A 57671-nucleotide genomic window follows, 5' to 3' on the forward strand; every position below is an offset into this window, starting at 1 on the left:
AGCCGCTTTTCCCGGTAATCCGCGATGAACCTTTTTTATGACCGGCATTAATTACTCCATCAGGGACGCGGAGCCGCGTTATACCTTTGCGAGAACGCCGTGAAGCAGGGTCCCGCAAAGGTATAACGGGGCTCTGCTTCGAGGTAACCGGCGAGTGCGGATGTCCTTTCACCGAAGCCGCTGTGAGAGCTTGCCCGCAAGCGAATCTTGAGGCCCTGACGCCCATTCGCTTGCAGGCAAGCTCCCACAGGTCCCTTCTGTGCCGGCGATCGACGTTACCGGAGTCTGGAAGGCCTCCGTACAGACCCATTGTTTCTCCCCGTGGCATCCCACCTTCAACCGGGTATGATGATTTTTTTGTGATCTTTTGAACGCTTGCGCCAGGAGTTTTTTTCTTGCCTGACAGTACATCGGGCCAGCCCCGTTCGGACCAGGACGGCCTGCCCACGGAGCAACGACGCTGGGCCATGTTCGCTATCGTGGTAAGCGTCGGCCTGGCAGTGTTGGACAGCAACATCGTCAACGTGGCGCTGCCCACCATTGCCCGGGATCTGGAGATCAGTCCGTCGCAGTCGGTGTGGGTCGTCAATGCCTATCTGCTCGCCGTGGCCACCACCTTGCTGCCGCTGTCGTCACTGGGTGACATCGTCGGTTATCGCCGCGTCTATCAGAGCGGGCTGGCGGTGTTCACTATTGCCTCCCTGGTGTGCACGCTTGCTGATTCCCTGGTAACCCTCACCGCCGCCCGTTTTTTTCAGGGGCTGGGCGCGGCCGGGGTCATGAGCGTCAATGCCGCTCTGGTGCGCTTTATCTATCCGTCACGCTTATTGGGCCGGGGCATCGGTCTGATCGCCATGGTGGTGGCCTTATCCTCGGCGGTCGGCCCCACCGTGGCCTCCGGCATTCTGTCGGTGGGATCCTGGTCCTGGCTGTTCGCGGTGAACATCCCCTTGGGCTGTCTGGCCTTCGTGCTGGCCCGCCACAATCTGCCCGAGACCGGCCAGGCTCCGCGCCGCTTTGACTGGGGCAGCGCGCTCCTCAATGCACTGGGTATCGGCTTGCTGGTCATGGCGGTGGACAGTCTCGCCCATGGCATGGGTGGCACCGTGGCGGCGCTGGCGCTGGCCGCCTCGCTGGTGGTGATCGCGTTGCTGGTACGCCGGCAGCTGTCCCAGTCCTCGCCGCTGCTGCCGGTGGACTTGCTACGTATTCCGCCGTTCGCGCTGGCCATCGGCACCTCGTTTTGCGCCTTCACCAGCCAGATGGCGGCGTTCATCGCTCTGCCCTTTTATCTGCATGACATTCTCGGCTACAGCGCGGTGGAAACCGGGTTGCTGATGACACCTTGGCCGGCGGCGGTGGCGGTCACCGCCCCCATCGCTGGGCGATTGGCGGATCGTTATCCCATTGGCGTGCTGTGTTCCCTCGGACTGCTGCTGCAAATGACCGGATTACTATTACTTGCCGCGCTGCCGGAACAACCGCCATTGCCTGCGCTGCTGGGATCCATGGCGCTGTGCGGTATTGGTTTCGGACTGTTTCAGGCGCCCAATAATCGCGCCATGATCGGGTCGGCGCCAAGGGAACGTAGCGGTGGTGCCGGCGGCATGCAGGGTACCACCCGGTTGATAGGACAGACCCTGGGCGCGGCGCTCACCGCCCTGGTGTTCGGACAGTTGACCAACGGCATCACTCCGGCGTTGATCATGGCCGCCGCCTTTGCCGCCATCGCCGCGGCAATCAGCCTGTTCAGGATCCGCTCCACACCCCGGCTGTAGCCGGACTCAGACGGCCAGCGCACTCCAGGTCACGGCCACCAATTCCCGCAGATGGGTGGTTGGCGCGGCGGCGCTCTCCGACGCCAACCAGGCCCGGCACAGCAACTGGGCCGGCCCCAGCAGGGTGGCCACCACCACCTCCGGGGACACGGGTTTGAGTGTGCCCTCCGCCACGTGCCGCCGCACCCAGGCGGAGACCGTCGACATCAACGCGGTATTGGCCTGTTCCACCTGACGCGCCAGATCCTCGCCCCATCCCGTGTAGCCGCGCTCGGACAGGAATCGCGCCCAGTCACGGTTTCCCTCGGTCCATTCCAGGTGGTAACGCAACACCGCCGCGACGACGTCACGAGCGCCACCGCCCTGCTCCAACTGTGCCGCCAGGCCGCTCTGATAGTCCCGGATCCCCTCCAGGTATACCGCCTCGCACAGGCTCTGCTTGTTGGCGAAGAAGTGAAACAGGCTGCCATTGCTCACCTCGGCCCGCTCACGAATCGCCTGCATGGTAGCGTTGGCCACGCCCTTTTCCACGAAAGTGGCCAAGGCCGCGGCAACGATCTTGTCACGTGTATCCGAACTCGGCATTCCCGGCCCTCGGCAGTGGCGGTGGAAAGTAGAAAGGAAAGCACCCTAATGCGATTCGCAACAAGGCACAACCTGAGTGGATTGACGCTTCTGGAGCATATCTCTAGAGTAATGCTCCATTCATGGTATCGCCATTCCGGTGATGCCCCGAACCCGGGAGACTCTCCATGCACGCCTCTTTGCAGCAGGCCCGGCAGGTCCTGGCCGAGCAAGCCTTCAGTGCCCTGTTGGGGACGGAATTACTGGACTATCAGCGGGGAAAAGCGACTCTGCGCCTGAAGGTGAAGGACGATCTGCGCCAGCAATACGGCTTCGTCCACGGCGGCGTCCTGAGCTATCTGGCCGATAACGCGCTGGCGTTCGCCGGTGGCACGGTTCTGGAGCCGCTGGTGTTTTCCTCGGAATTCAAGATCAACTACCTGCGCCCCGCTGGCGGCGACACCCTGCTGGCGGAGGCCACGGTGATTCATGCCGGCCGTAATCAGGCCGTGGTTCGTTGCGACATTTACGATTGCCGTGATGAGCAGCGCAAACTCTGCGTGGTGGCCCAGGGCACCATCGTCCGCAGTCCACCGCCCGCCAGTTGAGTTAGCGCCAGGGTGAATCGCCGCCTTTGACCAGCAGTTGCCAGACCCGCGCCGCGGCGTCGGACAACGGATGAGAGCGCAGCCGGCAGGCACTGACATCGACCCGCACGCCGGTATCCAAAGGCAGCGCCAGCAGATGTCCCGAGGCGATATCCGCCTCGATCAGCAGATCCGGCGCCACCGTGATTGCCTGGCCGGCCCGGCACAATGCCAGGCAGGAACTGATCGCCGCCATCTGATATTCGGCGCCCTTGCGCTGCTCCAGCAAGGCCTGAAACCAAGGCGACAGCCTTTGCCGATACTCCGTGGGCACAATCGGCAATGCCCATGGCATGCGCGCCATGAATGCTTGGGCAGCGGCAGGATCTTCACCGACCGGTTCTTTCTCCTCGCGGACCCAGGCCGTCGGCGCCACCGCCCGCAGCGGCAAATGACGCAACGGCTGAACCACCGTATCAGCTTGATCCGCCAGGGTTTCCAGCTGCGGGCGGTCATAGACCAGAAAGTCGTACCGGTAGGCGTACAGCCCTTCCTGCAGGGCGTCAAACTGATCCGCGTGCAGATCCAGCCGGATGCCGCTGCCCTCACGTCGTAGTGGCCCGGCCAGACTCTGGCCGAGAATATCCGGCGCGAAGGGCCCGCAGCCGACCCGCACCAGACCACTGCGCCCTTCATGGAAACGGGCCACCAGCAGGTCCAGCCCGGCCACTTCGTCGAGCACCCTGCCCGCCTGTTTATACAGTGCTCGCGCCAATTCCGTGGGGCGCAAGGACCGCGTGTGCCGCTGAAACAGAGCCCCGCCCACACGCGCCTCCAACTTACTCAGGCTGTGGCTCAACGCCGGTTGCGACATACCCAGCGCCCGCGCCGCCGCCGACAGGCTGTCATGCTCATACACCGCCCGGAACTGAACCAGCTGCTGCAAGGGCCACATCGCCACTCTCCTTATTGTCATTCGGTCATACTGGGAGAATCATAAATAAAGAGAATGGATTTATTCACCCTGTTTATCAATGATCCCGGCATACTCCGCTCATCCAATAATCAATAACAGGGAACATCATGACCGGACCGGATCGGCGCACCGTTCTCAAACAGCTGGCCCTGGGGGCGGCCGCGCTAGGCGTCAGCCGTCCCGCCGGCGCTCGCACGCCATCGCCGGTCCGCGGCGACCGTCCTCTCAACGTACTGCTACTGGTGTCGGATCAGGAGCGGTCCTGGATGGATCTGCCAGCGGAGCTGGATCTGCCGGCCCATCGAACCCTGCTCGCGGAAGGGGTGGGTTTCAATCAGTATCATGTGAACACATCTCCGTGCTCGCCTTCGCGTTCGGTGATGTACACCGGACAACACACCATGCATACCGGCATGACCGCCAATCTGCATGCTCCGCCCTTTCCTACTCTGAATCCGGACCTGCCCACCGTCGGCCACTTCTTTCAGGAGATGGGCTATCACACCGCCTATAAGGGCAAATGGCACCTGTCGGATATTGAGGACGGTCCGGGTCTGCTCTATGGCAGCTACCCGAGCCGCGATAAAGCTCTGGAGGAGCACGGCTTTCACGACTACAACCTCACCGGCGATGTGCACGGCTCGGTATGGCAGGGTTATCTGGCCGATCGCATGGTGGCCGGCGAGGCCAGCCACTGGCTGGCACGGCGCAGTCATCAGTTGGACAAACCGTGGATGCTGGCAGTGAATTTCGTCAATCCCCACGACATCATGTTCTTCTCCAGCGGCGCACGACAGGAACAATCGCGGGTCAATCCGGATTTCATGGCGCCGCTGCGGCCGCCGCCCAACGACCCGGTGTACGAGGCGGATTGGCGCCATATTCCGCTACCGCGCTCCTTCCATCGCGCCAATCTGATCGACAAACCCTGGTGCCACCGCTCTTACGCCCAAGTACTCGATGCCATTTATGGCCACATCGATAAACAGGACGAAGCCGCCTGGCGCGCCAACCAAAGCTACTACTTCAACTGCATTCGCGATGTGTCCCGTCAGGTGGAGCACGTGTTGCAGGCGCTCAAGGCCAGCGGCCAGTGGGAAAACACCATCATCGTCTATACCGCCGACCACGGCGAAATGGCAGGCGCCCAGGGACTGCGCCAGAAAGGCCCGCTGATCTACAAGGAAAACAGCCGCGTTCCCCTGATCATCCGCCATCCGGATGTGCAGGGCGGACGCCGGGTGGACAACCTGGGCAGCACGGTGGATTTGCTGCCCACCCTGGTGGGGCTCGCCAGCGCGGGCAAGCACAAGAGCGAAACACCGGGAGTGGACCTGAGCCCGGCACTCAACGGCAAAACCACCGAACGAGACGATCGGGGCGTGCTGTTCGCCTATGGCGTACTGCTCTATACCGATCCGGAAGCAACCCGGCGGCTGGCCAAAGAGGGCGACGAGATCACCCCCATGGCCATGCTCGCCGACTTTTTCAAGCAACTGCGCCTGGGCCCCGAATTGGGTAATCGGGGCCTGCATAGGGGGGTGCACGACGGCCGCTATAAGTTCGCGCGCTATTTCAGTCCCGACAGCCATCACACGCCGACGGACTGGGAAACGCTGCGAGCACATAACGATCTGGAGTTGTATGACACTCATTCCGATCCGGATGAGCTCAACAATCTCGCGGCCGACCCGGAGAAGGTAAAGCCTCTGCTGATGGCCATGAACGAAAAGACCAACCAACTGGTGGCCGCCGAGATTGGCAAGGACGAGGGCCAGGAATTTCCCGGTCCGACGTTTCTTTACCGACTTTGACGGAGAACAACACCGCGGCTCCCCCGCGGTGCTTTTTATGGCGGTCCCATGTGAAACGGCATGGGACCGTTTTTTTTATTCGCCGTGGTATCAGAGCAAAATGGGATTGCCCACTATCGGAGACGCGGATCTGCGCGGGGGGCTTCCGGGAACGCCGTGAATACCTCCTTGTAGGCTCCCGGTTTGACGTCCCTGTCAAACAGGGTCCCGGAAGCCCCCCGTACAGATCCGCTTCGAGTGAATCCCAACATCTGGGGTCCCAAGCACGACGAACCTTGCGGAATGAGGAGATCGCTCCATCTCTTCCATCGTCGCCGCTGAGACGCTTGTTAAGAACACCAATGCTTGCCCGTCACCTCGAAGCTGGGCTGCGTTATACCTTTGCGGGACCCTGCTTCACGACGTTCCCGCAAAGGTATAACGCAGCCCAGCGTCCCTGATGGAGGGAAGTTTTCGCGCCGCGACCATCACCTTTAAAATCGCTCCCGGCTTTTAACCGGCCCGTTCCTGCTCCCGTCCCCAATAGAAGTCCTCCCGCCAATAACGGAACTTGCCGAAATCGCCGTGATTCTGCGGCACACTGTCGTCGTTGGCGGGAAAGACTTTCAGGTAGGCATTGCCCGCGTCCTCGTAAAACGGAAGCAGGTGACGGGCGTTGGTCCAGCGGCCGGAGCGGCGGTCCAGCATATGATCCGGTTGCGTCAGCATGTCATCCAGCCATACCAGCAAACTGCCGTTGGGAATCAGAAAAAAACCGTTGACCTCCCGTTCCTCGCTGGTCGGATGCAGCGTCAGATTATAGAAGGCGACGCCGGGATCATCGGCGTGAGCCTTGAGCCACGGATAGGTTTTATCGATCCAGTTGCGGTTGCTGTCGGCGGCGCCCATGTGAACGATGGTTTTATACGGCAGTTGCGGGTACAGCGACACCAGTTCATTGGCGACGATGGCCCCCATGCTATGCCCCACCAGCGTGATCTCCATGGTCATGCCGGCCGGCAAACGCTGATTCAGCGCATCAAGACGCCGCGCCAGCACCGCCACCACGCCATTGCCTTCCACCGCGCAGTCCTCGCCACAATAGCTCTCGTTGTAGCCGAGAACGTCCGCCTCCATGGTGGTCAAGTGCTTGGTGCGGCGCAGCATCATGCTCCAGGCCGGTGTGCCAAGGCCCTGGACCACCGGCGTGGTGACCAGACGGACCACGCCCGGCAACACCTGGCCAGCGCGATACCGGGTCTGATCCAGAAAGGAATAAGGGTCGCTGGCCGGCCAGTAGAGCGCGTCACTAGGGAGGTAATCAGAGCGATCTCGGTCCATGCCCCGCTGCCTCGCATCGGCGGCGGCGAGGCTGTTGGCCGCCACATCCCAGCCGGTCTCCGGCGCTTTCGCCAAACCGCTCAGAGCATCACTGAGGGTATAGATGGTACCACGTACCGGCGCCACAGGCCCCGTAGCGATGCCGCCATTGCGCACCGCGGTGAAGCGATCCCAGAACGACACGAAAGCGCCGGAACGCCAACTGACATAGAGCGGATAGAAACCGTCCAGTTGTATCTCCGCCAGCCGCCTTTCCAGGCGCTTGTCGTTATTGGCGGGATGATTCAATCCGCCGTGGAAAAACAACAACACTTTAACAACGTGGCCGCCACATTTTTCCCGTTTTCGCGCCCAGGACAACATGTCCGCTTCGATGTCATCGAGCAAAGCCTGATACTCTGCATAAAGGGCGCGGTTGCCAACGTCCTCCATCGCCACCCTGCTTTTTTCCATCTCGTTTATCTTCGTCTTGGAACGCTCCGCGTTGAAGCGCTCGACGGATTTGAAATTGGCTTCGTGCTGGCGTGAGTAAGGGTCATAGGCCCCATTGAGATCACTGCCGATATGGTGCAATCGTTTAGGGTTAGTCTGATCATATTGGGGTTTGGGGAAAAGCCGGGCGCAGCCGGACAACATCATCAGGCTGACGGCAAGCAGCACTACACCTGACAAACGGGTCCGGCCAGTCACGCTGGGGGTGGCTGGCATACTGAAATCCTTATTGTGTTGTTATTTGGTTTTGGTCATTCCCGCCCTGAATAGAGCACGGATTAAAATGTGACGTCAATCACATAAATCAGCGTTCCCCGTGCCCCAGCATCGCCGTTGCTTCGCGGCCAGCCAGTGCCAGAAGACAGCCGCCGCCGACCAGCAAGTACAGATAAAAGGTCATGAACCGCCACACCAGCAACACCGTGGCGGTGCTCACCGCTCCCAGCCAGGGCGTCAGCAAGGCGGCACCGGCGACCTCCGCCCCGCCGGCGCCGCCGGGCAGCAAGGTCAGATACCCTGCTCCCATCGCCATCATCTGTACAAAGAAGCCGTACACCCAGTCCACATGTTTGCCCAGCGCCAGCACGGTGAGATATATCACCGAATAACGCAGTAGCCAGTGCGCCAGACACAGGCCGAACAGGGCCATCAACCGGCGGCGCGGCACTCGCAGTGTTTCCACCATGCTCTGGCGGAAGCGCAGCAATGCCCGGGCCAGAGCGCGACGCCGCCGCAACGGCACCTGCCAGCGTTCCAGCCAGGGGTCGGTGAAACGCAGGATGTCACTGAAGCGGTTCGCCACCGCCCAACACAGCAGCAATGCCAGACCCAGCAGCACCATCGGCAAAGCCAGTTGCCACCAGCCCTCCAGATCCAGATAACGGCTCAGCCCGTACAGCGCCACCGTCGGCAGCAACACCAGAAACACCACCAGGTCGGTGATCTGATCCACCGCGAACACCGCCGTGGCGGTGGCCGGTGTCACCTGATAGCGGCGCAGCAGCGCCACCAGCGTAAAGGGCGCACCGCTACCGCCGGGGGTGGCATTGAGCGCGCACTCGGTGGCCATCACCGTGGCGAGAGCACCGCCGTGGCCCAGCCCCTCGGCGCGATCCGCCAGCATGATGCGCAATCGCCAGGCATTGAGGTTCCAGCACAGGAACATCATCGCCACCATCAGCAGCAACCAACCCGCCGGAATAAGCGTCAGCCCGTGAAAGGCACTGGCGCCCCCCAGCACCAGCGGCACCAGCGCTCCCAACCCCAGAGCCAGGAGCAACAGCCACCAGCGGCGCCTCACGCCGTCTCCCCGGTCAATTCGTCCAGCCATTGGGATTTGGTCAACGCCCTGCGGCAACCGGCCAGCCGCTCAATGGTGGTGATCCAGGCTCGCCGTGAACGTTGGTGGCGCATGTCCACCGGGTGCACCGCCAGACGCAATACCGGTGCGGCGCGATGCGCCCATTCGCGTGCCCGATTGACCCCCTGGAACAGCCCGCGGCGCCACGGCGAGCGAGCCGACCATACCAGTGTTGGTGTCTGCAGAAACAGGCCGCTGCCGGGGCAATGGAAGCCGTCCCGGTCGGTCCAATACGTAAATCCGGCTTCGGCGATGGCGGCGCGGGAGCCGGCGCTGGTCATCCATCCCGGTGGCACGAATCCGCGGGCCGGCCAGCCGAGCTGGTGAAACATCGCCAGACCTCGCTGTATGCGCGCTGCCGCCGTTTCTCCGTCGAGGGCGGCGAACTCGCCTTCGTGCGTCAACAAACGCCGGCGCACCCAGCCTCCCGGCGTGGTCGGTGGCGGACTGTCGTCATGGTGGAAGTAGCCGTGCAACACCAACTCGTCACCACGCCGGCGGCGCTGTTCCAGCGCCTGGCAAAAGGCCTTGTCCTCGATAAAGCGCCCGCCGCCATGAAAGTCCGGCACCACCAGCAACGTCAGCGGAATTCGTGGGTGGCGTTCGAGAGCACGCAGCAATGGTTGATAATCCGCCCAGGTCGCGGGACACACATCGTGCAGCGACAACAGGAAGGCACTGTCGGGGCGGGAATCAGGTCTGGGGGCCATGGTGTTCCGATATCCGCGTTTCAGGACGGGCGCCAACCAGCCTGCGATAGTGGCGCACCAGACTGTCCACCACCTTGTCCCAGCCGTGCTCCGCTTCCACATGGCGGCGGGCCCGCTCGCCCATGGCCACCGGGTCGTGCTCCTCGAACAAGGTACGTACCGCCGCCGCCATGGCCACCCCGTCATGGGGCGGCACTCTTAATCCGCAGCCCTCCGGCACTACTTCCGGCAACGCGCCACCGTCGGCGCAAATCACCGGGATGCCCGAAGCCATTGCCTCGAGTGCGACCAGCCCGAAGGTTTCCTGATCCCCGGCGTGCAGCAGCGCATCCGATGACGCCAGCCAGGCCGCCACTTCCGTCGCCGGCAGGAAGTCCTCGAACACAGTGGTATTACCCGGCACGTCCGATTGTGGGCCGGTGCCGATCAGCAACAGGTGATAACCCGAGCCCAGTTTCCGCAAGGCGTGGAACAGCACCGGCAAATGTTTTTCCTGGGAGCCCCGGCCGGCGAACACCAATAAACGTTCGTGCTCTCCGAGCCCCAACCGCGCCCGGGCCAGAGGGTCGGCACGATTAGGGTGGAAAGTATGGGCGTCCACGCCCAACGGCTGTACCTCCACGTTATGCAACCCGCAGTCCCACAGCCGCTCGGCCATCACCCGGGATGGACTAAGCACCAGATCGAATCCGTCGTACAGCTTCCTGAGGTAGGCACGGGTGGCCCCGTCCAGCATCGGGCTGATGCGGTTGTGCAGGAGCGTGATCAGATCGGAGTGGTAAAACGCCACCGCCGGCACATCCAGCATTCGCGCCGCCCGGAGTGCCGCCCAGGCGGGCGTGTAGGGATCGCCGGCCTCGATCAGGTCGGGCTGCAAGCCGGCAATAATGTGACTCCACTGCCCCACCCGGGTGGGAAAGCGAAAGCCCGGCGCCATTGGCAGGTTGAGCGCCGGCAGTTGAATGAAGTCTCCTTGCATCACTGCCGCCGCGCCCGGGTACACCACCTTATGTTCCATGTCCCTGGCCAACAGTCCCTTGCGCTTGCTGTCCACATAGGTGTGCACCCCGCCGCTGGACTGCGCATAAAACAAAGTGGTATCGACGACTCTCAAGCGTGACTCCTTTCTCTCGCCTGTGGTGAGCGCCCCGGGACCGCACCGATTTGTGACCCGGTAATGACCCGGGGGTTTCAATATTGTGATAGGACGAACGGCGCAAGCGTTCAATAGGAAAGGAGGAAAAATTTCACAACCCCGCGAATTCCCTGAGGCCAGGCTGGTAAAGGGTTGTAAAACGCGTCAGCGGGTGTGCAGCGGGTCCTGGCGATAGAACTGCGCCAACTGGCCATAGACCTCCGGCAGAATCTGTTCGAGGGGCTCCGGAGTCTCGAAAAAGCTTTCCGTGATCACCGCGAAGAACTCCCCCGGATCCTGCAGGGCATAGGGATCGAGAAAAGGCTCTCCCTCCCGCTCGGCCTGTTCCAACGCGCTCCAGGCTCGCGTGAAGGTGTTGTGCCAGACCCGGGCGTCCATGCCATGATGCAGAGGAGGCGCGCCATTGGCGCTGCCGCTGCGCATATCCAGCTTGTGCGCCATCTCGTGCAGCACCACATTGAACCCCGGCTCCGATGACGCCGCCTGCACATCCTGCCAGGACAGCAGCACCGGTCCCCGGTCCCAGGCTTCCCCGGCCAGCACCCGCCCCTCACTGTGAACGATGCCGAACTCGTCCATTTCATCACCCGGTGTGACGAAAGCGTCCTCATAGACGATCACCGTGTACCAGCCGTCGTACCAGTCCAGATCCAGGCCCATGATCATCACCACCGCCATGGTGGCGATCTTCAATTCCATGGCCGGAGTCACCTGGAAATCACCGCCGCCGCGAAACTCCTTACGCAACAGGAAACGCAACGTCTGCTGGAACAGCCGCTCGCGGCGCTCTCCCTGGTAACGCCGAGCTGGCGCCCAGTCGGCAACGGCGTCTTCCCATTGTTCCCGGGTCACCGGCAAACGGGCCAAACGTCGGTTTTCCAGCCACAGACGGGTACGGTCAAACATGAGAGGTCCAGCAGGTGGAACAGGGTCGCGCGGAAGCGCTCAGGCAGCTTGCCCCGTTCCCACGACACGTACAAGCACGGAACGATTGCAGGCTGTTTCAAAAATACGGATATGCCCATTCGCGGCTAAAGCAGCTTTCCACAGCGGCTTCGTGGATTGCTCCGTGGGAAGCTGGCTTGCCAGCGAATCGGCCTGACGTGTTACGTGGGCAGTGGTTCATGAGCCGCGATTGTCGTGCTGCCCTCCCCACCTCCTGCTACACTCCGTTCCTGCGTCGGTGCTGACGCTTTATCCGCTTTTATCCCTGGGAGAGAAAACGATGGTGTTGTCCATGGCCGTGCCTTTGGTGCTGCATATACTGGCGGCGGTGATTTGGGTCGGCGGCATGTTTTTCGCTTACATGGCTTTGCGTCCCGCCATGGGCGCCACTCTGGATCCGGAGTCCCGGCCACGCCTGTGGCTGCACACTCTGGACCGTTTTTTCCGCTGGGTATGGGGCTGCATGGCGGTGTTACTGATCACCGGCCTGTGGATGGTGTTCGGCGTCTATGGCGGCATGGGTTCCACCGGCGCCTATGTGCACACCATGCTGGCACTGGGCCTGGTGATGATGGCGCTGTTCGCCCACGTCTACTTTGCTCCCTTTCGCCGTCTGCGCCAGGCGGTAACGGTCCGTCATAACGCCGACGCCGCTTTTCAGATCGGACAGATCCGGCGCATCGTCGGCATCAACCTGATACTGGGTCTGCTGGTGATCAGCATCGCCGCCGCCGGCCCCTATTTCTAAGAACCTGTGAAAAACACCCCGTCATCCCGAGATCTTCCTCTGTAAGGCGCATGGCTTCGTAGAGGGAGATGCCGGATCGAGTCCGGCATGACGTTCTTCAGAGGCTTCCTGGTCCGTGCCGGTGAAGCCGCCATGCCACCGTGTTAGAATTCGCATCGCCGTGCAATGCGGTCCCACACTTGTAGCGGAGTTATGGCCCTTCCCAGTTCGACCAAATCGGATCTTCTGCTGGTCTGCGTGACCTTGCTGGCGGCAGTCAGTTGGATGTTCTCCAAGGAGGCGGTGCTGCTGATGCCGCCGCTTTTGTTCATGTGTCTGCGTTTTCTGCTGGCCGGTCTGATTCTGGCTTTGGTGGGACATCGGCAATTGCGCCGCATGAATCGGGACAAGTACTGGCGCAGCGTCCAGGTGGGCATGGTGTTCGGCACCGCCATGAGCTTCTGGATCATGGGGCTGCACTACGGCAATCACGTCGGTGAAGGCGCTTTCATCACCAGCCTTGGTGTGGTGCTGGTCCCGGTAATGGCGCGCCTGGTGTTCAAGGAACAGCCGCCGCTGAGTACCTGGCTGGCACTGCCGGTGGCGGTGTGTGGGCTGGCGCTGTTGTCGCTGGACGGCGGCTTCCAGGCCGAGCTGGGGCAGTTTTTCTTCCTTGCCTCGGCGATGATTTTCGCGTTGTTTTTCACCCTCAACACCCGCGCCGCCAATAACGCCACCATCACCGGCAGCGGCGGCCGGATCACCACCCGCGAACGGGTACCGGCGCTGGCGCTGACCTCGGTGGTGCTGGTCACGGTGGGCCTGGTCACCGGCACCGCGTCCTTGCTGCTGGAGCCCTGGAGACCCACTTTCCATTCCGGCGAAGTGGGACTGGTGATTGCCGCCTGGGTGATCGCCAGCGCCACCCTGGGTACCGCCGCGCGGTTCTTTCTGCAGACCTACGCGCAGAGCCTGTCCATGCACAGTCATGGCGTGGTGATCATGATCCTGGAGCCGATGTGGACGGCGCTGTTGGCGGCGCTGTGGTTCGGCGAAACCATGAACGCCACCCAACTGGGCGGTTGCGCGATGATCTTCCTGGCGCTGCTGGTCAACCGCTGGGGCGCGATACGCCGAGTGCTCAAACGCTGGATCGATCAGCGCCGGGCGGCCCGCGCGTGACCCAGCCGGACCGTGGCGGCCCGCTACTGGTACTGGCCGTGGTCAGCTTGTTGCTGTTCGTCCCATTGGGGCCGGTGGTCTGGTGGTGGGCGCACAGGGATCTGAAGGCCATGGCCGAAGGCCGTATGGATCCCATAGGCCGACCCTTCACCTTATGGGCCCGGGGCCTGTCGATAGCGGCCACATTGCTTTTGGTGATGATGTTGATTGGAATTTTAATTGCTTTAATTTCAATGGGATAGGCAATCTTATTAATGCCAACTCTATATCACGATTTCGATTTTCCATTACCCCCGTTGAAGCCGATACTCGCCGCCCCCATTTGATGGCGCTAGTCTCCAACATTACCAACATTAGCCTGGATCAAGCCGGTTTAACCCGGCGATCCCGAATCCATCACCACCGGACACCCGACTTGGCCGCTCCGTCGTCCCGCAGCCTTCGCTCCAACCGCCGTGCACCGGCCGTGAGCCTGCTCGCCCATCTGCTATGGGTGCTGATGCTGCTTGCCGCGCCGCATTCCGGTCAGGCGTTTGACGCCCGCAAAGGCGGACCGCACACCCAGCCCCTCGACGGTGCCGCTCAACTTGCCCTGCCCTCCGGCTATCAAGTCCGTAACGACGCTTTTGCCACTGATCACCATGACGACGGCAACGCGGCTGTACTACCGTGGCTGCCGTCGGCAACGCCAACACCGTCGCGCCTCGGCCCGCTTCCCCTGAACCATCCCCCGGCGGTGGTTGTCGAGCACCATCGGCCACAGGATCCCCGCGCCCCACCCGCGTTCTCCACGCTCTGACCCCAACAACACCGCCACACGGCGACACCTTCGTGCGCGCGCCCGGCGGAGAGTGGTTTTAATGGAGAACAAACTTGAACCGATTTCGCTTACGGGCGACGGCCTATGCCGTCGTCATTCTGCTCGGTGTGCTCGCCGCACTGCCGAGTATCTTGCCACCGGCGTCGTTGCAACGGGCGCCGGACTGGTATCGCCAACACCATCTGTCCCTGGGTCTGGATCTCCAGGGCGGCTCCCATGTGCTGCTGAAAGTCGAACAAGGACCACTGCTGGCCGAGAAAACCCGCAAGATCGCGCAGGAGCTGGGTCAACGCCTGGACCGCAACGGTATTCAACACGGCCGCCCGGTGGTCGATGGCGATCAAGTGCGTCTGGCCGTTCGCCCCGCTTCCGCCATGGAGGCCGCCCTGCGGCTGGCTTCGGACGTCCGGGATAATCAGGGCCGCCGCCAGCTCTCCGTCACCCACGACGGTCCGTCCCTGGTGTTGCGGCCCTCTTCCAGTTTGTCGCAACAGGTGATCAGCGATGCGGTGGAACGCAGCCTGGATGTGGTGCGCCGCCGCATTGATGAAACCGGCGTGGTGGAACCCCGTGTCACCCGCCAGGGCGACGATGCCATTCTGGTGCAGCTGCCCGGCGTCACCGATCCGGAGCGCATCACCGCCCTGCTTGGCCGCACCGCGCGATTGACTTTCCATCTGGTCGCCGATGGCAGCAGCCCGGATCGCTCCCTGATGCTGCCGGGAGTGGAAGACGGCCGGCGTTACCAGGTTGAAGCCACGCCTTTACTGGATGGCGGCCAACTCGCCGATGCCCGCCTGGGCTTCGATAGCCGCACCCATCAGCCGGTGGTGAACTTCACTCTGGACAGCGACGGTGCCCGCCTGTTCGGCGACATCACCACCCACAACGTGGGGCGGCCCTTCGCGGTGGTGCTGGACGGCGAAGTGATCACCGCGCCGGTGATCCGTACCCCGATCACCGCCGGTCGCGGAGAGATCAGCGGCAACTTCACCCCGCAGCAGGCCGGTGACCTGGCCATGTTATTACGCGCCGGCTCCCTGCCCGCCCCGCTGCAAGTCGTGGAGCAGCGAACGGTGGGCGCGGAACTCGGCGGCGACACCATCCGCATGGGCGTGCTCAGCGGTGCCCTCGGCGCGGCTCTGGTGCTGGTGTTCATGATCTCGATCTATCGCCGTTGGGGCGTGATCGCCAATACCGCTCTGGCCATCAATGTTCTGCTGGTACTGGGTTTGCTGGCCAGTTTCGGCGCGACGCTGACGCTGCCGGGCATCGCCGGTCTGATTCTTGGCGTCGGCATGGCGGTGGATGCCAATATTCTGATCAATGAACGTATCCGTGAGGAAGCGGAGAAAGGCAAGAATGCCATGGCGGCGCTGCGCGCCGGCTTCCAGCGTGCCTTTGCCACCATCGTCGACGCCAACATCACTACGCTGATCGCCGTGGGACTGCTGTTCGGTTTCGGCAGCGGTCCGGTGCGCGGCTTCGCCGTGACCATGGCGGTGGGGCTGCTGGTCTCCATGTTCACTTCGGTGTCGGTGACCCGGTTACTGATGGAGTGGCGGCTGCGACGGCGGCAGCGGCAACCGCTGGTCCTGCCGGAGGTACCCGGATTTCAGCGCCTGCGGCAACGCCAACGGCCGATCCAGTTCATGCGCGTGAAGGCGTTGGGCATCGTGCTGTCCGTACTGCTCTCGGTGCTGTCCCTTGGCTCTCTGGCCTGGCCGGGATTGAACCAGGGCATCGATTTCCTCGGCGGTACCGCCATGGAAGTTCAGGTGCCGGCGTCCCTGTCGGAGAACGCTCTGCGGCAGGCATTGCGGGACGCCGGCCTCACCGACGCGGCGTTGCAGCCGTTCGCCGATGACGGCCACTTCCTCGTGCGGATGCCCGCCAGCGAGGACGGCAACGCGGCGGTCGAAACAGCGAAGACGGCGATCACCAGTCTGCACGCCGACAGCCGTTTCCCACGGGTGGATATGGTCGGTCCGGCGGTCAGCGGCGGCTTCGTTGAAGCCAGTATTCTGGCGGTGCTGCTGGCCGGGGCGGGCATGTTCGCCTACCTGCGGCTGCGCTTCGAACGGCATTTCGCCTGGGCGGCGCTGATTACCCTGCTGCTGGATGTGAGCAAGACACTGGGGTTCTTCGTGCTCACCGGCGTGGAATTCAATCTCACCGCCATCGCCGCCTTGCTGACGCTGATCGGTTACTCGGTGAACGACAAAGTGGTGGTCTTCGATCGTATCCGTGAAAACCAGAAGCTCAATCCGGATCAGCCGCTGGAGACACTGATCAACGTCAGTCTGACCCAGGTGCTGACCCGCACTTTGTTCACCTCCGCCACCACCTTCCTGGCCCTGCTGCCGATGGGGTTGCTGGGCGGCGGCGCGGTGGCCAGCTTCGCCCTGCCGGTGCTGTTCGGCATTGTTGTCGGCACCACCTCGTCCATGTACATCGCCGCGCCCATGGCCCTGTTCCTGGCGCGCTGGCGACCGACCCCACGGGCTGACACGGAGGCGCTGGCGGAACGGCCTTGAGAGGCAAGGCCGCCGGACGCCGGAAAGGCATTCGGCGGCCGCCTCTCAACCGTGACTCTTCCGCAACGCTTCCACCTTGCTGATGTAGTTTTGCCGCGCGCTGTCCTGGTCCATGCCCTTGAGCTTGGCCCAGGCGTCGTACTTGGCGCGCCCCACCATATCCAGCATGCCGGGCCGCTTGCCGGTCACGTCACCGACACTGCCCTGCTTGAAATGGGCGTACAGATACAACAGGTCATCGTTGCCCGGCTTGCGTGACAGGGTCTGTACGTCCTTCCGGGCCTGTTCAAATTGCTCTTCATACGCCATTATTCTTACCTTCAGGTTGTGTTACCCATTTATCATTAGTCCGTTGCCCGGCGCGCTATCATGCCCCGGTTCGGCAAATAGTGTCCGCACCCACAAACGGAAGCAACCGGGCAGCGACCACATAATAAGCAGCAACGTCAAAGAACGGGGGACTCCATGGCCACTGACAGCACCCAGACGCGACCTTTGGAAGCGGAACAGGAACGCGCTCTGAAGCGCGCGTTGAGCACTCTCTGGGTACGTTTTCCCGGATCCCTGGAAGACGACTACATTGTCTACGCGGAGCGTCGCGCCACCCAATTGATCCGGCGTTCAGTGTACATCCTGCTGGCGATTTTCCTGATCGTGGTGGTGCCGGTATCGTTGCTGGTGAAGGACCCATCGCTGGGCCGCTGGCAGGCGCTCGGCGTTTATCCCATTGCCTGTTCACTGGCGTTGCTGTTGGCGGCCATCCATGTCCCCGCGGTACAGCGGCTGGTGGCCACGCTGATCGGGCTGGCACTGATGATCTCGCTGACCGGCACCCTGATCGGCGCGATCCACTTGCAAGACCATTTCCTCGGCCAGGTGGCGGCGTTTGAAACGATCTACGTATTGATCATCGGCTTCTCCATTCTACGGTTGCCTCCGACCCGTACCTTGTTCTGGTCCCTCGGCGCTCTGATCATCGCCCTGGGCGTGGCGCTTTATCAGGATTGGCGCATCACGCCGATCTCATTGCTGCTGTACTACGGCTTCCCGCTGCTGGTGTGCGCCCTGAACGGCTACATGCTCGACGCCAGCGCCCGCAGCAACTTCGCCAACATGCTGCTGCGCAACGCCGAATCACAACGGCTGCGGCGCTGGCGCGACAACGCCGACCGGGAAGCCCGGCGGCAGCGTCTGCTGAATGAATTCACCGCCCACATTGCCGGCAATCCGCGCGTCACCGAATTGCTCGACAAGACACTGGCGTTTCTGATCGAGAACACCCCGGCGGTGGCGGGCGCCGGCTACCGGCTGGAGGAAGACGGCCTGCACCTGGAAGCGGCGCGCGGCCTCGGCCAGGCGGCGCGGGAACAGTCCCATCTTGAAAGCGACGGTTTCCTCGCCTCGGCCCTGGAGATTCAGGGCACCTCGGTGCGCCACGAAGTGCCCGGCGGCTACATGGATCTGGAAACCGGGCATAGCCAGATCCGCCCGGGCGAGGTACTGTTCCTGCCGATCCGGCAGGGCGAACACACCCTTGGGATCCTGGAGCTGGCATCCCTGGACTCGTTCGATGAACACATTCGTACTGCCTGTGACGCCATTGCCACGCCGCTGGGTTACGCCATGATCGCGGCCCTCGGCCGGGAGTCTTTTATTCGCCGCGCCAGGGAGAAACAACAGCAGCAAAGCACGGTGACATAAGAAGCCGCGAAGCCCTTAGCCCCCCTCAGCCCTCGTCTGCGTCTACGATTGCCGGCGGCGCTTGAGCGGCGCCGACAGCCTTTCGGGATGGCGCGGTTCGACGTCGTCCAGCAACGCGTAGATCGCCTCCAGATCCTTCTCCACATCGCCAGTGGGCCAGAACGCGTCCAGAATCCGCGCTTCCTTGCGGCGATAGCAGAACGTCACCACGATGATCGGCAATTCCAGCGCCAGGGCGATCCGATAGAAGCCGGTCTTCCATTCCCGCGCCCCGGTGCGGGTGCCTTCCGGCGTGATACCGAGCCAGAACGGATCTCCCGCCGCCAATAATCGTTGCGTTTCCTCCACCAACCCGCCGGCGCGCCCCCGATGCACGGGGATGCCACCGAGCGCCTTGAGCAGTACGCCGGTGGGGCCCCGGAACAAGGTGTGCTTGGCCATGAAACGAATGTCCAGGCGCAGGCTCTGGATCGCGCTGATGCCCACCAGCCCGTCGTAATTGGAAGTGTGCGGAGCGGCGATCATCACCGCCCGTGAAATGTCGGGCAAACGCCCCACCACTTTCCAGCCGATGGCGCGCAGAATCCAGCGGCCCAGCCACGCCATCGGCGCACTGCCGCGGCGCGGCACCCGTGTTCCCAGGTCCGCCGGATGCAGAGGAGGCAGCTCAAGCCCGCTCATGGAATCAGCCAAACACCACGATGGTCTGGCGGCTGAACGCCACCGGACGCCCTTCGCCATCCCAGATCACCGAGCGATTCTGGCCGTAGCCGTCGGCGAAGCTGTCGGTATGCACGGTGTACAACCAGTGATCGGTCCACGGCAGCTCGGCCGGATCCTCCAGGAACTCCATGATCCAGGTCATCGAGCTGGAAGGCACCCGCTTGGTCAGCATCGGAATTACCGACGGCGGCCAGACATCCACCAAACAGGCGAGGCTGGCGGCATCCTGGCGCTCCGGACGCTCACGGAAACTCATATAGCCTTCGAAGTCCGGCTTGTCGCTGCCGGAGTAGGGAAACTGGCCGGCCACCGGACGCATTTCGAATTCACGCAGAAAATCCGGGGAGACGCCTTCCATGAACGGAATAGCGTTGCACTCTTCGGCGGATTTCCAGTCCGGCGCCGCCGGCCCCTGAACCCGAATGGAAGACTCACGGGCATGGCCCAGACTGGCCAGCATGGTGCTCACCACCTGCCCTTCCTGCCGGGCGGTGACCTGCATCTGGGTCACGGATTTTCCGCTGCGCAGGATTTCGGCGCTCAGCGCCAGTGGCCCCGGAACAGCGGGACCGACAAAAGTCAGGGCGAAAGAACGCAAAGGCGGCGGCTCCGGCAGTTCCCGAGCCAGATACGCCTGCATGTGACGGATCAGAATGGCGCCCATCAAACCACCAAAAGTGGCCCGGCCCTGCCCCCAACCTTCGGGCAGAATCATTTCATTGGCTTCGGCCGCAACCATAATGGAATCAAATTTCATATTTCGCTCCCTCCGAAAGCGGCTATTGATAGCAGAGGGCGTGTTCCAGGGAAAGGGCCGAAACGATCACACTGCGGGATGCGTGGTCAATCAGGCTAATAGCGACATGAGGGACAACGACAGAACCTCTACAAGCTGTTCGCTGCCAAGGCAGCTTCCCACAGCGGCTCCGTAGTGCTCTCTGTGGGAAGCTGCCTTGGCAGCGAATCGGCGTGTCGGCGTATTACGCGCAAACGTATTACCCCCGCCCCATGCCTTTCTTGGTCCGCGCCGTCGCCTCGGCCCGCAGTGGGTCCTCCGGCCAAGGGTGTTTGGGATAGCGGCCGCGCAGGTCCTTGCGGACCTCGGCGTAACCCTCGCGCCAGAAACGGCCGAGATCCCCGGTGATGGCGGCCGGACGTCCAGCCGGGGTCAACAGCGAGGCGGTCAGCGGCAGTTGCCCGTCGGCCAGGGACGGCAGCGCTTCCATGCCGAAACACTCCTGCAGCTTCACTTCCAGACGCGGGCCGCCGTCGGGCAAATAATCGATCGGTACCGAACGCCCCGACGCCACCCTGCAGCGCTCCGGCAGCCACTGATCCAACCGCGCCTGCCGTTCGTGACCAAGCCACAGGGACAACGCCTGCCCCAACGGCAAAGCACGCAGATCCCGCAGGCTGCGGTGCCCTGCCAGAAACGGCAGCAGCCAGGATTCCAGCGTGGCGAGCAGGCTGTCGTCGTCCGCCGCCGGCCACTCTTGCGGGCGCAGCCGATGCATCCAGTTCACCCGTGCTTGCCACTGGCGCCAGCGGGGCTCCCACGGCAGCACCGACAGCCCCCGCTGACGAATACCGGCCAGCAAACCCTGTTCGATCATCGCCGGCGATGGCGAGGGCAACGGACGCCGCTCAATCACCAGCTCACCCACAGCGCGTATCTGTTCGGCCACTACCCGCTCGCGGTGCTCGTCCCATCCCAACCGTTCCTTCCAGGGAGCCTGTTCCAGGACGGTGGCCAGCGCTTCCCCGTCCAATCCCCAAGCCAACCGGATCCGGCCCTCCCTGGGATCGCCGTCGGTGTCCAGCACCACCAGCCATTCATGGCCGGCCAGCGCCGAGCCCGGTTGCAGACGGGCGCCAGAGCCATCAGCCAGGACATAACGAGTGCCGTCAGCGAGGACGTAACGAGAGCCATCAGCGCCGCTATGACGACTTGTGCCTTGCTCCCGCCGGCGGGCCAGACCGTCCGGAAAGGCCTCCGCCAGCACCCGCCCTAACAGACTGGCATCGGCTTCCTCCCGATCCGCCCGCACGCCGCGTAAACGCCGCAACGCTTTACGCAGTAACGGCCAATCCCCGGGGCGGGCTCGATACCGTTGCCAACGCCGTTGTAAATCCACTTCCCGGTCCAGCCCCGCCGGCGCGTCCTGAATCAGCAACGCCAGTATCGCCGCGCTTTCCGGGCAGCCGTGTTGATGGCCGCGCACCACCAAAGCCCCCTGCTCCGGGTCCATTGGCAGTTCCGCCAGCTCCCGGCCCAGTTCGCTGAGCGCGCCCCTGTCATCGAGCGCGCCCAACCGTTCCAGCCGCGCCCGCGCCGCCCGCCAGGGCCCCGCTGGCGGCGGCGTCAGCCAGAACAATTCATCGGGGTCGCGACACCCCCAACGGGCCAGATCCAGCACCAAACCGTCCAGCGCCACCTGGCTGCTCTCCGCTTCGATATGACGGGCCAGCACTTCCTCCCGAGGCCACAACCGCAGACACTGGCCCGGCCCCAGTCGCCCGGCACGCCCGGCGCGCTGATCGGCGTTGGCCTGGCTGATACGGCGGGTGGCCAGGCGGCTGCGATGACGCCGTGGATCGTATTGCGGGCTGCGCTGCAAACCGCTGTCCACCACCGTGGTAACGCCGTCCAGCGTTACGCTGGTCTCCGCCACATTGGTGGCCAGCACCACTCGCGGACCCTGACTGGCGCGCAGGACCCGCTGCTGCTCATCGCCATCGAGGCGACCGTGCAGAACCTCCACCGCGCAGTCGAGTCCGGCCAGGGCCTCGCTCAATCGGCGAATTTCCCCGGCACCGGGCAAGAACACCAGCACCGTGCCCTGCCCCGCCACCTCACGCACGCAGTCGGCGCAATGATCCAGCCAGTGGCGCTCTCGTCCCGGCGCCCGATAGTGCACCGTCACCGGATACTGCCGGCCTTCACTGCGCACCACCGGCAGCGCCAGCCCTTCGCCCAGCGGCTCCGCGTCCAGGGTCGCCGACATCACCAACAGACGCAGGTCTTCGCGCAACGCTTGCCGCACTTCCTGAACCAGGGCCAGGCCCAGATCCGCCTGCAGGGAGCGCTCGTGAAATTCGTCGAACAGCACCGCCGCATAACGCTCCAAAGCCGGGTCCTCATGCAGCATGCGGGTGAGCACACCTTCGGTAACCACTTCGATCACCGTGTCCCTGCCCACGCGGCTGTCCAGCCGGGTGCGATAGCCCACCCGTTGCCCCACCGACTCATCCAGTTGCGATGCCATATAAGTGGCCACCGAGCGAGCCGCCACCCGGCGCGGCTCCAGCATCAAAATGCGGCGGTCCTGACGCCAGTCGGCATCCAGCAAGGCCAGCGGCACCCGGGTGGATTTACCGGCTCCCGGCGGCGCTTCCAGCACGGCACCGCCGTGCCGTCGCAAGGCATCGAGCAGATCCGGCAGAACCTCGTCCACCGGCAGGGAATCGGAAGGAGAAAACGCATTCGTGGTCATGGGACGTCATGATACAGACGCGCCCGCCTGGCGGGCAGTGGCTATGAAGCGGCTTCCACCCGCAGTGCCGCCCGCACCGCCGGGCGTTCACCAACACTTTCCTGGTGCCGTTTAAGCGCCGGCCACGGATTCAGGTCGATGGAGAAAAGCCGGCACCAGCGCAACACCGTGAACAGATAGATATCGGCAACGCTATAACCGCTTTCCATCAGATAAGGACGTTCCGCCAGAATCGGCTGCAGATAATCCAGACGCCGGTGAAGCCGCTCGACAAAATACCCTCTGGCCGTCTCCGCCAATGCACCGTTGAATAACGGCGCCAGGCCGGCGTGAATTTCACAGGTGACAAAATTGAGCCATTCCTGCAATCGCACCCGCTCCCAGGTAGCCGCCGGCGGTGCCAGCCCCCGCTCTGGTCGCAAATCCGCCAGGTACTGGACGATCACCGCGCCTTCGGTCAGCACCCGCCCATCATCCAGTTCCAGGGCAGCAACATAGCCCTTGGGATTGATGGTGAGGAAGTCGCGGTCGTCGGCGGTTTTCTTGGTGCGGTTATCCACCAGAATCCGTTCAAACGGCAGCGCCAGCTCGTGCAATACGATGTGCGGCGACAAGGAACAGGTACGCGGGGCGTCATAGAGCTTCATCGGGATCTCCAAGGCATCAGCCAATTAGGCATCGGGAAACAGTGCCGGCAGTTTGCGTCCCACCGCTAAAGCTGAGAAATTAATATTCGATTTCCCAATCATTAGCCTGGCTACTGACGATGATGAACCTCAGCCATTGGCGCCTGATGGTGGCGGTCGCCGACAGCGGCAACATCACCCGCGCCGCCGAACAGGCGGGCATGACCCAGTCCGCCGCCAGCCAGGCCATCACCCGGCTGGAATCGACGCTCGGTCTGACGCTTTTCGCTCGCTCCCGGCAACAGGTACGGGTTACCGCCCTGGGCGAACCGATGCTGGAGCATGCCCGCGCCATGCTGGCCCATCTGGACGCGATCCGCGCGCTGGTCGATGACAGCCACGGCCTGCGTCACGGGCGCCTTCGCCTGGGCAGCTTTCCTTCGGTCATCTCGACGCTGTTGCCCCCCATGCTGCGTGATTTCCAGCTGCGTCACCCCGGCATCGAGGTGGTTTCCCTGGAAGGCACCGATGAGGAAGTGGAGGCCTGGTTGGCGGACGACGCCATTGACCTGGGGGTGGTGTTAAATCCCGGCCCCGGGCGTCAGGCGCTGCTGCTCGGCGGTGATGCCTGGGTCGCGCTGGTTCCCGGCACCCATGAGCTGGCCCGCCGCGCCACCTCGCGGGGCATCACGCTGGCGGAGCTGGCGGCGCAGCCGTTTATTCTCGCCACCGGCGGCTGCAAGGTGAACGGGCAAAGCCTGGTCCGCCAGGCCGGTCTTGAGTTGGACGATGTGCGCGTCACCGTGCGGGACTGGACAAGCGCCTGTGCGCTGGTCCGCGAAGGCATGGGCGTTTCCCTGGTGCCGGAATCCAGCCTGCCCGACAACCTGCGTGGACTGCGGCATTTCCCCCTGGATCCCGGAATCCGGCGAGAGTTCGGCTTGGTCTGCTCGGCGCGGGGACAAACGTTGCCGGCGGCACAGGCGCTCCGGGAGCATCTGGCCGCCGCGATCTGAGCCGCGCCCCATCACCAGCGACGGCACGGCGAAGCGTTAACCCGGCATCCGCGTGGCGGCGTACTCGGCCAGGGCGGCGATGGTCTTGGACGGGTTCAATCCCAGGGCACGAGGCACCATGGCACCATCCACCACATACAGGCCGGGATAGTGGAATACCGCGCCGGTGTGATCCACCACCCCTTGCTTGGGGTCGTCGGCCATGCCGCAGCCTCCCAGCGGGTGCGGGGTCACCAGATTCTTGAACCACTTCCAGGTGGCCGGCGTCATGCCCCGGCCGCCGGTGGCTTCGGTCAATGCCAGGTGGCGGTCGGCCAGCGCCTGCACCGCTTTTTCCGCCTTGCGGTAATCCCATTTCAGCCGCAGCCGGTCCTTTTTCCAGGGTGCGTACCAGCGCCGGCCCAGGCGGAAGCGGCCGCCAGGGTCGTCCACCGCCTGGCCGAACCACGGCATCATGCGCAGGAAAGGGTTACTGTCCTCGCCGTATTCCAGCATCGCCGCGCCAAGGCGGGTACGGGCCAGCCGAGGGTGGCGGGCGGTGTGCTCCAACAGATTACCGAGCAGATCCGGCAAGCCGCCGTCTTCCACCAGGTAGCGGGCGCCATTGTCGCTGCCATCCAGGTAATCGATGGCGCTGGTGATCGTGGGGCCACGGGTCGGTGCGATCTCACGATCGGAATAGAGCGCCGGGGTGAAGAAGTCACCGTTGCAACTCCAGTTTCGTCCCAACGCCCGGCTCAGCTTCGGCAAGGTGCGGTACTGATCGCGACAGCGCAGCAGCAACTCGGTGGAACCGACACTGCCGGCGGCGACGATCACCCGGCCGGCACGGTAGCGGCGCCAGGCGCCGGCCAGCAGATCGCGTACCCCCACCTCGTAGCGCCCATCCTCCAGCGGACGGATCCAACGCACATGGTGTAACGGACGGATATCGGCGCCGTGCTGCTCGGCCCGCGCCAGATAGTTCAGATCCAGTGTGTTCTTGGCGTTCACCGGGCATCCCAGATCGCAATTGCCGCAATGCACGCAGGTGCCCTGCTCCCGGCCGTGGGCGTTGGTCCAGGTTTTGCTGTGGTGATAGTCGTAGGCGTCATCGAGGCCGGCATGCCAGTCCGGATCGAACTGGATCGCTTGCGGCACCACTTTGAAACGGCCGCCGTGACCGAGCTTTTCCGCCGCTTCGTGCATCAGGCGAGTGCGTGGTGTCCATTGATTGTCCGGCAGCGATTGCACCCCCATCATTTGACCGACGGTGTGGTAATGGCGGCTCAATTGCGGGTAACGAATGGCTTCCGGCCACCCCTGTTCGAACATCTCCGGCCGGGCATCCAGGCTGACGTTGGCGTAGATCAGCGAGCCGCCGCCCACACCCGCGCCCATGGCGATGCTCATGTCGCCGAAGTAGCGGAAGTCGAGCCAGCCGTTCTGATGCTCGGGCTCGTCCTCATCCCATAGCCAGTTGTCCTGGCTGACACTGGGGTAGTCCCGCGATTGCCAACGGCGCCCCCGCTCCAGCACCACCACTCGTTCCCCGCGTTCCGCCAGCCGGCAGGCCATCACCGACCCGCCGAACCCACTGCCGATAATCAGTGTCGCCACTGTTTCCATGGCGCTTCCCCCTGCTCCGTTCCCAACCCGGACAGCCGCAAAAGCCGTGCGACCGTACCGCGCCCCCAGGCAATGACAAATAGTCCGATTTATTCCCTATGCTTTTCAAACACTTGCATGATGGATTGAAAGTAAATTCCTGTCCATCCGCGGCACTATGTATTATCCTTCGCGCATCTCAGCCCCGCCAGCTTCTCATCATGGAACAGATCGATTTCGTCGACCAGCAGCAGAACCTCCCGACCACTCCGCAACGGGCACCACGCATGCGCCGCACCGGCTCGGTACGGGCGGGTCATCGCCGCCTCACCGCCGACATTCCCGCGGATCTGCACAAGCGCCTGAAGATGCAGGCCCTGCGCGAGGATCGCTCGGTCACCGATCTGATCGTTCACGCGGCGGAATATTATTTGCGAAAGGTGTAAACAGGGTCGCGTCCCATGGCACATGGGTCCCTGTAATTCGCTTACACGCAACACGCTTGCACGCTAAATCCAAAACCGGATAGCCAGTCTTGGAGACATGCTGGCCCGCCTCTCACTTGTTAAGCAATCAGCCCTTTCCGCATGGCTACTGGGCTGGCAAGCATGGCGTGTTGCCTGTAAGCGTGTTGCATGCCAGCGCCTTATCCCCTCCTTCACCAAACCGTCAATAATCCGTCACCGATCCGTCCTCGCCTCTTCGTAGCCTGCCGTAGAATCGGACAAGCGGAGGGACAATCATGGACGCGGATCTCTTTGTGCTCGCCCTGGCGGCACTGTTCGCACTGAGCTACCGGATGCTGTTCCGGGCACTGCCACGGGAGCGCTGGCAATTCGTTGCCTGCCTGCCGTTGGCGAAAAACCGTGACGGCACCTGGCGCACGCTGAACCTCACTTATTACGGACTGTTCACCGGTCTGGCCGGCGGCTTCGGCGTGGCCGCGTTCGTATTGCTTACCGCCGCTTCCGGTGTCCCTCTGGGCATCGCCCTGGGACTCACCGCCGGCATTCTGGCCGTGTGTCTGCCGGCGGCCAAGTTGATCGCCACGGTGGTGGAAAAGAATCGCCACGGTTTTACCGTGGGCGGTGCCAGTTTCGTCGGTATCCTGCTGGCGCCGCTGTTACTGTGGGGCGCCGATGAATTGTCCCGGCAATGGTGGCAAGATCCGTTGCCGGTGATGCCGCTGCTGGCCGCCATGACCATCGCTTATGTGCTTGGCGAGGGGGTCGGTCGGCTCGCCTGTATCAGTTTTGGTTGCTGTTACGGCAAATCACTGGAGCACGCGCCGGCCTGGGCCCGGCGTTGTTTCGCCGGCTTGCACCATGTCTTTCACGGCTTCACCAAGAAGATTGCCTTCGCCGGGAACATGGAAGCGGTGCGGGTGGTTCCGATCCAGGCCCTCACTTGTGTGTTCTACACTCTGCTGGCGCTGGTGGGCATGGCCTTGTACTTCCACGGACTGTACGCCATCGCCTTCGCTCTGACGCTGACCGGCGGACAATTGTGGCGGGTGTATTCGGAGTTTTTACGGGCGGATTTCCGAGGCGGCAAGCGCTTTACGGTTTACCAGACCATGGCCAGCCTGGCGGCGCTCTACGGTCTGCTGATCAGTGTGCTGCTACCGGGCGGCGACACTGTTATGCCGGTCTTGAGCGCCGGTCTGACCACCCTGTGGCAACCGGGCATGATTCTTTGTCTGCAGCTGGTGACGGTGGGCATGTTCCTGTTTTCCGGCACCAGCACCATCACCACCGGGGAGCTGCGTTTCGGGTTGGCGCCGGACTGGCGTGGACAAGCCGGTTGCGATAGCGAGGCCGAGCCGCCGCTGGCTACACCAGCGCGGCGGCCTTGATCTGGGCATGGACCCGGCTTCCCGGGGCCAGCCTCAGCCGGTCCCGGGAATAGCTGGACAGGCGCGCCAACAGCCACTGCTGTTCGCACCGCAGCCGCACCAGGCATTGCCCCTGGGGTAGTGACCGCACGTCGTCGACGACGGCCGGCAGGATATTCAGCACGCTGGAGTCCGAGGCCGGCGACAATGTCAGGCTCACGTCCCGCGCCGCCACCCGCAGACGCGGTGTGTCACCACCAGGCCCGGAGGCCGGCACTCTCACCTCACAGGCGCCCAGGGCCAACACCAGCAAATGATGATCCTGCTCATAACGCAGATGACGGGTGCGCAGCACCACCGCCGCGTCCCGATGCTCCGCCAACGGTGACCCGGGGCCGGCCAGCACATCGTTGACCTCGCCTTGCGCCGCCAGGGCGCCGTCACGCAACCACCAAAGATGCTCCCCCAGTGTCAGCACCTCATCCAGGTGGTGGCTGACATACAACACCGGAATGGTCTTCGCCACCCGGCCGATCACCTCCATCAGCGCCTGGCGCCGGGCCTGATCCAGGGCCGCCAGCGGCTCGTCCAGCAGCAACAGTCGCGGCGCGCTCAACAATGCCCGCCCCAATGCCACCCGGCTGGCCTCGCCACCGGAAAGTCCCTGCACCCGGCGCGGCAGCAACGGCGCCAATGACAGCAGCTCCAGCACTTCTTCCCAACGTTGCGCCGGCAAACGTTGTCCCGACATTGTCGCCCGCCTTGCGGCATAGCGGAGATTGCCGGTCACATCCAGATGAGGAAACAGCGTCGGTTTCTGCAGCATCAGGCCCACCGGCCGGCGATGGGCCGGCAGCATTCCGGCACGGCCCTGCCAGCGTTCACCGTCGAATTCAATGCGCCCCTGACAAGGCTCAAGACCCGCCACCGCCCGCAGCAGACTGCTTTTGCCGGCCCCGGACTCACCAAACAAAATGGTCACGCCCCGTTCCGGCAACGTTCCCTGCACGGAAAGCGCAAAAGCGCCGCGACGAAGGGCGATATCCAGGGACAGACTCATAGCGGTCCCCGTGCTTTCTTCTGCCAGCGAAACACCGCCCACAGCAGCACCAGCGACATCACCACCAGCACCAGCGCCAGACGCTGGGCACTGGCGTAATCACCGGCCTCCACATGCTCATACAGCGCCACCGAGGCGACCCGGGTCTCGCCGGCGATGCTGCCGCCGATCATCAGCACCACACCGAACTCTCCCAGGGTATGGGCGAAGCCGAGCACCGCGGCGGACAGGTAACCAGGGCGCGCCAGTGGCAACACCACGGAGAAGAACCGGTCGAGAGGGCCGGCGCCAGCGGCGGCGGCCATGTCCAGGACATCCTTGTCGATGGCGGCAAAAGCGTTCTTTAACGGCTGCAGCACGAACGGCAGTGAATAGACCACCGAACCGATCACCAGACCGGCGAAGGAAAACGCCAGCCCCGGTCGCTCCAGCAGGGGACCAAGCCAGCCGCCGGGACCGTCCGGGCCAAGAAACAGTAACAGGTAGAAGCCCAGCACCGTGGGCGGCAGCACCAGCGGCAACGCCAGCAGCGATTCCAGCAGAGCCTGGCCGGGACGGAAGCGTCGGGCCAGCCACCAGGCCAGCGGCGTGCACAGTACCAACAGGATCACGGTGGTGATCAGCGCCAGTTTGACACTCACCCATAACGCCAGAGTGTCACCGGCCGCCAGCATCAAGGCGTCTCCAGCCGATATCCCGCCGCTTCGATCCGTTGCCGGGCGGCGTCACTGAACAGGAAATCATAGAAGGCGCGTGCCGCCGGCCGGTCATCCAGCAGCACCGCCTGTTGGCGAATCGCCGGATAGGACTCCGCCGGTGGCAGCCAGAGACTGCCGTCGGCTTCCCGTACCTGGGACAGAGCAACGAACCCGGCCCGGGCGGCACCGCTTTGGATGAACTGAAAGGTCTGCCCCACGTTCTCGCCACGCACCAGGGTGACGGAGTCCGGCAACGCCAGCGTGGCCAGCACCGCCTCGGCGGCGGCACCGTAGGGCGCGGTGCGGGCGTTGGCCAGCGCCAACGGCGTCAGTTCACCGCCATTCAAAAGCGCCGCCCCCAGCGCCAGCCCCGGCTCCCGGCTCCACAGTGCCAGCACGCCCAGGGCATAGGTGCGGCGGCTGCCGGCGACAATCCGTTCCTGCTGCTCCAACTGACGCGGACGGGCCTCATCGGCGGCGAGGAACAGGTCCAGCGGCGCGCCCTGCCGTATCTGCGCATAGAGTTTGCCGGTGGAACCCACGCTGACGGCCACTTCGGCCCCGGCATGCCGGGACTGGTAATCCGCCACCAGTTGCCGCATGGGGCCGGCGAAATTGGCGGCCACCGCCACCCGCACCGGCGCCTCCGGCCACGCCAGTAACGGCAGCCCCATCAGCAAAGCACAGAAGGCGAAGCGGAACATGCCGGTCTCCGTTAACGTGATCCGGACTCCCGGGGGTTTTGTCCGAGGTGGGCCTCGCCGCGCTGACGGGACAGTTCGATCTGGCGCTGCCGCTCGGCGAAGCGGGCCTTCTGATCCACCGTGGACTCGTGGTAGCACCGCGGGCAGGACACGCCCGGTTCGTACTGCGGGGACAGCTTGTCCTGATCGGAAATCGGCCGGCGGCAGGCGTGGCACTGCTGATACTGGCCAGGTTGAAGGTCGTGATCGACGGTAACCCGCTCATCGAACACGAAGCACTCGCCCTGCCACAGGGAATCGTCCTTGGGCACGTCTTCCAGGTATTTGAGGATCCCGCCTTTGAGGTGATAAACCTCCTCGAACCCCTGCTGGCGCAAATAGGCGGTGGATTTTTCACAGCGGATGCCGCCGGTGCAGAACATCGCCACCCGTTTGTGGCGGGACGGATCCAGATTCTCGCGCACATAATCCGGAAACTCACGGAACGCCTTGGTGTGCGGGTTGATCGCACCGGCGAAGGTGCCCACTTCGTACTCGTAGTCGTTGCGGGTGTCGATGACCAGAGTTTCCGGATCGGCGATCACCCGGTTCCAGTCCTCCGCCTCCAGGTAGGTGCCGCGGTCGGCGTCGGGATCCAGGTCCTCCACGCCCATGGTGACGATCTCTTTCTTGAGTTTCACCTTGGTGCGCAGGAACGGCGGTTCGTGGGTGTAGGATTCCTTGTACTCCAACCCCTGAAAGCGGCCGTCCGCCGCCAGCCAGGCCAGCACCGCGTCAATGCCTTGCCGGCTGCCGGCGATGGTGCCATTGATGCCTTCACGGGCCAGCAGCAGGGTGCCGCGCACGCCGGCTTCGGTCATGCAAGCCAGCAGCGGCTCACGCAGGTTCTGGTAATCGTCGAGACGGGTAAAGCGGTATAACGCCGCCACCACGATGACATCGTTCATCGAGTGAACTCCGGATCATGTTTGCTGCCGCCACGGCAATCCGGCGAGGCCGCCACCTCGCCATTGCGGGCGTTCCATTCCTCAGGGGTAAACAAATGCAGGGCCAGTGCATGCACCGGACCGGCCAATTCCTCGGACAGCACCGCGTAGATCGCCTGATGACGGCGCACCGGCATCTTGCCGGCGAACGACTCGGACACCACCGTCAGCTTGAAGTGGGTTTCCGAGTTGGCTGGCACATTGTGGCGGTGGCTTTCGTTCTCCACCGTGACCTGGACGACCGGCATGGCGTCGCGGATTTTGCGCTCAATGGCTTGAGCCACGCTCATACTGCTCTCCGTGGAATCGGGTTTGGGGACGTTATTCTACGGTTTTACTGATCATTTTGCAGTCTCCGGGCGTGGAATAACCGCCTCCCACAGGGTTTCGCCCTCCTGGTCCAACAGCGCGGCTTCACTGTCGCCGGGCCCGAACTGGTGCACCTGGCGGCTTTCGCTCCAGGCAGTCCAGTCAGCGCCACCACCGTGGGCGAAATCGCTCCACACCTGTTGCACCCGGCGGGCCAGTTGTTTTGGCTGCTCGCCGCCACCGGTGAAGTACTGCCCCACCGGCGTATCGGTAATGCCGAATACGAACGGCACGTCGACCACATGACAGGCCCCCATGGGGATGCCGAACTGGGTGCTCGGCCAGGTGAACTGGAACCCCCAGGTGCGCGGCTGCCGGGCAGCCTGAGCGTCCAGCAAACGCAACGTCGGCACCCGGAAAAGACGGTCGCTCTCCATGGCGGAAAACCAGTCCATGTTGCTGCGCTGCGGGTGCGGGGTAACGTGGGCGCGATAGTAGTCGAACAGGCGCTGGCCGTTGCCCGGCGCGGCACGTTCGAAGCGGCGCTGAATCTCGGCATCGTCCATGGCGCGCATCTGCTCCACCGTGGGAAAGCCGGCCAACGGCCCGGAATACTGAAAGAAATTCCATTCGTCCCGGCACACCCCGGCGAGCAGTTCGATATCCGCGCAGGCACCGTCGGCCATGGCCTGGATCGGAACCTGTGGCAGCAGATCACCATCCACCATCGGCAGAAAATTCATCCCGAACTGGGGGGTGGAATCCCGCAATCCCCGTGCCACCGAAGTCCGCAGCGCCTCCCCCTGTGCCGCCAGCCAGGCTTCACCGTCGGCCTGCCGCAGACGATCGGCGACATCGCCCTCGCCAGGTAACGCCGCCAGAAACGCCTCGGTGACGCGCCGGGACTCCTCCGGCGACAGCACGAAATCGGCGCCGCCGGACTGGATGATGGCGCGCTGGAACAGGGGTCGCGCCCGTGGCGCCGCCATCAGCGAGGCGACGCTGAAACCGCCGGCGGATTCGCCGAAAATGGTCACCTGGTCGGCCCGGCCGCCAAACGCCTCGATGTGACGATTCACCCATTCCAGGGCGGCGATCTGATCACGCAACCCCAGGTTGCTGTCCGCGCCCGGCAATACCGAAGCGAAATCGGCGAAGCCATGGGCGCCCAGCCGATAGGCGGCATTGACCACCACCACCTTGCCATTCCGGGCCAGCTCGGCGCCGTTATACAGCATCTGCGATACCGACCCGGCGGTGTAGCCGCCGCCGTGATACCACAGCATCACCGGAAAGGGCCCTTCGCCTTCGGGAACCCAGATATTCAGATACAGGCAGTCCTCACCGGATTCCTCCACGCCCATCAGCGGGTTGCGGCGCTGCAAGGAAGGCAGCGGATAGCGATCGGCCCGCTGTGCCTGATCACTGTCGGGCAGCGGCTGGGGCGCCTTGAAACGGCGTTCGCCCAGTGGTGGCAATGCATAAGGCACGCCCCGGAATTCGTGGACACCCTCCCCCGGTACGCCCTGATAGCGGCCCTGCGACAGGGTCACGGTCTGTTCATTCGCCACCTTGTTCTCCTTAGCACTTGGCTGGTTGTCGAATTGTTCGACAGAAAAAAAGAGCCCCGAATGCACTCAACGTACACTTGTAGCCATTATCACGACGCTTACGACTTGGCACAGGAGCCATTCAATGAGTGAACATGACGTAGCAGAAGCCCAAACCGAAGCCACCGGCCTGCGCACGCGCCTGTCCGCCACAACGGACAAGCTTAACAAAGCCGCCCGGGGAATCGTGAATCGGATTACCGAAAACGGCGAGCGCCTGCTGAATGAGCTGGTGGAAACCGGTGAAGCGCTGCGCGACAAAGCCGGCGACAAGGCCAAGGCCGTGGCCCCGCAGGACTGGCGTGCCAATCTGGCCCATGTGCTCGGTCTGCCCACCCGCGACGAAATGGACGCGCTGGGCAAAAAGCTGGACCGCATCAGCCGCAAGGTCAATAAAATGGCCCGCGAACAGAAAGCCGCCGGTTGAGACGCCGGCACGCTTACACGCAACACGCTTGCTCGCCAATACAGCGTGTTGCGTGTAAGCGTGCCAGCGAGTCATGGGGTGGACCGCGATGCCTTTTCGCCACCCCCTCTTTTCCTTCCGTCCGTGCGCTTGGCCGCGCGGTCCTCTATAATGCGCGCCGACTTCATCTCCCCACGATCTAGGAGACCTTCATGAAAGCACCTGTACGCGTGGCGGTGACTGGCGCCGCTGGTCAAATCAGCTACTCCCTGCTGTTTCGCATCGCTTCTGGCGACATGCTCGGCAAGGATCAGCCGGTAATCCTGCAACTGCTGGAAATCACCCCCGCTCTGGAAGCCCTGAAAGGGGTGGTGATGGAACTGGAAGACTGCGCCTTCCCGCTGGTGGCCGGTATCGTGCAAACCGATGACGCCAATGTGGCCTTCAAGGACGCCGACTACGCTCTGCTGGTAGGTGCCCGCCCCCGTGGCCCGGGCATGGAGCGTAAGGATCTGCTGGAAGCCAACGCGGCGATCTTCTCCGCCCAAGGCAAGGCCATCAACGACAACGCCAGCAAAGGTATCAAAGTGCTGGTGGTGGGTAACCCGGCCAACACCAACGCTCTGATCGCCCAGCGCAACGCGCCGGACATCGACCCGCGTCAGTTCACCGCCATGACCCGCCTGGACCATAACCGCGCCATGGCGCAGTTGGCCAACAAGCTGGGCAAGACCGTCAACGACGTGAAGAAGATGACCATCTGGGGCAACCACTCCTCCACCCAGTACCCGGATCTGCATCACTGCGAAGTGGACGGTCAAGTGGCCGTCGATCAGATCGAGCAAGACTGGTACGAAGCGGATTACATCCCCACCGTGCAACAGCGTGGCGCCGCCATCATCAAGGCCCGCGGTGCTTCCTCCGCTGCTTCCGCCGCCAACGCCGCCATCGACCATATGCGCTCCTGGGCGCTGGGCACCGATGAAGGTGACTGGGTTTCCATGGGGATCTACAGCGACGGTTCCTATGGTATCCAGGAAGGCCTGATCTACTCCTTCCCCTGCACCTGCAAGGACGGCGACTGGAGCATCGTCCAGGGCCTGGAAAACAACGAGTTCTCCAAAGCCAAGATGCAGGCCACCGAGCAGGAACTGGCCGAAGAGCGCGACGCGGTAAGCCACCTGCTGCCGTAATCGCCTCTCCGTGTTTACCGGACCCGCGCTCGCGGGCCCGGTGAACCGGTCTCACACTTCAGACACGATGCCGTTCTCCCCGGCCATCTCCATCATGGCACGCAGAAGATCGTGCCGACTGATTTGCCCCACCAATTTTCCGTTCTCCACTACCGGGAGGCGGCGGCGGTGATGGCGCAGGAAAACTTCCATCGCCTCCAATACCGTGGCCTGGGCCGGCAGCACCTGTAATTCATGGCTCATGTAATCCGCCACCACACCGATATCGATACCGTGGTAACGGGCTTCAAGCATGCCGCGCAGACAATCGGATTCAGAGAACATCCCCACCAGAATCCCCCGCTCCACCACCGGCGCCCCGGAAATACGATTTTCCAACAGCAGCCCCATGGCGTCGAACAGGGAGACACCCGGATCAAGCGTAAGCGGACCCCATTTCATATAGTCCGTTACTTTCATTGTTTTCCACATGATTTCATTCCCTTGATACAGACGTATCCAATAGACCTCCCCCCCTGGGCGGTCTCAATTCACAGCAGCGCTTCGGTGGAGCTGATCACACCATTGGCGTCGGCGTAAACGAAATCCCCGGGGCGGAAAGTAACGCCGCCGAAGGTAATGTCGATGTTCAACTGACCTTCACCGCGGCGCACCGATTTGATCGGCACGCACCCCAGAGTGACCACGCCAAGATCCAGTTTTGCCAGTTCCTGCACGTCACGGCAGGCGCCATAAATGATCACGCCTTCCCAGCCATTGCTCACCGCGTTTTCAGCGATCATGTCGCCGATCAAAGCATTGCGCAGGCTGCCGCCGCCGTCCACCACCAGCACCTTGCCTTTGCCGTCGGTGGCCAGATGCTCCTTCACACGGGAGTTATCCTCGAAACACTTTACCGTTACGATCTCGCCGCCAAACGCCTGGCGGCCACCGTAGCTGAACCAGTTGAGCCCGGTGACCACGGACACTTTGTCGGCATGCTCGTCACACAGATCGCAGGTTACCAACGTCATATTCACTCCTTGGCAGGCCCGCTGCGGCGGGGCCACCAGCGGGCGAATCAACAATTAACAAGACGAGACGCGCGGCCGAAGCCCCTGTAAGGTCAGGCCAGAGCCGGGAACTGGCCCTGGAATTTGCCGGCGAACACCTGAAAATCCCGGTACCGCACCCGGTAGACGCCGGCGTCCGGGCCCATCAGCGCCATGCCCACCATCGCCTGCGCCACCCGTTCCGCCGGCACCGGCAACCAATGCGCGTCGCTCCAGCGGGTCACCGGTTCCAGCAGCCGGGAGAGCAGATTGCCCACGTCTTCCGCCAACCGCTTCTCTGGCCGGTCGCCGCGCAGCAAGGACGGCTGAATCAAGACCAGCAGCGGCAGGCCAAGCGCCTCCAGATCCTGCTCCATGCGCCCTTTTACCCGCGCATAGAAAAACGAAGAGTGGGCATTGGCGTTGAGCGCGGACACCACCATGAAACGCCGCACACCGGCCTGCTTGGCCATGTGCCCGCAGCGCACCACCAATTCGTGGTCCACATGTTCAAAGGCTTCCCGGGAACCCGCCTGCTTCATGGTGGTGCCCAAACAGCAAAACACGTCGTCCACCTTGAAGAAGCCGCCTTCCTGCTCCAACTGCTCCGGATCGATGACTTTTTCCCGCAGGCGAGGGTGTTCCACTTCCACCTCACGCCGGGTCAGCACTCGCACTTCGTCGTAGGCCTTACAGCCCAGCAGCAATCTCAGACAGTGCCGGCCCACCAGCCCGGTGGCGCCCAACACCAGAGCACGTCGGGTCATTATTATTCTCCTTCGCCTACTTCGTGATCGTCGCTTGCCGATCCCAGCGGCAACCAGCGGCGCAATACCGTTTCCATCTCTTCAAGATGCACCGGTTTGGCGAGAAAGTCATCCATTCCAGCAGCAAGACAGCGGGCCTGAACGCCCTCGGCGGTGTTGGCGGTAATCGCGATGATCGGCGTGCGCGAACGGCCTTCCTGACGTTCGCTTTCGCGCATCACTCTGGTCGCCTCGAATCCGTCCATTCCCGGCAGCATGCAATCCATCAACACCAGGTCATAGGTCTCGCGCTGCAACAAGGACAAAGCCGCCGGTGCGTTGCTGAAAGTCTTTACCTGATATCCCAGCTTCGCCAGCATGCCCTTGGTGACCAACTGGTTGACCTCGTTGTCTTCCACCAACAGCAAGCGGAAATGTCTGCGGCGCTCCAGAGCTTCCGCGTTTTCCAGCGGCAGGTCCCGTACCGGCACCGCCCTCGGCACCCCCAGCAGACGCTCCAGAGCCCCGCGCAGGACGCTGCGATGCACTGGCTTCACCAACACCACCAGGCCGTGGCGCTCCACCAGACGCTGGATAGCCGGCTGGGCCCGTTCCTCGATGGTACACATCAGAATCAGTTTGACCGGTCTCAGGGCCGGATCCACCAGCACGTTGTGACACAGATTCAAGGCCAGTTCCTGCCGTTCCCGGGTGTCCACCAGCAACAAATGAAACTCGGATTGTTCGCGCTGTCCGGCCCGTAACGCCTGCAGCGCATGGTCATAATCACGGGAACCCTGGCATTGACAGCCGAGCGCCTCGAAGTCTTCCTGCAAACCGGCCAGGGCGCCGCCCGCGCTGCCCACCACCAGCGCCTGCAAACCGTCCATGGCGCTCAGCAGTTTCTGCGGTTCATTCATGTCAGTCTGCATGCCCAGACGAACCGTGAACCAGAAAGTAGCTCCCTCGCCTTCCACGCTTTCCGCTCCAATGGAACCGCCCATGGCCTCGGTGAGCCCCTTACACACCAACAAACCGAAGCCGATGTGCTTGGCGGCGAAGGCGTCCTGGGCGCCGTCCAGGAAATGATCCTGGAACAGGGTGCGCAGCGTATCGGTATCCATGCCCCTGCCCTGGTCGCTGACTCTGACACGCAGCACGCCTTCGTTGTCGCTTTCCTCGGTGAAATCCACGTCCAGGCGGATTTCGCCCTTGTCGCTGAACTTCACCGCGTTGCTGAGCAGATTGGTCAGCACCTGCATGAAGCGGTCACGGTCGCCACGTACACGCCGTGGCAGCATGCGATCAATTACCGCGGACAATTCCAAGCCCTTGCTCTGGGCCATGGGGCCGAACGCTTCCAATGCCTGTTCCAGGGTGCCACGCAGATCGAAATAGTCGGGGCTGAGCACGATGCGGCCGGTGAGGATACGGGAGTAGTCCAGCACGTCGTCGATCAGCGCCAGCATCAGTTTTCCGCTCTGCCCCGCCGCCTGCAGATATTCACGCTGCTCATCGGAAAGCTTGGTTTCTTCCAGCAGCGACATCATGCCCATTACCGAGTTCATCGGTGTGCGCAGCTCATGGGCCAGCCGGTAGACCAGGCTCAACTGGATATCGGTACCGGCATGATGATCCCTCCGCCGCTCATGCTGTTCGCCGCGCCGTTCACGGGTCACCGCGTGCCAGAACAGCTCATACTGGCCCCGGTAAAGACGGAACAAATAGAAGGTGTAGGCGCCAACCAGGACCACCAGCAGCCACTCTTTCATGCCGCCATAGAAGAACAGCCCGAGCAGGATCGGCACGAACATCAGCACGATGTAGAGCTGGCGCACGCGCAATCCCGCCATCCAGGAACTGCCCAGAGCGGTGGTGACACCAACGTTATAGAGAATAACCACGAAGAAGTTGAAGCCGGCGCCGGTGCGCCACAGCAGCCACACCGGCATCACGCCCCAGACCAGGGCGTGCAGGATCAGCCCGGCGCCGAACAGCTTGCGCCAGCGCGCCGGTCCGGCGCCGTACAGGGCGTCGAATCGGGCGATCAGCCACAACCGGAAGGCCGTGACCAGCACCACCGCGCCGCCGGCGATCAATGTTTCCAGTTCGTGGGCCCGGTATACCCCGCCCCAGGCCGTCACCAGGGCATAAACCAGAAGGGCCGCCAACACCCCCATCAGGGAGTTCTTGGCGGCCCCGTAATCCACTCGCTTGAGGACCTTGCGATCTTTTCTGTATATCACCGTCATTCTGCCGACATACGGATCAGGCGTAAGTTAGGCCTTGCCGTCATTAAATTCAACCGTAATGACGCGCGGGTCAAAGAAGGTCCGCCGTCAGGCACTCACCCACAGCATCTTTACGTTTACGTAAACTTCCCCTATGCTGCCACCATGACAACACAAAAGACCTACAGCATCGGCGAGTTGGCCCGCGAATTCCAGATCACCACGCGCACCATTCGCTTTTATGAAGATCAGGGCCTGCTGCACCCACAACGGCGCGGCCAGACCCGGATCTATCTACCTTCCGACCGCGTCGCGCTCAAACTGATTCTGCGCGGGAAGCGGCTGGGATTGTCCCTGGCCGAGTCCCGCGAGCTGATCCAGCTATACATCCCCGCCGGGGACAACCGCCATCAATTACAAGCCCTGCTCGGCAAAATCGCCGAAAAGCGGGCCATGCTCGAGCAGCAACTCAAAGACATCCAGGCCATGCAGCAGGAAATGGATGAGGCTGAACAACGGGCCCGTGAGGCCATGATGCAATTGGAGAACAATAATGTATGACGGTGGATTGGACTTTCACTTCGACGAAACCCTGAATGCCCTGCGCGACAGTGTTCGCGCCTTTGCCCGGCGCGAAATCGCGCCCATTGCCGCCCAGGTGGACAGCGACAATCTGTTCCCCAACGAACTGTGGAAAAAACTCGGTGATCTCGGCGTGCTTGGCATCACCGTTTCCGAGGAGTATGGCGGTGCCGGCCTGGGCTATCTGGCCCATACCCTGGTGATGGAAGAAATTTCCCGCGCCTCCGCATCCATCGGCCTGTCCTACGGTGCCCATTCCAATCTCTGCGTGAATCAGATTTTTCTCAATGGCAACGAAGCGCAGAAAGCCAAATACCTGCCCAAGCTGGTGAGCGGTGAGCATATTGGCGCCCTCGCCATGAGCGAGCCCGGCGCCGGCTCCGACGTGGTGAGCATGAGCCTGCGCGCGGAGAAGAAAGGCGATCGTTACATACTCAACGGCAACAAGATGTGGATCACCAACGGACCGGACGCCAACACCTATGTGATCTACGCCAAAACCGATATCAACGCCGGACCGCGCGGCATCACCGCTTTCCTGGTGGAACGGGATTTCCCCGGTTTCTCGCGGGCGCAGAAGCTCGACAAGCTGGGCATGCGCGGCTCCAATACCTGCGAGCTGGTGTTCGAGGACTGCGAAGTGCCGGAGGAAAACATCCTCGGCAAACTGAACGAAGGCGTTCGCGTTTTGATGAGCGGTCTGGATTACGAACGCACCGTGCTCTCCGGCGGCTCCACCGGCATCATGCAGGCCTGCCTGGATGTGGTCGTGCCCTACGTGCATGAACGCAAACAGTTCGGCAAGGCCATCGGCGAATTCCAGTTGATGCAGGGCAAACTCGCCGACATGTACGTGACCCTGAATGCCAGCCGCGCCTATCTGTATCAGGTGGCCCGCTGCTGCGATGCCGGCCAGACCACCCGCAAGGACGCCGCCGGCGTCATTCTGTATTGCGCGGAAAACGCCACCAAGATGGCTCTCGACGCCATTCAGTGTCTCGGCGGCAACGGCTATATCAATGAATACCCCACCGGTCGTTTGCTGCGCGATGCCAAGCTCTATGAAATCGGCGCCGGCACCAGCGAAATCCGCCGCATGTTGATCGGCCGGGAATTGTTCAACGAGAGCGCCTAATAATGCCTAGAATTATCAGTCATCTTAATAAGAGCGCGCCGGAGTTTGACCAATACCGCGAACACAATCTGAAGCTGCGCGGGGAGTTGCGGGAAAAGCTCGCGCACATCGCCCACGGCGGCGGTGAAGCGGCAGAGGCGCGGTTGCGGGAAAGAGGCAAGCTGCCGGTGCGGGAACGCATCCAGTACTTGCTGGACCCCGGTTCCCCCTTCCTGGAGCTGTCCGCACTGGCCGCCGACGGGGTTTACCCCGGCGAGGACGTTCCCGCCGCCGGCTGTGTCGGCGGCATCGGCCGCATCAGCGGCGTGGAATGCATGATCGTCGCCAACGATCCCACCGTGAAAGGGGGTAGCTATTATCCGCTGACGGTGAAGAAGCACCTGCGCTGTCAGGCCATTGCCGCGGAAAACCGTTTGCCCTGCGTCTATCTGGTGGATTCCGGCGGCGCCAATCTGCCGCGCCAGGATGAGGTGTTCCCGGACCGGGATCACTTCGGCCGCATCTTCTTCAACATGGCCAACATGTCCGCCAGCGGCATCCCGCAAATCAGCGTGGTGCTGGGTTCCTGCACCGCCGGCGGCGCCTATGTGCCGGCCATGGCCGACGAAGTGATCATGGTGCGTAATCATTCCACCGTGTTTCTGGCCGGCCCGCCGCTGGTCAAGGCGGCCACCGGCGAGGTAGTGAGCGCCGAGGAACTGGGCGGTGCCGCGCTGCACGCCGAGCAATCCGGCGTCGCCGATCATCTGGCCGAGGACGAACCCCATGCGCTGGATCTGGCGCGGCGCTGCATCGCCCGGCTCAACTGGCGCAAACCGGAACAGCTCGACATCCGCGAAAGCCGCGCGCCGGCCTATGATCCCCAGGAACTCTACGGGCTGATCCCGCCCACCACCCGCTCGCCGATGCCGGCCCGGGAGCTGATCGCGCGCATCGTCGACGGTTCCGAACTGGATGAATTCAAGGCCAGCTACGGCACCACCCTGGTCACCGGCTTCGCCCGTATTCACGGCATACCGGTGGGCATTCTCGCCAACGATGGCGTGCTCTATTCCGAGTCGGCGCTGAAAGGCGCTCACTTCGTCGAGCTGTGCAATCAACGCAAGATTCCGTTGTTGTTCCTGCAGAACATCACCGGTTTCATGGTCGGCAAGAAATACGAAGCGGAAGGGATCGCCAAGCACGGCGCCAAAATGGTCAATGCGGTGGCCTGCGCCCGGGTACCGAAATTCACCGTGATCACCGGCGGCAGTTTCGGCGCCGGCAACTACGGCATGTGTGGCCGCGCCTACGACCCGCGCTTCATGTTCATGTGGCCCAATGCCCGCATCTCGGTGATGGGCGGAGAACAGGCCGCCAGCGTGCTCACCCAGGTCAAGGTGGCTTCGCTGAAAAAGAAAGGCGAGAGCTGGAGCGAGGAACAGGCGCAGGCCTTCCAGGAAGAGATGACCGCTCAATACGAGTCCATGGCCACGCCCTGGTACGCCAGCGCCCGGCTCTGGGACGACGGCGTCATCGACCCGGTGGACACCCGCGACGTGTTGGGGCTGGCGCTGTCCGCCAGCCTCAACGCGCCTATTGAAGACACCCGCTACGGCGTATTCCGGATGTAATCATGAGTGTAGAACTGACCCTGCAAGCGCCGGTGGCCCGCATCACCCTGAACCGGCCGGAAAAAAGCAACGCTTTCGACAACACCGTCATCGAGTCCCTGATCGACGCTTTCGACCAGGCCGGTGCCGACGACCAGGCCCGAGTCATCGTGCTCGATGCCGCCGGCAAACACTTCTCCGCCGGTGCCGATCTCAATTGGATGCGAGCCATGGGCCAACTGGACCATGAAGAGAATCAGCGCGATGCGTTAAGGCTGGCGGCGCTGATGGCGCGCATCGATCAGGCCGGCAAGCCGGTCATCGCCCGGGTCCAGGGCGCGGCCTTCGGGGGTGCGCTGGGATTGATTTGCGCCGCCGATATGGCGGTGGCGGCGGACAACGCGCGCTTCTGCCTGAGCGAGGTCAAGCTCGGCATTCTGCCCGCGGTGATCGCCCCCTATGTGGTCCGTGCGCTGGGCCCCCGTCAGGCACGCCGCTATTTCATGACCGCCGAAGTGATCGCCGCGCCACGCGCCAGGGAACTGGGCATCGTCCACGAAGTGGTGGCCGAGGATCAGCTCGACGCCACCGTGGAGGCATTGGTTGACGCTCTTTTGAAAGGCGCTCCGGAAGCTCAGTTGGAGGCCCGCGATCTGGTACGGCGCAGCGACGAGCAGCCACTGGACGAGAACTTGATCGGTTATACCGCCGAACTGATCGCCCGCCTGCGCACCGGAGACGAAGGCCAGGAAGGGCTCGCCGCCTTCCTCGAAAAACGCGCGCCGGCCTGGAGCGCCTCCTGATTCGTTGGTGACCACGGAACCCCGGGGGTTGTCGAATCCCGGGAGTGTCATAAAGAGATCCATAAAAGGGCTGATATAAGAATGACCAACATCACCACACTGCTGATCGCCAACCGCGGAGAGATCGCCCGCCGCATCATCCGAACCTGTCGCGAACAAGGTATTCGTACCGTGGCGGTCTATTCCGAAGCCGACGCCGAGCTGCCCCATGTCCGTGAGGCGGATCAGTCCGTTTGTCTCGGGCCGGCGCCGGCCCGGGACAGTTATCTGGATATCGGCAAGGTGATCGACGCCGCCCGCGCCACCGGCGCCCAGGCGGTACATCCCGGCTATGGCTTTTTGTCGGAAAACACCGGGTTCGCCGCCGCCTGCGACGAGGCCGGCCTGATCTTCATCGGCCCCGGCGCCAACGCCATCCGGGTGATGGGCGACAAAGCCGCCGCCCGGCAGTTAATGAGTGAAAACAAGGTGCCGGTGCTGCCCGGATTCGATCAGGAAAGCGCCGACGATGCCACCCTGGCGAGCGAAGCGGAACGGGTTGGTTTTCCATTGCTGATCAAAGCGGTGGCCGGCGGCGGCGGCAAAGGCATGCGCGTGGTGGAAAGCGCGGACCGCTTCGATGAAGCGCTGGCTTCCGCTCGCCGCGAGGCCAGAGGCGCCTTCGGTGACGACCGGGTGCTGCTGGAACGCTACCTGCCCACCGCCCGCCACGTGGAAGTGCAGGTGTTCGCCGACCAACACGGCAACGCCGTGCATTTGTTCGAGCGGGACTGCTCGGTACAGCGCCGTCACCAGAAAATCATCGAGGAGGCTCCCGCCCCGGGGCTGGACGAGGCGCTGCGTGAACGGCTCGGCGAAGCGGCGGTGCAGGCCGCTCGCGCCATCGACTATGTCGGCGCCGGTACCGTGGAATTTCTGCTGGCGCCGGACGGTGAATTCTTCTTCATGGAGATGAATACCCGCTTGCAAGTGGAGCATCCGGTTACCGAGATGATCACCGGCGAGGATCTGGTGGCCTGGCAGATCGCCGTGGCCGAAGGGCGCGCGCTGCCGAAACACCAGGACCAGATCCAGCGGCACGGTGCCGCCATGGAAGTGCGTCTCTACGCGGAGAACCCCTATCAGCATTTCCTGCCTTCTTCCGGCACCCTGCAACCCCTGGTGTGGCCGGAAGGCGTGCGGGTGGACGCCGGCTTCGAGGCCGGCGACACGGTCAGCGATCACTATGATCCGATGATCGCCAAGCTGATCTGCCACGGTGCCGACCGGGAACAGGCCCGCCGCCGTCTGGTGCTCGGCCTGGAAAACCTGATGCTCGGTGGCATTCACCATAACAGTGCCTTTCTGCACCGGGTGCTGAGCAGCGAGCCGTTCAGCCAGGCGGAGCTGGACACCCGCCTGCTGGAGAAACATCCGCATCTGCTGGAACCGGTGAGCGTACCGATACCGGCTCTGGCGGTGGCCGCCGCGGCGCTGGTGGTACAACGGCCGGCAACCGGCAGCGATCCCTGGCAGGCCTTGAACGGCTGGCGGCCGTTAGGCCGGCGCCAGACTCTGGTGCCGCTCAAAGTGCTGGACGAGAATCTGATCGTGATCCTCGAGGACAATCAGGCCAGCGTGAACGGCGTCCCTCTGCCCTTCCAGTTCCACAGCGATGGCGGGCGCTTCCATCTCGGCATCGATGGCGGCACACTCCTTGACGATGTGAGCGTTGACGATGCGGCCATTGACGATGTGGGCTCTGGCGGCATGACCCTCTGCGGACGCTTCGTCGATCAGGGAGAACGGTTGTGGTTGTTCGTGGCCGGTCAGGACTATGCTGTCGACCTGCATCCGGCGCGGGAGAGCGAGCATGATGCAGGCCACGGCGATTTCACCGCCCCCATGAGCGGCACCATCGTCGCCCTGCATGTGAATCCCGGTGACCGCGTTGCCGCCGGCGACGCGGTGATTACACTGGAAGCCATGAAGATGGAACACACCCTGCGCGCCGGCGACAACGGCACCGTTCATGGTTTCAACGTGGGCACCGGTGACAGCGTCAGCGAGGGCACCCTGCTGGTGGAGTTTGAAGTGGAGCAAGAATGACAACCCTTGATCAACAACCGCTTTGGCAACCGGATCAACAGCGCCTGCAACACAGTGCGCTGAACCGTTTCTGGCAACAGGCCCGTGCCCTGTCCGGCCTGCCCCTGCCGGACTATCGCGCCCTGCACCAATGGTCGGTGAACGAACCGGAAGCGTTCTGGAATCTGGTTTGGGACTTCTCCGCACTGCAAGGCGAAAAAGGCGCCGAGGTGCTGGAGCGGGCCGAACGCTTCCGCGACCACCGCTGGTTTCCCCAGGCCCGCCTGAATGCAGCGGAAAATCTGCTGCCCCGTCATGACGATCACACCGCTCTGATCAGCGTGGACGAGGCCGGTCAGCGGCACCAAATCAGCTACAGCGAATTGCGCGTGGCCGCCGGCCAGGTGGCGGCTCAGTTGCACGATGCTGGCGTGCGTCCCGGCGACCGGGTGGCCGGCTATATGCCCAACCGCATCGAGACCATCATCGCCGCGCTCGGTGCCGCCTGGATTGGCGCGATCTGGTCGTCCTGCTCTCCGGATTTCGGCGTCCAGGGCGTGCTCGACCGTTTCGGCCAGATCGAACCGAAGGTGCTGTTCGCCTGCGACGGCTATCAGTACAACGGCAAGTGGATCGACCTGGGCGAGCGCCTGCAAACCCTGCGCGAACAACTGAAACCAGAATTGCTGGTGGTGATTCCCGGCCGCGGCAAGGCCAGCAATGTGCATGCGGCCCTGCCCTGGAGTGAGTGGCTGGACGCCGCCGGGCCGGCGCCGGCATTTGCCGCCCTGCCCTTTGACCATCCGCTGTACATTCTCTATTCCTCCGGCACCACCGGCGCCCCCAAGTGCATCATCCATGGCGCCGGCGGCACGCTGATCCAGCATGCCAAGGAGCACCGGCTGCACGGTGACCTGGGCGCCGATGACGTATTGTTCTACTTCACCACCTGCGGCTGGATGATGTGGAACTGGCTGGTGGGCGGTCTGCAGAGCGGCGCCACCCTGGTGTTGTACGACGGTAACCCAGCCTACCCGGACGCTTCCCGGCTGTTCGATCTGATCGACACCGAGGGCGTCACCCACTTCGGCACCAGCGCCAAATTCGTGCAGGCGGTGGAAAAGGCCGGCATTGAACCGATCAAGAGCCATAGTCTGGAAACCTTGCGGGTACTGTATTCCACCGGCTCTCCGTTACTTCACGAAAGTTATGATTTCCTCTACCAGAAAGTGAAACCGGATTTGCTGGTCAGCTCGATTTCCGGCGGCACCGACATCATCTCCACCTTCGCGCTCGGCAACCCCATGCTGCCGGTCTATCGCGGTGAACTGCAGTGTCTGGGGCTGGGCATGGATGTGGCGGTGTTCGACGACGACGGCCAGGCGGTCAGCGGAGAAAAAGGCGAGCTGGTGTGCCGCACGCCGTTCCCATGCTGTCCGGTGGCGTTCTGGAACGACCCGGACGGCCAGCGTTTCCAGGATGCTTACTTCGAGCGTTTCGCCTCCCTTGGCATGGACATCTGGGCCCATGGCGACTATGCCGAAACCGTTGCCCACGAAGGTCACGACGGCCTGATCATCCATGGCCGCTCCGACGCCGTGCTCAACCCCGGCGGCGTACGCATCGGCACCGCCGAGATCTACCGCCAGGTGGAAACCCTGCCACAGATTCGCGAGGCGGTGGTGATCGGCCAGCAATGGCAGGGCGATGTGCGCGTGGTGCTGTTCGTGGTGATGGCCGGGGACGCGGTCCTGGATGACGATCTCAAACAAACCCTTCGCCAGACCATCCGCGACGGCGCCAGCCCGCGCCATGTGCCGGCGGTGATCCTGGAAGTGCCGGAGATTCCCCGCACTGTCAGTGGCAAGATCGTGGAACTGGCGGTCAGGGACATCGTCCATGGACGCGAAGTCCGCAACCGCAACGCCCTGGCCAATCCGGATGCGCTGGCGCATTTCGCCAACCGGCCGGAACTGGCGGAATAAGCCGTTGCCAGCCTCCACGCCGTCCGCGTTGCTGTTTTTATATGAGCGATGCGGACGGTGCGGGCTGGCCTGCCTGTTGTTCTTTGTTTTCTCCCTTCCCGCCCACGCAGCCCTGCTTACTCTCCCCATCGATGCACACAGCCCGCTGATCGGAGCGGCCCGGGATCAGTTGATGCTGGTCCACTACCGGGACGGCGCTTTTCATGAAGTGCGGCATCAGTGGCTGCCCTGGACTCTGGGCCATCAGCCCTATTTCCAGGAAGATCACGACGCCCGCCGGGATGCTCCGGTAGACAGGGTCGCCGCCGGAGACCGTTTGCTGCTGCGCTCCGGGGACGCCGGAGAGGTTCATCCCATGCCCTTGCCGGCGGAGGTGCTTGCCACGCTGCCCATTACCCACGGCGACGGCGACGGCGACGGCGTTTTCTATGTTCTGCGAGCCCGGCCCCGCGCCACTTTCGCCCCCGCGGCCACGCTCGAAAGCACGCCCTTGGCGATCAGGGGCGACCGCTTCCGGCTCGCCTTTGTTGACGACAATCTGTTCCGCTGGGGGGATTTCACTTATCAGGGCTGGGACGGTGAAGGCACCTTGCTGGATGGCCTGAAGTTGAGACTCAGCGCGGGCCTGTTGTTACCTAATGCACGGGTCACTCTGGACAACGACAACCTGGACCCGGTGATCCGGCAGGTCATCACCGGCCCGCTGGCGACGCTGGTATACGCCACCACCCGGGTACGGGTGACAGGATTGCGTGTGCTCACCGTACATAACTATTTCATCGTTGGCGCCGACAGCGTGATGGTGCACAGCCGCTTTACCCTGCCGGCGGTGGCCGCCACCGTGTTGCGCGAACCCAGCGCCCGCATCACCGTGGACGGCTATCGGTTGCAGGGAGCGCGCCTGCGTACCAGTTGGACGGGGGCACGGGAGGCGGTGGTGGACGGTGTGCTCAGTGACACGGAGCAGGCCATGCGTGGCAGCACAGTGCCACGGGACAACACCCTCTGGTTTGATACCGGAAAGGGTTTTGCCCTGCGCGCCCGATTACACTTTCTGGATGGTTTCGATACACCGGTGCGGTTTATTTACGAGGATGATATGCAGCGGCCGGATCCGCCAGAACGGTTTCCCGGCCAGGAGCCGGAAGTGGGCTTTTTACTGAAGGATCTGCCATTCGGGCAGGAGTATTACGTCATCGCCGAACTGTGGTTCTCATCCGCCGTGCCGTGATCTGACCAGCCCATTCGCTGCTAAAGCAGCTTCCCACAGTGGGCTTCGTAGCTGGGGGTGATTCGAAGCGAACGATTTCAGAGCTCGTGGAGAGCCGGGGGTCAGCGTCCCAGGACCGTGCTTCTCCCGTGTCCTGGGACGCTGACCCCCGGCTCTCCTTCCTTGGCAAGAGGCTCCCTGCCCCTTCCCGTCCAGCCTCTTACGCCAGCTTTTCCAGCGCTTTACGCAGCGGTTCCGGAATCGGCACGGGGCGGCCACTTTCACGATTGACGAAAACATGCACCACATGGCCCAGGGCCTTGGCAGAGCCCTCGGCGCCGAACACCGCCAGGCCATAACGCACCGAGCTGTTACCCAGTTTGTCCACGCGCATGCCCACCGCCAGGGACTCCGGATAAGCCGCCGCCTCGAAATACTCACAGCCGGAGCTGACCACATAGGCGATCACATCACCCTGATGAATATCCAGACCACCCTGCTCGATCAGATAACGGTTGATGGTGGAATCGAAGTAGCTGTAGTAGGTGACGTTGTTGACGTGGCCGTACAGATCGTTGTCGGACCAACGGGTATCCAGGGGGCAAAGATATCCAAAAGCGTCCCGCAGCGGACGTGTGTTCGCGTCAGTCATGGTTTCTCCTGTGTGGATTTGCGGCGCGACAGCCGCGAATGGCAATGATAGCCTAACAGCCCATTCAAGATCTTTACGCCACCGCGTTGTCGCGATCATCGCACAGGGAAAGCCATGGAAAGTGCCGCTTCCTCCACCGTCCGTTCCGGCCTCCGCTTCATCGTGCCGCTGACGCTGAGCGCTCTGCTCGGCGCCTGTGTCACCGTTGCCCCCCATACTCCGAAATTGAACCCGGCACCCGCCAAGACCTGGCTTTATTTATTGGATATCGAGCCGGCGCTATCGGCCAGCGAGGTGCGGGTGGAAGCCCTGTACGTGCCCAGCAAACCGGAGTGTCCCCTGCGTCAGGTAGGCACCGATGTGCCGTTGGAACCGCAAGGATTGAATTATCGCATGACGGTCTATCTGGACCGCTTCGACGACCCTTTATGCGGCTGGCGTTTCAACCAGCTGTGGGTGGGCCTGAATGAGGAAAGCGGTTACGCCACCCGTTTCAGCGTGGTACCCGGCGGCGGCGACCAGACCCGCTGGTGCCGCCTCAATCCTGAACATGGCGTCTGCATGCTCAGGGAGCAGGACGTTCTCGACTATAAAGTGCCCGGCACCGTGCACCGCGTCAGGCTGATGCAGCAATAGCCTCGGCGATGCGGGTCGCCAGAGCGTAAACCGTGATCTGCGGATTGACGATGATCGAGGTCGGCAGCAGGCTGGCATCGGCGATGTAGAGCCCGGACACTTCATGGGTTTCTCCACTTTCCGCCACCACGCTGGTGGCCGGATCCGCGCCCATGCGGCAACTGCCCTGGGGGTGATAGCTGACCATGCGCAGATGGTGCGGCTGGTTCTCCAAGCTTTCCACCATCGGATCGATGTCCGTTTCCCGGCGTATTACCAGCGGTTCGCTGGTGGGCACATGGACCTGCTCCGCCCCGGCGGCCAAGTGCAGGCGCGCCGCGGCTTTCAGCGCCTTCTTCATGGACGGGAAATCAATATCGTCCAACTGATAATCAATGACCTTGTGGTCCCCGTCCCAATGCACCCGGCCCACATTGTGATCGTGAATCAGGGTCACCAGCCCGGCCAGATAACGGGCCTCTCCCATGAAATCCATGAACGGCGCGCCGGTGCCCGGCTCCGCCGTCATCGACAGTTCCACGATCCCGGCGCCACCGTCCTCAAGCACGAAACCGCCGTCCTCCGGGGCCATGAATTGATCCACGTAGACCCCGAGCATGGCACCGCGCCAGGCGTGCACCGGTTGCGGGTAACGGGCGCTGACGTACAGCGACGGGTGGCAGGCGAAGTGGCGCCCGACCTGATCGGAGCCATTGGCCAATCCGCTGCGCAGCAACAATAGCGGCGTTTGTACCGCCCCGGCGGCCAGCACCACCCGTGGCGCCGTCACCGTCATCTCTGCCACCGGTTCACCATCGATGCCGGTGACCTGGGCACGGACGCCGGTGGCACGACCATTATCGGAGAGAATCCCGGTGACGCGGGTGTCGGCGAAAATGCGCGCGCCGTGGGCCACCGCCCAGGGCAGATAACTGACCAGCATGGATTGCTTGCGCTCGGTCTTGCAGCCGGACAGGCAGTGCCCGGTGAGCGCGCAATCGCGGATATTGCGCTGGAACGGCTTCACCGACCAGCCCAGCTTATCGGCACCAGCCCGGATCAGACGGGCATGGGCGGCAATCTCATGCTCACCGTTTTCATGCACGCCCAGGTGTTTTTCCACCCGCTCGAAATAGGGCCTCATGCTGTCGCGGGTGAGACCGGTGAGCCCAAAATCCCGCTGCCAATCCCGCAGGATGAAGTCCGGGGTACGGAAACAGACGCCCGCATTGACCACGGTGGAGCCACCGACGCAGGCCCCCTGCAGGATCAGCAGATCGCCACTGCGATTAGTCTGACCTCCGTGATCCTGATAAAGCTGCTCCATGGCCTCCGGGAAGCGTTCGCTGAAATCCCGCGACGGCACATAGGGCCCCGCTTCCAGCACCAGCACCCGTTTGCCGCGCCGTGCCAGTTCATAGGCCACCACGGCACCGCCAGCGCCGGAGCCGACCACCACCACATCCGCCTGCAAATTCAATCGCGGCTCATGGATGTCCTTCGCCTGGGTGACCGCCAGACCGGAGTCCCGCCAAAGTGCCGTTGTCATTCCGGTATCCCCGTCTGTACATCCCCATCGTCCTCCGGCATCGGCGCGTTTCCCAGATACGCCAATCCCCAGCGATCCGAAACCGGACCGTCGAATTCCAGAGCCGGCCAGGTACGTTCGTCGCGCCAATAAGCGCTGTACACCAGTTGCTTGATCACCGTGGCCAGGGTTCGTTGCAACACCAGCCCCCGCCCCCAGCGATCGAAATAATCCCGCGCCGTTTCGTCGTCGAGATCGACAAAGCGGCTGCCATGGCGGAACACCGCGGCGTTATCGAACAATCCCAGTCCCTGGGACAGTTGCTGCCGCAGTGCCGGCGCCAGCAACGACAGCGTGCGCTGCACGTTGGCCACCACCGGCACGGTTTCGGTATCCGGCAGGTCCCGCCCTTCGGTGGGCAATAGCACCCGCCGGCAACGGTCGAGCAGCAGAAACTCCCCGGGGCTGAGTTCGTCGGCCCAATCCGGTATCCGCTGCCGGTCCAGGGGGGAACGGCGCAGCCAAAGAAATCCGCCTGCGGCGGCACCGGCCATCACGGCACTGGCGGTCAGCGTCCATTTGAGAAAACGGCGGCGCGCCAAGCCTCGTTGCAGCCACTCCGGCCCCGGCGGCGCGCTGTATTGTTGTGTCATCGTCGCACTCATGGAAGGGAATCAGGCCCTCAACATAGTCAGCTCCGGAGTGGGAGACAATATGTATACCGGCCAGCGGACGGATTGACCCGATCGGCACATCGGAATACTGTACATAAGAACAGTAATCGGATGCTTACCTCATGAATGCGGACGCCCTGCAACAACTGCTTCGTCGCCAGGACACCTGGCAAGGCCCCGGCCGGGGAGCGGCCCGCGAAGAACGCCGGCACACCGGTTTCCCGGCCCTGGATCGCCTGCTCTGGCAAGGTGGCTGGCCCAACCAGGGGCTGGTGGAACTGCTCTGTCCACTGCCCTGTCCGTCATTGCTGCACTTGCTGTTGCCCCTGTTGCGTCGCCGTGAGGACGGCGCCCGGATCATCGCCAATCCCCCGGCCCGGCCTTCCGCCGCTGCCCTGAAGCGGGCCGGGCTGCCGCTAGAGCAAATCCTGGTGCTACAGGCCCGGGAACGCTCCACGCTGTTGCGTGCCTGCCTGGAAGCCGCCTCCAGCGACACTCTGGACAGCCTGGTGTTGTGGGCACCGGGCGGCGCCCTGCCCGCCGGAACTCTGCGTCGTCTGCACATGGCCGCGCAACAGGGCCGTTGTCTGTTTCTGCTGGTGCGCCCGCGAAGGGCCTCGAAACAGCCCAGCCCGGCGCCTCTGCGTCTGCTGTTGGACGCCGATCAACCCGGCGAACTGACCGTCACCGTTGGCAAGCAGCCCGGTGGCCGCCACGGTCAGCAGTGCCAGCTGGTGGTGCTGCCCGAGCATCTGCGCCAGCCCCCGCCGCCCTGCGCCACCATGGCGGCCCTGACCCGCCGCCCGGAGACCGCCACGGCGCCCTCTCTGCCGGCGCTGCCGGCGCCAACATCGGAGGTCCGTCCATGAATCCCCCTTTGTGGCTGGCCCTGCATTTTCCCTTGCTGGCTCTGGAAGCCGTGGATGGCCCCAGCCCCGAACCCCGTGTACTGGTGCGGCAGCAGCGGATCACCCTGGCCAATGCCGCCGCCCGCGGCGCCGGAGTGAGCGCCGGATTACGCCTGGGCACAGCGCGTGCTTTATGCGACGACCTACAGGTGCAACAAGCCGATCCCCAGCAGGAGGAACGGGCTTTGCTGCGGGAGGCCCGTCACTTGCTGGCCATAACGCCACAAGTGTGCCTGGCGCCCCCCCATACTCTGCTGCTGGAAGTCGGCGGCTGCCTGAGCCTGTTCGGCGGCTTCGAAGGGTTGCTGTCACGAGTGGATCAATACCGCCTGCACTGCCCGCTAACCAGCCATCTGGGCCTTGGCCCCACACCATTGGCGGCCTGGCATCTCACCGAGCTGCCCACCCTTGAACACCTACCCGAGCGCAGCCGTTTCCAGGCCTGGCTGGCTACTCTGCCAATCGACACCCTGGCCCTGGAAGATGCCGTGAAAGAACGTCTGCGGGCCCCTGGCTTTCATACCCTCGGCGATCTGTTCGCACTTCCGCGGGCCGCGCTCGGCAAACGATTCGGCGCTTCTTTTCTGGACTGGTTGCAACGCCTGCTCGCAGAGAAAGCGGACGTGCGCCGGGCAATTCCCGCTCCAACACCATTCCGGGAACAGCGGGAATTCGATGATCCGGTGAACGATCAGGCATTGCTCAAGATCCCCATGGCGGCGCTGCTCGAACAGATGGAACAGCACCTGAGGCGCTATCAGGAGCAGGTGCTGGCGATACGCTGGCATCTGCGTCTGGACAATCGTGAACGGCATACTCTGCTGGTGCGTCGGGCCCGACCGGCCCATGACGCCGCTGGCTGGCTCGATCTGAGCCTGAGGCGCCTGGAGAACCAGCCTTTGGACGGCGCGGTACTGGGACTGGGCTTGGATACCAGCCGGCCACGACCGTTGAACCCCGGCCTTGCCGCCCTGTTCCCGGAACCCGGAGCCCGCGCTCCGCTGACCGGCCTGCTGGAAAAGCTGGTGGACACTCCGGGACTGGTGCTTTATCGCCCGGCTCTGGCCGATGATCACCTGCCGGAATACAACGAATGCCGTCAGCCGCCGTTCGGCGTGAAACCACGGGAGCATGAAAATGATCAGGCTGATCAGGATCGTCCTCTGTGGTTATTGGAATCCCCGCTGAGACTGCACCAGGACAACGGTGTCCCGGTATGGCGGGGGCGCCCCCTGCGGCTGTTTCCGCAACAGGAGCGTTTCAGCCAGCCCTGGCGGGGAACGATGCCCCGCCACTATCGGCTGGCGCATCATCCCCAGGGGGAATGCTGCTGGCTGTTCCAGGATGCCCGGCAGCAGTGGTGGTTACATGGGTTTTTCTAGGGCCTGGGGCCATACGGTTATCCCGGAGGTTATCACCCGGCCACCGCTCGACCACGCTGGCACGCAACACGCTTACACGCCATGCTTACTAACTCTGTGGACAGCCGGGAAAGCCTTTTGCCAACGGAAAGAGGATGACCCTTTCGACCACAGAGGCTTCCACGTGTTGCGTGCCAGCGTGTTCGCGTGCCAGCGTTTCCCGTCAACGTGGCACCCGCCCCATCAGGTAGAACTCCTCGTTGGGCGGTGTTCCCGTGAGATTGACCATGCGATTGGACATGCCGAAAAACGCGGCGATGGCGCCAATGTCCCACATGTCTTCGCTGGTGAAGCCCGCGTCGGTCAGACGGGCCTCCCATTGATCGTTCATCTCCCCCTGTTCCAGCGCCAGATGAAACGCGAAATCCAGCATCACCCGATGACGCTCGCTGATCGGCGCGGTGCGGTGGTTGATCGCCACTTGATCCGCCACCAACGGATTCTTGCTGTAGATCCGCAGCAAAGCGCCATGGGCCACCACACAGTACAGACAGTGATTCCGGGCGCTGGTGGCGACCACGATCATTTCCTTTTCCGCTTTGCTCAGGGTGTCGGACTCGCGTTCCATGAGAGCATCGTGATAGGCGAAAAAAGCTCGAAATTCCGCCGGACGGCGGGCCAGCATGAGAAACACGTTGGGCACGAAACCGGCTTTTTCCTGCACGCCAAGAATCACCTCGCGGATGTCTTCAGGCAGGTTGTCCAGACTTTCCGGTATGGGAAAGCGTTTGTTATTCAGAGTCATGGCGATATCCCAAGGCAAACGAATGAAACAGGCACTTCAGTTAACGTTAACGTCAGGTTGATGTCCATCCCTCGACGGCGGGACCGAGAGGTGCCGGGGAGTCACCCATGACCCCGGACGCCCTGCCCTTCGCCGAACTACACTGCACCAGCGCCTTCAGCTTTCTCACCGGCGCCAGCCAGCCGGAGGAACTGGTGCAACGTGCCCACGAACTGGGCTACCGGGCTCTGGCGATCACCGATGACGCCTCCCTGGCCGGAGTGGTGCGGGCCTGGCGGGCGCACAAGGCATTGCGGGACGGCAGCGGCACCACCCTGAAACTGATCATTGGTAGCGCTTTCCATCTGGATACCGACCAGGGCGCACTGCATCTGGTGTTACTGGCCAGGAACCGGCGCGCCTACGGCGAAATCGCCACCTTGATCACCCAGGGACGGCGACGGGCGGAAAAAGGAAAATACCAACTGCACTGGCGGGATCTGACACGGTTGGAGCGCCATGCCCTGTGTCTGTGGTTCCCTGCCGGCGACGGCCGCGATCCCCATCATGCCACCTTGCTCCAGGCCCATTTCGGCGATCGCTTCTGGCTTGCCTGCGAACTGCTGCAGGATCGTAACGACGCCCTCCACTATCAATATTGTCTGGCCTTGGCGCAACGTTTCGATCTGGCCATGAGCGCCGCCAACGATGTGCATTATCATCGCGCCGAGCGGCAAAGGCTGCAGGATGTGCTCACCGCTCTGCGGCTGAACACTTCGGTGTACGAGCTGGGCCGGCGCCGGTTCCAGAATGATCAGCGGCATCTGCGCCCGCTGGAAGCCCTGGCCGGAATTTACCCGGAAGCCCTGCTGCGCGAGGCGGCCTGGATCGCCGACCAGTGCGAGTTCGAGCTGGACGACATCCGCTACCAGTATCCGGAAGAAGTCGTGCCGCCGGGTCAGAACGCCGACGATTATCTGGCCGCCCTCACCCATCAAGGCGCCGCGCGACGTTATCCCGATGGCGTACCCGCCTCCGTACAGGCCCTGCTGGAGCGGGAGCTGGCGCTGATCCGTGAACTGGAATACGCCCATTACTTTCTCACCGTCCACGACATCGTCGCCTTCGCCCGCGGCCAGGGCATTCTTTGCCAGGGCCGCGGTTCCGCCGCCAATTCCGCGGTGTGTTACTGCCTCGGCGTCACCGAGGTGGACCCCGACCGCAGCCAGCTTCTGTTCGAGCGCTTCATTTCCAAGGAACGGCGGGAACCACCGGACATCGACGTGGACTTCGAGCACGAGCGCCGCGAGGAGGTGATGCAGTACCTGTACCGCAAATACGGCCGGGACCGCGCCGCCCTGGCCGCCACCGTGATCCACTACCGCACTCGCTCGGCGGTGCGCGACGTGGGCCGGGCGCTGGGCGTGGATCTGTCGATCATCGAGCGGCTCAGCGCCAATCTGGCCTGGTGGGACAAACCCGCCGATCTGCAGGAGCGGTTCCGTGAAGTGGGTCTGGGCGATACCGCCCTGGGCCGGCAGTACCGGGCGCTGGTGTTTGAACTGGTCGGCTTTCCCCGGCATCTGTCCCAGCACGTGGGCGGTTTCGTCATTACCCGCGATCCGGTGCCCACGCTGGTGCCGGTGGAAAACGCCGCCATGGCCGATCGCACCGTGATTCAATGGGACAAGGACGATCTGGAAGCCCTGGGGCTGATGAAGGTGGACGTACTGGCCCTGGGCATGCTCACCGCGATCCGCAAAACCCTGGATCTGGTCGGTCACTACCGCGGCCGGCCGCTGATCATGCAGGACATCCCCACCGAGGATCCCGCCACCTACGACATGCTCTGCAAGGGCAACAGTCTGGGGGTTTTTCAGGTGGAGTCCCGGGCGCAGATGAACATGCTGCCACGGCTGCGGCCACGCAAGTTCTACGATCTGGTTATCGAGGTGGCCATCGTCCGCCCCGGCCCGATTCAGGGCGACATGGTGCATCCCTATTTGCGCCGCCGCGACGGTCTGGAAGAACCCGATTACCCGGACCCGAAAGTGGAAGCGGTACTGAAACGCACCCTGGGCATCCCCATCTTTCAGGAGCAGGTGATCCAACTGGTCATGGTGGCGGCGAAATTCTCCGGCGGCGAGGCGGATCAGTTACGCCGGGCCATGGCCCGCTGGGGCAAGAGCGGCGAGCTGATGCAGTTCCAGGACAAGGTGATCCAGGGCATGCGCGCCAACGGCTACAGTGAGGATTATGCCCAGCGCCTGTTCGAGCAAATGAAGGGCTTCGGCGGCTACGGTTTCCCGGAATCCCACTCCGCCAGTTTCGCCCTGTTGGTGTATGTGTCCGCCTGGCTCAAACGCCATCACACCAGCGCCTTTTACTGCGGCTTGCTCAACAGCCTGCCGATGGGCTTTTACAGCCCCTCGCAAATCCTCCAGGACGCGCGCCGCCACGCCATTGAACTGCGCCCCCTGGACGTACGGCACAGCCACTGGGACCACACTCTGGAAGAGACACAAAGACAAAAGCTCGGGGTACAGCCAGCCTTGCGGCTGGGCTTTCGTCAGTTGAAAGGGTTCAATCCGGAAGCCGCCGAGCGCCTGGTACAGGCCCGCGCCGAACGCCCCTTCAGCAGCGTGCGTGATCTGTGTCAGCGGGCTCGTCTCAATCAGCGGGAACGGGAAGCACTGGTGGCCGGTAACGCACTGCGCGCGCTCAGCGGCCACCGCCACCAGGGCCACTGGGAAATCCAGGGACTGGAAGCGCCACGCCCATTGCTTGAAACGGAGCGCGGTACCGGCAAGGACCATGACGGGGTCTACCTCGACGCCCCTTCGGAGCACGCT

At 63.2% G+C, this 57671-nt stretch carries 52 protein-coding genes (1 of these 52 running past the window's edge); 25 read left to right on the plus strand and 27 right to left on the minus strand.

The genetic code is table 11. The features are described from left to right. The first annotated feature begins 395 nt into the window (after positions 1-395). Positions 396-1778 (plus strand): MFS transporter, encoded by a 1383-nt coding sequence (locus MA04_RS11485; protein WP_262460548.1) that lies wholly within the window; start codon positions 396-398, stop codon positions 1776-1778. Between the two features lie 6 nt (positions 1779-1784). On the opposite strand, the gene MA04_RS11490 is transcribed toward MA04_RS11485, so the two are convergent. After that, a complete protein-coding gene (locus MA04_RS11490; protein ID WP_262460549.1) occupies positions 1785-2363 on the minus strand; it encodes a TetR/AcrR family transcriptional regulator in 579 nt (192 codons plus the stop codon). A gap of 167 nt (positions 2364-2530) precedes the next feature. On the opposite strand from MA04_RS11490, the gene MA04_RS11495 reads away from it, so the two are divergent. Then, positions 2531-2950: a PaaI family thioesterase gene (locus tag MA04_RS11495; RefSeq protein WP_262460551.1), complete on the plus strand. Its 420-nt coding sequence runs from the start codon at positions 2531-2533 to the stop codon at positions 2948-2950. Position 2951: 1 nt separating this feature from the next. On the opposite strand, the gene MA04_RS11500 is transcribed toward MA04_RS11495, so the two are convergent. Beyond that, a complete protein-coding gene (locus tag MA04_RS11500) occupies positions 2952-3884 on the minus strand; it encodes a LysR family transcriptional regulator (protein WP_262460553.1) in 933 nt (310 codons plus the stop codon). A 128-nt stretch (positions 3885-4012) separates the two neighbouring features. Between MA04_RS11500 and MA04_RS11505 the strand changes: the two genes are divergently transcribed. After that, on the plus strand, positions 4013-5719 hold the full coding sequence (locus MA04_RS11505; RefSeq protein WP_262460554.1) for a sulfatase-like hydrolase/transferase: 1707 nt from the start codon (positions 4013-4015) through the stop codon (positions 5717-5719). Positions 5720-6211: 492 nt separating this feature from the next. On the opposite strand, the gene MA04_RS11510 is transcribed toward MA04_RS11505, so the two are convergent. From MA04_RS11510 to MA04_RS11530, 5 genes are all read right to left on the minus strand, one after another. After that, a complete protein-coding gene (locus MA04_RS11510) occupies positions 6212-7747 on the minus strand; it encodes an alpha/beta hydrolase (RefSeq protein ID WP_262460556.1) in 1536 nt (511 codons plus the stop codon). A gap of 88 nt (positions 7748-7835) precedes the next feature. Further along, on the minus strand, positions 7836-8831 hold the full coding sequence (locus MA04_RS11515) for a lysylphosphatidylglycerol synthase transmembrane domain-containing protein (protein ID WP_163127756.1): 996 nt from the start codon (positions 8829-8831) through the stop codon (positions 7836-7838). Continuing rightward, a complete protein-coding gene (locus tag MA04_RS11520; protein ID WP_262460558.1) occupies positions 8828-9601 on the minus strand; it encodes a polysaccharide deacetylase family protein in 774 nt (257 codons plus the stop codon). Before MA04_RS11520 ends, MA04_RS11515 begins: the two co-directional genes overlap by 4 nt. Then, complete coding sequence (locus tag MA04_RS11525; protein WP_262460560.1) at positions 9585-10715, minus strand: glycosyltransferase family 4 protein; 1131 nt, start codon at positions 10713-10715, stop codon at positions 9585-9587. Before MA04_RS11525 ends, MA04_RS11520 begins: the two co-directional genes overlap by 17 nt. Positions 10716-10901: 186 nt before the next feature. Then, on the minus strand, positions 10902-11663 hold the full coding sequence (locus tag MA04_RS11530; protein WP_262460562.1) for a M90 family metallopeptidase: 762 nt from the start codon (positions 11661-11663) through the stop codon (positions 10902-10904). Between the two features lie 319 nt (positions 11664-11982). Here MA04_RS11530 and MA04_RS11535 point away from each other — a divergent pair, with 319 nt between their 5' ends. The 5 genes from MA04_RS11535 (at position 11983) to secD (ending at position 16968) form a co-directional block, all read left to right on the plus strand. Further along, on the plus strand, positions 11983-12450 hold the full coding sequence (locus tag MA04_RS11535) for a CopD family protein (RefSeq protein WP_205475489.1): 468 nt from the start codon (positions 11983-11985) through the stop codon (positions 12448-12450). A gap of 192 nt (positions 12451-12642) precedes the next feature. After that, complete coding sequence (locus MA04_RS11540; RefSeq protein ID WP_163127749.1) at positions 12643-13611, plus strand: DMT family transporter; 969 nt, start codon at positions 12643-12645, stop codon at positions 13609-13611. Beyond that, positions 13608-13853, plus strand: a complete 246-nt coding sequence (locus tag MA04_RS11545; RefSeq protein WP_163127747.1) for a hypothetical protein — start codon at positions 13608-13610, stop codon at positions 13851-13853. The genes MA04_RS11540 and MA04_RS11545 overlap by 4 nt, the downstream gene beginning before the upstream one ends. A 224-nt stretch (positions 13854-14077) precedes the next feature. Next, positions 14078-14410, plus strand: coding sequence for a hypothetical protein (locus tag MA04_RS11550; protein WP_262460564.1), 333 nt, complete (start codon positions 14078-14080; stop codon positions 14408-14410). A 74-nt stretch (positions 14411-14484) separates the two neighbouring features. Then, entirely contained in the window at positions 14485-16968 is a 2484-nt protein-coding gene (gene secD, locus MA04_RS11555; protein WP_262460566.1) for a protein translocase subunit SecD, read from the plus strand. A 45-nt stretch (positions 16969-17013) separates the two neighbouring features. Here secD and MA04_RS11560 read toward each other — a convergent pair whose 3' ends face one another. Then, positions 17014-17277, minus strand: coding sequence for an acyl-CoA-binding protein (locus tag MA04_RS11560; RefSeq protein ID WP_262460568.1), 264 nt, complete (start codon positions 17275-17277; stop codon positions 17014-17016). Between the two features lie 156 nt (positions 17278-17433). On the opposite strand from MA04_RS11560, the gene MA04_RS11565 reads away from it, so the two are divergent. Further along, positions 17434-18669, plus strand: a complete 1236-nt coding sequence (locus tag MA04_RS11565) for a GAF domain-containing protein (RefSeq protein WP_262460570.1) — start codon at positions 17434-17436, stop codon at positions 18667-18669. A 42-nt stretch (positions 18670-18711) separates the two neighbouring features. Here MA04_RS11565 and MA04_RS11570 read toward each other — a convergent pair whose 3' ends face one another. From MA04_RS11570 to gstA, 4 genes are all read right to left on the minus strand, one after another. After that, positions 18712-19350 (minus strand): 1-acyl-sn-glycerol-3-phosphate acyltransferase, encoded by a 639-nt coding sequence (locus MA04_RS11570; protein ID WP_262460571.1) that lies wholly within the window; start codon positions 19348-19350, stop codon positions 18712-18714. Between the two features lie 4 nt (positions 19351-19354). Continuing rightward, entirely contained in the window at positions 19355-20149 is a 795-nt protein-coding gene (locus MA04_RS11575; RefSeq protein WP_163127737.1) for a thioesterase family protein, read from the minus strand. A 238-nt stretch (positions 20150-20387) separates the two neighbouring features. After that, positions 20388-22886 (minus strand): ATP-dependent helicase HrpB, encoded by a 2499-nt coding sequence (gene hrpB / locus MA04_RS11580; RefSeq protein WP_262460573.1) that lies wholly within the window; start codon positions 22884-22886, stop codon positions 20388-20390. Between the two features lie 41 nt (positions 22887-22927). Further along, positions 22928-23533, minus strand: a complete 606-nt coding sequence (gstA, locus tag MA04_RS11585; protein WP_262460574.1) for a glutathione transferase GstA — start codon at positions 23531-23533, stop codon at positions 22928-22930. Positions 23534-23652: 119 nt separating this feature from the next. Here gstA and MA04_RS11590 point away from each other — a divergent pair, with 119 nt between their 5' ends. Then, positions 23653-24528: a LysR family transcriptional regulator gene (locus MA04_RS11590; protein ID WP_163127731.1), complete on the plus strand. Its 876-nt coding sequence runs from the start codon at positions 23653-23655 to the stop codon at positions 24526-24528. A gap of 36 nt (positions 24529-24564) precedes the next feature. Here MA04_RS11590 and MA04_RS11595 read toward each other — a convergent pair whose 3' ends face one another. After that, positions 24565-26136, minus strand: coding sequence for a GMC oxidoreductase (locus MA04_RS11595; protein ID WP_163127729.1), 1572 nt, complete (start codon positions 26134-26136; stop codon positions 24565-24567). A gap of 200 nt (positions 26137-26336) precedes the next feature. Between MA04_RS11595 and MA04_RS11600 the strand changes: the two genes are divergently transcribed. Together MA04_RS11600 and MA04_RS11605 are read left to right on the plus strand one after the other, a co-directional pair. After that, positions 26337-26561 carry a hypothetical protein gene (locus MA04_RS11600; protein ID WP_163127727.1) on the plus strand — a complete coding sequence of 75 codons (225 nt, stop codon included), beginning with the start codon at positions 26337-26339 and terminating at the stop codon, positions 26559-26561. Positions 26562-26857: 296 nt separating this feature from the next. Then, a complete protein-coding gene (locus MA04_RS11605; RefSeq protein ID WP_262460577.1) occupies positions 26858-27970 on the plus strand; it encodes a prolipoprotein diacylglyceryl transferase family protein in 1113 nt (370 codons plus the stop codon). Here the strand turns inward: MA04_RS11605 and modC are convergent. From modC to MA04_RS11635, 6 genes are read right to left on the minus strand one after another with little or no spacing between them, the layout of a single operon-like run. Beyond that, entirely contained in the window at positions 27948-29009 is a 1062-nt protein-coding gene (gene modC, locus MA04_RS11610) for a molybdenum ABC transporter ATP-binding protein (RefSeq protein ID WP_262460579.1), read from the minus strand. The genes MA04_RS11605 and modC overlap by 23 nt on opposite strands. Next, positions 29006-29683 carry a molybdate ABC transporter permease subunit gene (gene modB, locus MA04_RS11615; RefSeq protein WP_163127721.1) on the minus strand — a complete coding sequence of 226 codons (678 nt, stop codon included), beginning with the start codon at positions 29681-29683 and terminating at the stop codon, positions 29006-29008. The genes modC and modB overlap by 4 nt, the downstream gene beginning before the upstream one ends. After that, positions 29683-30411, minus strand: coding sequence for a molybdate ABC transporter substrate-binding protein (modA, locus tag MA04_RS11620; RefSeq protein ID WP_163127719.1), 729 nt, complete (start codon positions 30409-30411; stop codon positions 29683-29685). The genes modB and modA overlap by 1 nt, the downstream gene beginning before the upstream one ends. 11 nt (positions 30412-30422) lie before the next feature. Then, complete coding sequence (trhO, locus tag MA04_RS11625; RefSeq protein WP_262460582.1) at positions 30423-31358, minus strand: oxygen-dependent tRNA uridine(34) hydroxylase TrhO; 936 nt, start codon at positions 31356-31358, stop codon at positions 30423-30425. Further along, positions 31355-31687, minus strand: a complete 333-nt coding sequence (locus MA04_RS11630; protein WP_163127716.1) for a BolA family protein — start codon at positions 31685-31687, stop codon at positions 31355-31357. Before MA04_RS11630 ends, trhO begins: the two co-directional genes overlap by 4 nt. 51 nt (positions 31688-31738) lie before the next feature. Next, complete coding sequence (locus MA04_RS11635; protein ID WP_262460583.1) at positions 31739-33277, minus strand: carboxylesterase/lipase family protein; 1539 nt, start codon at positions 33275-33277, stop codon at positions 31739-31741. A gap of 124 nt (positions 33278-33401) precedes the next feature. Here MA04_RS11635 and MA04_RS11640 point away from each other — a divergent pair, with 124 nt between their 5' ends. Both MA04_RS11640 and MA04_RS11645 read left to right on the plus strand, forming a co-directional pair. After that, a complete protein-coding gene (locus MA04_RS11640) occupies positions 33402-33743 on the plus strand; it encodes a phasin family protein (RefSeq protein ID WP_262460584.1) in 342 nt (113 codons plus the stop codon). Positions 33744-33934: 191 nt separating this feature from the next. Then, positions 33935-34915 (plus strand): malate dehydrogenase, encoded by a 981-nt coding sequence (locus MA04_RS11645; protein WP_163127711.1) that lies wholly within the window; start codon positions 33935-33937, stop codon positions 34913-34915. Positions 34916-34966: 51 nt separating this feature from the next. Here the strand turns inward: MA04_RS11645 and MA04_RS11650 are convergent, their stop codons facing one another. The 4 genes from MA04_RS11650 to MA04_RS11665 form a co-directional block, all read right to left on the minus strand. Further along, entirely contained in the window at positions 34967-35374 is a 408-nt protein-coding gene (locus MA04_RS11650) for a CBS domain-containing protein (RefSeq protein ID WP_262460585.1), read from the minus strand. A gap of 71 nt (positions 35375-35445) precedes the next feature. Then, positions 35446-35928, minus strand: a complete 483-nt coding sequence (rraA, locus tag MA04_RS11655) for a ribonuclease E activity regulator RraA (RefSeq protein WP_262460586.1) — start codon at positions 35926-35928, stop codon at positions 35446-35448. 92 nt (positions 35929-36020) lie between these two features. Next, positions 36021-36713, minus strand: coding sequence for an NAD(P)H-binding protein (locus tag MA04_RS11660; RefSeq protein WP_262460588.1), 693 nt, complete (start codon positions 36711-36713; stop codon positions 36021-36023). Positions 36714-36715: 2 nt separating this feature from the next. Next, positions 36716-38944: a response regulator gene (locus tag MA04_RS11665; RefSeq protein ID WP_262460590.1), complete on the minus strand. Its 2229-nt coding sequence runs from the start codon at positions 38942-38944 to the stop codon at positions 36716-36718. 144 nt (positions 38945-39088) lie between these two features. Between MA04_RS11665 and MA04_RS11670 the strand changes: the two genes are divergently transcribed. From MA04_RS11670 to MA04_RS11700, 7 genes are all read left to right on the plus strand, one after another. After that, positions 39089-39484: a MerR family transcriptional regulator gene (locus MA04_RS11670; protein ID WP_014994783.1), complete on the plus strand. Its 396-nt coding sequence runs from the start codon at positions 39089-39091 to the stop codon at positions 39482-39484. Next, positions 39477-40640 carry an isovaleryl-CoA dehydrogenase gene (locus MA04_RS11675; protein ID WP_163127706.1) on the plus strand — a complete coding sequence of 388 codons (1164 nt, stop codon included), beginning with the start codon at positions 39477-39479 and terminating at the stop codon, positions 40638-40640. Before MA04_RS11670 ends, MA04_RS11675 begins: the two co-directional genes overlap by 8 nt. Positions 40641-40642: 2 nt before the next feature. Then, positions 40643-42253 carry a carboxyl transferase domain-containing protein gene (locus MA04_RS11680; RefSeq protein WP_262460594.1) on the plus strand — a complete coding sequence of 537 codons (1611 nt, stop codon included), beginning with the start codon at positions 40643-40645 and terminating at the stop codon, positions 42251-42253. Between the two features lie 2 nt (positions 42254-42255). Next, positions 42256-43035, plus strand: a complete 780-nt coding sequence (locus tag MA04_RS11685) for an enoyl-CoA hydratase/isomerase family protein (RefSeq protein WP_262460596.1) — start codon at positions 42256-42258, stop codon at positions 43033-43035. An 81-nt stretch (positions 43036-43116) separates the two neighbouring features. Then, positions 43117-45123, plus strand: coding sequence for an acetyl/propionyl/methylcrotonyl-CoA carboxylase subunit alpha (locus tag MA04_RS11690; RefSeq protein ID WP_262460597.1), 2007 nt, complete (start codon positions 43117-43119; stop codon positions 45121-45123). Then, a complete protein-coding gene (locus MA04_RS11695) occupies positions 45120-47087 on the plus strand; it encodes an acetoacetate--CoA ligase (RefSeq protein ID WP_262460599.1) in 1968 nt (655 codons plus the stop codon). Before MA04_RS11690 ends, MA04_RS11695 begins: the two co-directional genes overlap by 4 nt. Positions 47088-47091: 4 nt before the next feature. Beyond that, complete coding sequence (locus MA04_RS11700) at positions 47092-48318, plus strand: hypothetical protein (protein ID WP_262460601.1); 1227 nt, start codon at positions 47092-47094, stop codon at positions 48316-48318. Positions 48319-48517: 199 nt separating this feature from the next. On the opposite strand, the gene MA04_RS11705 is transcribed toward MA04_RS11700, so the two are convergent. Further along, the gene (locus MA04_RS11705; RefSeq protein ID WP_163127695.1) at positions 48518-48949 is read right to left on the minus strand and encodes an acyl-CoA thioesterase; all 432 of its coding nucleotides are present in this window, start codon (positions 48947-48949) and stop codon (positions 48518-48520) included. A gap of 114 nt (positions 48950-49063) precedes the next feature. Here MA04_RS11705 and MA04_RS11710 point away from each other — a divergent pair, with 114 nt between their 5' ends. Continuing rightward, positions 49064-49585 (plus strand): hypothetical protein, encoded by a 522-nt coding sequence (locus tag MA04_RS11710; protein WP_262460603.1) that lies wholly within the window; start codon positions 49064-49066, stop codon positions 49583-49585. Here the strand turns inward: MA04_RS11710 and MA04_RS11715 are convergent. Then, positions 49566-51113 (minus strand): FAD-dependent oxidoreductase, encoded by a 1548-nt coding sequence (locus MA04_RS11715; protein WP_163127691.1) that lies wholly within the window; start codon positions 51111-51113, stop codon positions 49566-49568. The genes MA04_RS11710 and MA04_RS11715 overlap by 20 nt on opposite strands. Beyond that, a complete protein-coding gene (locus MA04_RS11720) occupies positions 51110-51745 on the minus strand; it encodes a gluconate 2-dehydrogenase subunit 3 family protein (RefSeq protein WP_163127689.1) in 636 nt (211 codons plus the stop codon). The genes MA04_RS11715 and MA04_RS11720 overlap by 4 nt, the downstream gene beginning before the upstream one ends. A gap of 143 nt (positions 51746-51888) precedes the next feature. Here MA04_RS11720 and MA04_RS11725 point away from each other — a divergent pair, with 143 nt between their 5' ends. Both MA04_RS11725 and MA04_RS11730 read left to right on the plus strand, forming a co-directional pair. Beyond that, positions 51889-52635 carry a hypothetical protein gene (locus MA04_RS11725; protein ID WP_163127687.1) on the plus strand — a complete coding sequence of 249 codons (747 nt, stop codon included), beginning with the start codon at positions 51889-51891 and terminating at the stop codon, positions 52633-52635. Next, positions 52632-54056 carry a Y-family DNA polymerase gene (locus MA04_RS11730; RefSeq protein WP_262460605.1) on the plus strand — a complete coding sequence of 475 codons (1425 nt, stop codon included), beginning with the start codon at positions 52632-52634 and terminating at the stop codon, positions 54054-54056. Before MA04_RS11725 ends, MA04_RS11730 begins: the two co-directional genes overlap by 4 nt. A 202-nt stretch (positions 54057-54258) precedes the next feature. On the opposite strand, the gene MA04_RS11735 is transcribed toward MA04_RS11730, so the two are convergent. Further along, entirely contained in the window at positions 54259-54840 is a 582-nt protein-coding gene (locus MA04_RS11735; RefSeq protein WP_262460607.1) for a peroxidase-related enzyme, read from the minus strand. Between the two features lie 107 nt (positions 54841-54947). Between MA04_RS11735 and MA04_RS11740 the strand changes: the two genes are divergently transcribed. Beyond that, positions 54948-57671 carry the 5' portion of an error-prone DNA polymerase gene (locus MA04_RS11740; RefSeq protein ID WP_262460609.1) on the plus strand. Its footprint extends 411 nt past the window's final position, so only the first 2724 of its 3135 coding nucleotides appear in the window; the start codon lies at positions 54948-54950; the stop codon falls past the right edge of the window.

Source organism: Alloalcanivorax balearicus MACL04, assembly GCF_025532145.1.
Classification (GTDB): Bacteria; Pseudomonadota; Gammaproteobacteria; order Pseudomonadales; family Alcanivoracaceae; genus Alloalcanivorax; species Alloalcanivorax balearicus.

Excerpts from the sequence above, each read along its gene's own strand:
- MA04_RS11490 (WP_262460549.1), bottom strand. The coding sequence starts at position 2,363 with ATGCCGAGTTCGGATACACGTGACAAGATCGTTGCCGCGGCCTTGGCC.
- MA04_RS11495 (WP_262460551.1), top strand. The coding sequence starts at position 2,531 with ATGCACGCCTCTTTGCAGCAGGCCCGGCAGGTCCTGGCCGAGCAAGCC.
- MA04_RS11500 (WP_262460553.1), bottom strand. The coding sequence starts at position 3,884 with ATGTGGCCCTTGCAGCAGCTGGTTCAGTTCCGGGCGGTGTATGAGCAT.
- MA04_RS11505 (WP_262460554.1), top strand. The coding sequence starts at position 4,013 with ATGACCGGACCGGATCGGCGCACCGTTCTCAAACAGCTGGCCCTGGGG.
- MA04_RS11510 (WP_262460556.1), bottom strand. The coding sequence starts at position 7,747 with ATGCCAGCCACCCCCAGCGTGACTGGCCGGACCCGTTTGTCAGGTGTA.
- MA04_RS11520 (WP_262460558.1), bottom strand. The coding sequence starts at position 9,601 with ATGGCCCCCAGACCTGATTCCCGCCCCGACAGTGCCTTCCTGTTGTCG.
- MA04_RS11530 (WP_262460562.1), bottom strand. The coding sequence starts at position 11,663 with ATGTTTGACCGTACCCGTCTGTGGCTGGAAAACCGACGTTTGGCCCGT.
- MA04_RS11535 (WP_205475489.1), top strand. The coding sequence starts at position 11,983 with ATGGTGTTGTCCATGGCCGTGCCTTTGGTGCTGCATATACTGGCGGCG.
- MA04_RS11540 (WP_163127749.1), top strand. The coding sequence starts at position 12,643 with ATGGCCCTTCCCAGTTCGACCAAATCGGATCTTCTGCTGGTCTGCGTG.
- MA04_RS11560 (WP_262460568.1), bottom strand. The coding sequence starts at position 17,277 with ATGGCGTATGAAGAGCAATTTGAACAGGCCCGGAAGGACGTACAGACC.
- MA04_RS11565 (WP_262460570.1), top strand. The coding sequence starts at position 17,434 with ATGGCCACTGACAGCACCCAGACGCGACCTTTGGAAGCGGAACAGGAA.
- MA04_RS11570 (WP_262460571.1), bottom strand. The coding sequence starts at position 19,350 with ATGAGCGGGCTTGAGCTGCCTCCTCTGCATCCGGCGGACCTGGGAACA.
- MA04_RS11575 (WP_163127737.1), bottom strand. The coding sequence starts at position 20,149 with ATGAAATTTGATTCCATTATGGTTGCGGCCGAAGCCAATGAAATGATT.
- hrpB (WP_262460573.1), bottom strand. The coding sequence starts at position 22,886 with ATGACCACGAATGCGTTTTCTCCTTCCGATTCCCTGCCGGTGGACGAG.
- gstA (WP_262460574.1), bottom strand. The coding sequence starts at position 23,533 with ATGAAGCTCTATGACGCCCCGCGTACCTGTTCCTTGTCGCCGCACATC.
- MA04_RS11590 (WP_163127731.1), top strand. The coding sequence starts at position 23,653 with ATGATGAACCTCAGCCATTGGCGCCTGATGGTGGCGGTCGCCGACAGC.
- MA04_RS11595 (WP_163127729.1), bottom strand. The coding sequence starts at position 26,136 with ATGGAAACAGTGGCGACACTGATTATCGGCAGTGGGTTCGGCGGGTCG.
- MA04_RS11600 (WP_163127727.1), top strand. The coding sequence starts at position 26,337 with ATGGAACAGATCGATTTCGTCGACCAGCAGCAGAACCTCCCGACCACT.
- MA04_RS11605 (WP_262460577.1), top strand. The coding sequence starts at position 26,858 with ATGGACGCGGATCTCTTTGTGCTCGCCCTGGCGGCACTGTTCGCACTG.
- modC (WP_262460579.1), bottom strand. The coding sequence starts at position 29,009 with ATGAGTCTGTCCCTGGATATCGCCCTTCGTCGCGGCGCTTTTGCGCTT.
- modB (WP_163127721.1), bottom strand. The coding sequence starts at position 29,683 with ATGCTGGCGGCCGGTGACACTCTGGCGTTATGGGTGAGTGTCAAACTG.
- modA (WP_163127719.1), bottom strand. The coding sequence starts at position 30,411 with ATGTTCCGCTTCGCCTTCTGTGCTTTGCTGATGGGGCTGCCGTTACTG.
- trhO (WP_262460582.1), bottom strand. The coding sequence starts at position 31,358 with ATGAACGATGTCATCGTGGTGGCGGCGTTATACCGCTTTACCCGTCTC.
- MA04_RS11630 (WP_163127716.1), bottom strand. The coding sequence starts at position 31,687 with ATGAGCGTGGCTCAAGCCATTGAGCGCAAAATCCGCGACGCCATGCCG.
- MA04_RS11640 (WP_262460584.1), top strand. The coding sequence starts at position 33,402 with ATGAGTGAACATGACGTAGCAGAAGCCCAAACCGAAGCCACCGGCCTG.
- MA04_RS11645 (WP_163127711.1), top strand. The coding sequence starts at position 33,935 with ATGAAAGCACCTGTACGCGTGGCGGTGACTGGCGCCGCTGGTCAAATC.
- MA04_RS11650 (WP_262460585.1), bottom strand. The coding sequence starts at position 35,374 with ATGAAAGTAACGGACTATATGAAATGGGGTCCGCTTACGCTTGATCCG.
- rraA (WP_262460586.1), bottom strand. The coding sequence starts at position 35,928 with ATGACGTTGGTAACCTGCGATCTGTGTGACGAGCATGCCGACAAAGTG.
- MA04_RS11660 (WP_262460588.1), bottom strand. The coding sequence starts at position 36,713 with ATGACCCGACGTGCTCTGGTGTTGGGCGCCACCGGGCTGGTGGGCCGG.
- MA04_RS11665 (WP_262460590.1), bottom strand. The coding sequence starts at position 38,944 with ATGACGGTGATATACAGAAAAGATCGCAAGGTCCTCAAGCGAGTGGAT.
- MA04_RS11670 (WP_014994783.1), top strand. The coding sequence starts at position 39,089 with ATGACAACACAAAAGACCTACAGCATCGGCGAGTTGGCCCGCGAATTC.
- MA04_RS11675 (WP_163127706.1), top strand. The coding sequence starts at position 39,477 with ATGTATGACGGTGGATTGGACTTTCACTTCGACGAAACCCTGAATGCC.
- MA04_RS11680 (WP_262460594.1), top strand. The coding sequence starts at position 40,643 with ATGCCTAGAATTATCAGTCATCTTAATAAGAGCGCGCCGGAGTTTGAC.
- MA04_RS11685 (WP_262460596.1), top strand. The coding sequence starts at position 42,256 with ATGAGTGTAGAACTGACCCTGCAAGCGCCGGTGGCCCGCATCACCCTG.
- MA04_RS11690 (WP_262460597.1), top strand. The coding sequence starts at position 43,117 with ATGACCAACATCACCACACTGCTGATCGCCAACCGCGGAGAGATCGCC.
- MA04_RS11695 (WP_262460599.1), top strand. The coding sequence starts at position 45,120 with ATGACAACCCTTGATCAACAACCGCTTTGGCAACCGGATCAACAGCGC.
- MA04_RS11705 (WP_163127695.1), bottom strand. The coding sequence starts at position 48,949 with ATGACTGACGCGAACACACGTCCGCTGCGGGACGCTTTTGGATATCTT.
- MA04_RS11710 (WP_262460603.1), top strand. The coding sequence starts at position 49,064 with ATGGAAAGTGCCGCTTCCTCCACCGTCCGTTCCGGCCTCCGCTTCATC.
- MA04_RS11715 (WP_163127691.1), bottom strand. The coding sequence starts at position 51,113 with ATGACAACGGCACTTTGGCGGGACTCCGGTCTGGCGGTCACCCAGGCG.
- MA04_RS11720 (WP_163127689.1), bottom strand. The coding sequence starts at position 51,745 with ATGACACAACAATACAGCGCGCCGCCGGGGCCGGAGTGGCTGCAACGA.
- MA04_RS11725 (WP_163127687.1), top strand. The coding sequence starts at position 51,889 with ATGAATGCGGACGCCCTGCAACAACTGCTTCGTCGCCAGGACACCTGG.
- MA04_RS11730 (WP_262460605.1), top strand. The coding sequence starts at position 52,632 with ATGAATCCCCCTTTGTGGCTGGCCCTGCATTTTCCCTTGCTGGCTCTG.
- MA04_RS11735 (WP_262460607.1), bottom strand. The coding sequence starts at position 54,840 with ATGACTCTGAATAACAAACGCTTTCCCATACCGGAAAGTCTGGACAAC.